A 57,671-nucleotide genomic window follows, 5' to 3' on the forward strand; every position below is an offset into this window, starting at 1 on the left:
CGATGCAGTTGCATCGCCCCCGTTTTCTATTCAAGCAGAAAGGCCGTCAAATCCTACTCGCGAACGACCATGACCGAGCAATCGGCATGGCGCACAACGCGCGCGGCATTCGGCCCCAGAAGGTAATCCTTCAGTTCCGGGCGGTGGGATCCGATCACGATCAGGTCGCAATTGGTTTTCTTCGCGATCTGAAGGATGACCTCGTAAACCGTTCCCTGGCCCACAATGTGCTGCACCTTGATGTCTGACGGAATATGTTCAGCGACAAATTGGTGGAGACGCTCGTTATAGGCTTCAAGAACCTTGGTTTCGTAGCCTTTCGGGAAGAATTGACCAACCATCGACATTCCAACCGTGGGTACCACGGTCAGAACATGAAGGCGCGCGCCAAAGCTTTGCGCCTGCTTGATTGCAACCGGTACGGCCTTCTTCCAGGAAGACTCATGATCAAGATCTACTGTGACCAGAATATCCTTGTACATGTTCAATCTCCCAGTCAGGCCGTACCAAGCGCGTCTTCACTGCGCTTGCGTCGGCGTTGAAGAACAATGATCCCACCCAGCAACAGGAAGGCCGGGATAAAGAAGACTTCCTTGGCCGGACGATCAGCCTCGACCTTTACCGCGGTGATTTCAAAGTCGAAATCAAGACCGGCTTTCTCGGCCGGACCGGCAAAGACCAGATCGTCGATATAGATACGACCATCTTCATTCCGGATACCGATACCGGCGTGATAAAGGCGATCCTCACCCGCACCTGCCGGACCAAGCGGCAGCATCACGGATTTGGAAACCTCATCCCCTTCGATGCTGATGCCTTCGACATCCAGAAGGATGTTGGACTCAGGCGGCATGTTGGCGGCATCTTCGACGATGGTTGTCGCCGGCAGGTTTTCATATGGCGGCGCAATCATATCGAGCCAGAAACCCGGCCGGAACAAGGTGAACGCGATCAAAAGCAGTGCCGCACTTTCCCACAGCTTGGACCGGGCAAAGAAATACCCTTGCGTCGCTGCGGCAAAGACCAGCATGGCGATTGTCGAAACAATGATCACCATCACCACATCCAGCGGATGATCCAGACCGATCATCAGAAGTTGCGTGTTAAACAGGAACAGGAACGGCAGAACAGCTGTGCGCATCGAATAGAAGAATGCGACCAGACCCGTCTTCATCGGATCAGCCCCCGATACCGCGGCGGCAGCAAAGGATGCCAAACCGACCGGCGGGGTCACGTCGGCCATGATGCCGAAATAGAAGACGAACAGGTGAACCGCAATTAACGGCACGATCAGTCCGTTTGCCGCGCCAAGTTCGACAATCACCGGTGCCATCAGGCTCGAAACCACAATGTAGTTTGCCGTGGTCGGAAGCCCCATGCCAAGGATCAGGCTGATCACGGCGGTAAAGATCAGGATCAGCATCAAATTGCCGCCCGAAATCAGTTCGACGAATTCAACCATCACCTGACCGATACCGGTCAAAGACACCGTACCAACGATGATACCGGCGGCGGCGGTTGCCACACCGATACCGATCATATTGCGGGCACCGGTGGCAAAACCGTCAATCACGTCGATCAAGCCAAGCTTAAGATCGTTGGAAACATTGCGGCTTTTGCGGAATATGCCCTTGGCCGCGTGCTGGGTCAGCATGATGAAGATCATCAGAACCGTTGCCCAGAAGGCCGACAGCCCCGGTGATTTCAGCTCAATCATCAGGAACCAGACCAGAACGACAACCGGCAGCAGATAATGCAAGCCAGCCTTGGCGGTTTCCCCCAAAGCCGGCAACTCGACCACCGGCTGGTTGGGATCATCCATTTCAAGGTCGGGATATCTTGCCGCGTAATAAAGCCCCGCCAGATAAATCGCAGCACACTCGAGCGCGACAATCCAACCAACGGCATCACCGAACAGTTGTTTCTGGAAGACAATGGCGTAGTAAACCAGCCCCGAAAGCACGACCAGTGACAGCACGAACAGAAGCGATCTGATCAGCGTCTGACCAAGGGTCGAGGTCACCCGTTTCGGCAGGCCCTTCATGTTCGCCTTAAGTGCCTCAAGGTGAACAATGTAAATCAGCGCGATATAGGAAATCGTTGCGGGCAGGAAGGCATGTTTGATGACTTCCGGGTACGGAATGCCGACATATTCCACCATCAGGAAGGCCGCAGCCCCCATCACAGGCGGCATGATCTGACCATTGACGGAGGAGGCGACTTCCACCGCACCGGCCTTCTCGCCCGAGAAACCAACGCGCTTCATCAGCGGAATGGTAAAGGTACCGGTCGTCACAACGTTGGCAATCGAGGAGCCTGAAATAAGCCCCGTCATCGCCGATGACAAAACAGCGGCCTTTGCCGGACCACCGCGCATGTGACCAAGGGCCGCAAACGCCACCTTGATGAAATAGTTGCCGGCACCCGCCTTATCGAGAAGCGATCCAAACAGGACAAACAGGAACACAAAGCTGGTTGATACGCCAAGTGCGATACCAAACACGCCTTCGGTGGTGATCCACTGATGCGACATCGCCTTGGAGAAGCTCGCACCACTCCATTGCAGAACGTCGGGCACCCACGGTGCATTGCCAAAGAAGACATATGCCAGGAACACCATCGCAACGATCATCAAGGGCGGGCCAAGTGCGCGACGGGTTGCTTCAAGCAACATGACAAGACCAACGCCAGCCGCAACAAGGTCGCCCGTGGTCGGAAGCCCGGGACGATCCGAGATTTCACGATAGAAAATGTAAATATAGGCCGCGCAAAACGCGCCAACCGCTGCCAGCACCCAATCCATGATCGGGATATAACTGCGCGGCGAATTCTTGAAGGCCGGATAGGCCATAAAGGCCAGGAAAATTGCAAAAGCGAGATGGATCGACCGTGCCTCGGTCGAGTTCAAAACGCCGAAATTAAAGATAAATGGCAATGGCGAGGCCAGCCAAAGCTGGAACAGTGACCATGCGACCGCAAGCCACAGTAATATTTTCGCCGTCAAACCACTCGGCTGACGGGCCCCTGTATCATTTTCCGCAATCAGGTCCTGCAGCCCCTGATCGACGGACACATTTTCCGTATTCTTGTCGTCAGTCATCACAAACTCCCGGTCACTACGAAAGCCATTTGAACTGGGGGTCCAGAAACAAAAAGCCTCCGTCGACACACACCCGGTCCCCTACGGAGTACTCCAACACCTAAATGGCGGTGTTCATTTTATTCAATTTTTGTGAGCAAACCCGTCGGGTGCAAAAGAAAAACGGAGGGCGATAAAACGCCCTCCGTCCCAAGCCTGATTACATCAGGCCAGCTTCTTTGTAGTACTGAGCTGCGCCGTCATGCAGCGGAGCCGACAGGCCGTCCTTGATCATTTCTTCTTTTTTCAGGACTTCAAATGCCGGATGCAGTTTTTTGAAGTCGTCGAAGTTTTCAAAGACTGCTTTGACAACGTTGTAGACGATGTCGGCATCGGTGTTGGTCGAGGACACAAAGGTCGCGCCGACACCAAAGGTCACAACATCATCCGGGTTACCACGATACATGCCGCCCGGGATGGTGGCTGCACGGTAGTACGGGTTGTCAGCGATCAGCTTTTCAATTTCCGGGCCAGCAACTTCAACCAGAACCGAATCACAAGCAGTGGTTGCTTCCTGGATCGAACCGGACGGGTGACCAACGGTGTAGATCATCGCGTCGATCTTGTTGTCACAAAGCGCCTGGGACTGCTCAGCCGGCTTCAGTTCGGATGCCAGCGAGAAGTCATCAAGGGTCCAGCCTTTGGCAGCAAGAACGATGTCCATGGTGCCGCGCTGACCGGAACCCGGGTTACCGATGTTCACGCGCTTGCCTTTGAGGTCATCAAAGGTCTTGATGCCGGCATCTGCACGGGCAACAACGGTGAACGGCTCCGGATGGACGGAGAATACAGCGCGCAGGTCTTCGAACGGACCCTGGTCTTCGAATTTCGAAGTCCCGTTATAGGCATGGTACTGCCAGTCAGACTGGGCAACACCCATGTCCAGCTCGCCGGTACGAATGGTGTTGATGTTGTAGACCGAACCACCCGTGGATTCGACCGAGCAACGAATGCCGTGCTCTTTGCGATCCTTGTTGACCAGACGGCAGATCGCGCCACCGGTCGGATAGTACACACCAGTCACACCACCGGTACCGATGGTGATGAAACGGTTTTCCTGTGCCGAGGCCTGACCGGCAAACAACGAGGCGCCAGCAATCGCAGCGACTGCACCCGCTACAGCGATAAGTTTTTTCATTAGGATTCGCTCCCTTTTTACACCCTATTATCAGGCATTCAAATGTTCGACATCGAACAACTGAATCAAACGGAAACATCAGAAAAATCAGATGTTTCGACGATGGGGATTATAGTGTCCGACTTGGCGGAATAAAACCCTATAACCCCGAAACCTCCTGACGAAATTCAGTATTTGTGCGTATTGTCCGGTTCTTTTTGCCCCTCCTACCACATGGGTTGCATAATCTGGCGGGCCTGTTCACCTGTCGCGATCTTCCGCCCCATCAGGATCGAACCATCATGTGCCTGGGCAATAAGATCAGCATTGTTCGAAGCAGGCGATCCGTCAACCCTAAGGTGATTATTTTCAAATCCGATACGCGCATGACCACCCAGTCCAGCGCCCGTCAGAATGCAGGCGTTTTCATAAGGCCCAAACGCACACAACATCCATTCCGAGACATATGAACTGGCCCCGATAAACGGCAAAAGTTCGAAGGGTTGCGACACCTGCCTAGCGGTGTAGCGCCCCAGCACGAACAAGACCGGGAATTTGTCGCCGGGCAGAACGCCGATTTCAACAAGCTGATTGAAGCGCGCCACATCTTCAGGCGCATACAGGATCAGTTGCGGCGCGATTTTGGCTTCGCGCATGAATTCGAAAAACGATTTGACCGCATTGAGGTCAGCATCGACGGGTGCAATTTCACGCACAGCGATTGATACCGCCTCTGGCAACAGGTTTCTGATCATTTCCATCTGCTGCTGGGCGGTGTAGATGCCAACCGCCTCGGTCGTGACCTGCAACAGCATATCATCCCCAACCGATGATCTGACCTCGGTTAGCATTTCCCGATAACGACCAACATCCAGACTGTGTTTTTGATCCTCATCGCGGACATGCAGATGCATCATCGATGCACCGGCGGCCTTGCATTCCAAAGCCGTTCTTGCGACTTCGGCTGGCGTAATCGGAATGTTTGGCAAATCCGCCTTTGTCTTGCGCGCACCATTGGGGGCCGAGGCAATCAGAAACGGTTTGTCACCATATCCCATCACGCCAGTCCCTCTGCCCTAAACACATCATCAAGCGCACCGGAAAACAGATCGACGATCTTGGCGACATCGTTTTCATCAATGATGAAGGCCGGGGCAAACAACACATGGTCACCGCGAACGCCATCAATCGTTCCGCCCATCGGATAGGCCATCAGACCGCGTGCAAAGGCTGCCTTCTTGATCTTGGCATTGATTTTAAGGGCCGGGTCAAACGGATCCTTGGTTTCACGGTCCGCCACAAGCTCCACCCCGCGAAACAGGCCGCGCCCACGGATATCACCAACAAACGGATGCTGACCCAGTTTTGCCTGAAGTGCCGCAACAAGGTTTTCCCCCTGTTTGACGACGTTTGCCAGAAGGTTGCGTTCCTTGATGGCGCGTTGGGTCGCAAGCGCCGCCGCACAGGCGGTTGCGTGCCCCTGATAGGTATGACCGTGCTGGAAGAAACCCGATCCATTGGCAATCGCATCGTTGATTTTCTTTGACACAAGCACGGCACCAATCGGCTGGTAACCTGCACCCAGTCCCTTGGCGATGGTTTGCAGATCGCCAGAAATGCCTTCCTGCTCGATCGCATGCAGGGTTCCGGTGCGGCCCATGCCACACATGACCTCATCAAGGATCAGCAACACACCATACTGATCACAAATTTCGCGCACGCGTTTGAAGTAGCCTGGCACCGGTGCCAGTGCCCCTGCCGTTGCCCCGACAACCGGTTCGGCTACGAATGCCGCCACGCTTTCCGCCCCAAGCTCAAGGATCGCGGTTTCCAGTTCGTTGGCAACGCGAAGGCCATAGGCCTCTGGCGTTTCATCGTCACGCTGGTCACGATACTGATAAACAGGTGCGATGTGACTTGCGGTGATCAAAAGTGGCTCAAACTGTTTGCGCCGCCACATATTGCCACCAACCGACAACGCGCCAAGGGTATTGCCGTGATAGGATTGCCGACGGGCAATGACGTATTTACGGTCCGGCTGCCCGATTTCGAGAAAATACTGGCGCGCCATTTTAAGCGCGGCCTCAGTGGCCTCCGACCCGCCAGAAACAAAATAGACTTTGTCGATGCCTTCGGGTGCCGATGCAACCAGTTCATCGGCCAGTTCTTCCATCGCGTCCGATGAAAAGAACCCGGAATGGGCATAGGCAATCTGATCAATCTGCGCATGCATGGCAGCACGGACATCCGGGTCGGAATGCCCAAGGCATGACACAGCCGCCCCACCGCAGGCATCAAGATAACTCTTCCCGTTCTGGTCAAAAATATAGATCCCCTCCCCCCTGACTGCGCGCGGCGGGATGGATGTGCTCGTGCGATGCAGAACACGGGTTCCAGCATTCGGGACCGGGACAGAGGATCGGGCAGAGTTTGACGCGTTGGTCATGATCGGACGTTCCGTAAAGTGACTAGTCTTCGAGATATGTATCGAAGACAGCGAGTTGTTCTTCTGCAGCGGCAATCCGTTGCAGGGCCTTGGGGCCACCCCGCGCAACCAGCAGGGCAACAAGGGCCTGCATCACGGAAAGGGCGGTGGTAAAACTTTGGAAGAAGGACTGCGAGGTGTCGCGCACCACAAGTTTGCAATGCGCATCCATCGCAATCGGTGAAACATCAGAGTCTGTTACGGCGATGACCGGACAATGCTGGGACCGGGCAAACTCGACCGCACGCACCGTATCGCGGATATAGGGTTTTGCCCCAACAGCAATCATGATGTCACGTCGCCCAATGCCGCGCAGTTCATCGCCAAAGGTACCGGAATGGCCATCGACCAGAACGCCATTGTCACAAAACAACCGATAGGCATAGGCAAACTGGAACGCGGCCGGGTATGCCGCCCCCCGACCGACGATGAAGACCTGGCGGGCGTTTTCAATCGCCTCGCAGGTCGCAATCATGCGTGACACAAGATCCGGCGCGTAAGCGTCGCCGATATTGTCGATTTCGGTGCGGCAAATGCTTTCAAGAAGATGCTGGTCCCGGTCGGCATCATTGTCGGTCTTTTGCGTTTCGCGCGCGCGCCGGGCGTAGCTTGCGGGCTGATCAAGCAACCGGCTCTGATAATGATCCCGGAAATCCTGCCAGGTTTCGACGCCAATCGCAGTCATCAACCGGGTGACCGTACTTGGCGGCACATCTGCGGCACGGGCCAGTGCCCGCATGGAACGCAGGGCGACATCATTTGGATGATCCAGGATATAGCGCGCAGCCTTTTGCATTTGCGGACTAAGCTTTGCGTAGTCCGAAATCAGCTTTTCACGCAGATCAGTTTGCAAACCCATCACCCGAATATCCATGCCCTGTCAGGAAGACCAAGATTACGCCACAGGCTGCCGCGACACACAACAGATGTTTCAAAAAATAAAATGTACGAAACATATGTTTCGCATCTCTGTTTCATCTGTGGGACCGGGACATTCGGTGTGACGCCTAAAAAACATGGACTTATTAGAAAAAACTGTAAAAATAACTGGACTCACAAATGAAACCTCTGCGTTTCATACGGGAAATTCAAATGTGCCCTTTGGTGGAAACCGGGGCACCGAATCGGTCGATGTCCAATGGAAACGAAGATCATCGAGGCCCTTAATCAGGCACAGACAGGCATTGCCCTGTTTGATGCAGACGAACGGATTGTCTTTGCCAATCCGGCGTGGGAACAATTGATCTCCGGTATTGCCGAGGAAGACCTGATATTCAATGAGACAGAGCTTGCCGATGGCGGCATGATTTCAGTGTGCTTCGTCAAGCCGCAAGTCCCACAGTCCGAACGTCTTGAAACGGCCAACTCTGCCAATGATGCCAAAATCGGCACCGTCATCATCGCCGATGACAGCGAAAGCAACCGCATGGTGGCACGCCGCATTCTGCAGGCCGAGGGATATGGGATTGTCGAGGCAAGCAATGGCCAGACGGTGCTGAACATGCTTAAGCGCGGGGTGAATGCCGACCTGATCCTGATGGATGTTGAAATGCCCGATATGGACGGGCTGCACACCACCCGCCGTATCCGCCATATGAGTGGGCCGGTTTCGCGCACGCCGATCATTGCATTATCCGCCCATCAGTCGCGTGACTGGAATGTTATTGCCCGCCAGTCGGGTGTTGATGATTTCATCAACAAGCCCATCCAGCGGCAAAAACTGATCAAAACCATGCAGGAACTGATCACCCGGCGCAGCGGCACCACAGGCGATCCGAACGCAGCCCAAAAACGCAGCAAGGGGGCACGGATCGGTCGTCCGTATCGTCCGGAATCCCTGACCAGCCCAGTTCTTGATGTGCGTATTCTGGAACAACTTTACACCGATGCCGGGGATGAAGGTGCGGGATGCGGCATCGAGATCTTCATCAATGAAACGGAATCCCGTCTGGTCAAGATCGACAAGGCCCTGTCAGAAGACGACATGACCACGGTTCGCAACGAAGTTCATGCGCTTAAAAGCACATCCGGGACCTTTGGACTGCGCCAGCTTTCCGAACTTTGCGAAACCACCCAATCCGTATTCGAAGACAATGATCCGGATGAAGACCGCCTGCTGTCGCTATCCCGCCAAGTGGTACAACTGGCCCCGACGGCCCTGACTGCGCTCAATCTGTATCGCAGATCACGCAGTATCAGCAGCGCACCCCATATCTGATCCATCCAGTTCAAGCCAGACTTGCCAGACCATCAGCGCCCAGACACTAAGCGCCATATCCAGATCCTTGCCCGAAACGGCGCGCTTCCAATAGGCTGTCTTGTGACCCTGCGAAATTGCGACATCAGCGAAGATCGCCTCAAGAATTCGGCTCTCATCCCCCCAAACATATTGGGCGACACCCAAAAGCCACGTTGCCATAGGGGGATTAAAGCCGATCTTGTGGTGCTGAACATGCCCCGCTGGCAGGTAGGGGGTTATGGCCTGACGCCACAGGGATTTTGGGCCATGTTTCAGATGTTGCTTCGCCGGTACTGACGCCACGATGCGCACAACATCATGCCCCAAAAGCGGCAAGCGATATTCAAGCCCATGGGCCATCCCGCAACGATCCGACATCAAAAGCTGGTTGCCCGGAAGCGTCACATCGCGATCAAAATGCATCATCGTGTCTGTCAGGCTGCCGCCTAAATCAGGATGCTGCGCTATTCTGGCATCGCATTCGGGTATCACACACCGGTTGTTCCAAACGGCGAAGGCGTGGCTGCGTGCGCCTGATCCGCCCGCAAGAAAGCGATGAATTTCCCGTCGATTGCCGGCACCATACAGCTTTGCTGTCAGTCGCCGAACCGGCCTTGGCACATGGCGCCAATATGTCTCGTAAAGCTGTGCGGCCCGATATCGCGGATAGCCACCAAACAGCTCATCCCCGCCGTCGCCAGACAGACATACTTTGACATTCCCGCTCACCGCTTTTGCAAGGCACCGCATCAAGACGATCGACGGATTGGCAAAGGGCCCGCCGACACTGCGCAAGGCCGCCACAAGTTCCTGATAGATGTCCTCTGGCTTCGTCGGGGCTGCAACGACATGCAGCTCTTGCCCAAGATGCCGACAGAGTTTTTGCGCAGCCTCCGTTTCATCAATGGCCGGATCATCAAACCCCATCACGAATGCCTTGGGAATATTCTGTCCGCGTTCGCGCGCAATATCGCACGCCAAGGCAGCAACACCCGCGCTATCCAACCCACCCGAAACCAGACATCCCACTTCGCAATCCGCATCCATCGCATCGGCAACCGATTGACGGACAGCAGACAATAGGTCGCCGGCCGTCGGCATCTGCGAAGCCTTGTCGGCCCGATATGCCGGGTGCGCGATGTAGCCTGTGAAAACCTCGCCCGCCTGCCAGCGCATGATCGTACCGGGTGGAAGAAGTTTTATGGCCTCTTTCCCGGTGTTGGGTGCAGGGACAAACAGATGGGCCAGATAAGTCGGTTTGATTCCCTCATCACGGACAAGCGGTGCAATTGCAGAAAACGCCGGTATCTCTGACGCAAAGGCAATCTGACCGCCTGAACGGCTCAAAACATAAAGCGGTTTGATGCCCAGTGGATCACGCGCCAGCCACAGACAGGATTGCGTAACATCCCATAATGCAATCGCATATTGCCCCGACAAGGTTTGGAGCACCTGTGCTGGATCACTTCCCTGACCGATTGCGCCAGACATCAACTGCAGAACAAGTTCCGCATCATTCCGGGTTTGGAATGTCAATCCGTCGCGGGTTACCGCCTGTATCCTGCGCCGATGTCCCGCGATATAACCGTTGAAAACCAGAACAAATCGCCCGTCCGCGCTGATAAGCGGTTGGTTGGCCTGCCCCGTCAGATCGGTGGTGGCAAGACGTGCGCAGCCAAGGGCGATCTTTCCATTCGGGTCTAACCAGACACCCGAGCCGTCCGGCCCCCGATGGGCAAGTCGTTGGAGCATCGCATCCACGGCACTGTGATCGTCTGGTTGGGTTGAGCCCGCGATGCCACACATGGATGCCCTGCTTAATTCTGGTCGCTGAGGCTTTCAGGATCGGAGGGTTCAACTTCGCCCGCGCCCCCTGCCAACCGATTTTGCAGATCGCGCAGGACAAACAGCCGCAATGCACTCGACAAGTTGCCCTCGCGATCGGTATCGATTTCAACAACCAGTTCAGCCAATGTCATGGCGCGACGTTGCGCAATGCCGACCAGCTCTTCCCAGAAGGCATCTTCAAGCGAAAAACTCGTCCGGTGCCCGGCAATTGTCACTGATCTTTTACGAACGGCATCTTCCATCGGCGTTTATATCTTTTCACGAATGGTAAAAACGACCATGATTTCAAAAGCTTTCCGCTATGATAGGCCATCGACATGAAATTCATACATCTTTCCGACCTTCATATTCTGGCGCGAAATGATGTGTCGCGTCTGCCCGATGCGGCCGCGACGCTCCGCAAGGTCATTGACGAGGTGAACACCTATCACGCGGACGCGGAAATCTGCATCATCACCGGCGACATCACCCACCGCGGCACGCCGGAACAGTATGAAAATGCTGTCGATATTTTATCTGATCTTGCCATTCCCTATCTGATTATTCCGGGCAATCACGACATCCGCGAAGCATTTTGTGATGCCTTCCCGACAACCGAAACCGACACCCACGGCTTTGTCAATTTCGGGCAAACCTTCAACGGCGTGCGCTTTGTCATGATGGACAGCATCGTGCCCGGTCATCATCACGGTACACTATGTGCGCAACGCCTTGACTGGCTGCGCGATGAATTGACGGCATACAGGGACACGCCGACCTTCCTGTTCATGCATCATCCGCCGATGGCAATGGGCCTGCCGTTTATGGATACCATTCGCCTTGATGCCGAAGACGCACTTGGTGAAATCGTATCAGCCAACCCGCAGATCAAGCATCTGTTTTTTGGCCATCTGCATCGCCCGGCAACCGGCACCTGGCTGGGCGTCCCGTTTGTTTTGGGCAACAGCACCCAGTCGGGTGAACCGCTTGATTTTCGCCATGAAAAAGAAGAAGAGCTTCAGGACCCCAACCCGCTTGGGCCGGGCTATGGCATTGCCTTTGCCGATGCCAAGGGCGGGCTTCGTTATCACTTCAATTTCGTGAAGTTCGATATGCAATTGTGATCAGGCGGCGTGACTGGCCTGATCCCATTCCGCCAGAACAACCGGGTCACTTTCGATTTTAGCGTGAATGTCCTTGAGGCTGGCAAATTCAGCAGCCCTCATCAGTTGCGACAGGGCCCAGACTGCACTGGCACGGATCAACGCACTTTCATCTGACAGCAGATTTTCAATACGAGGAACCAGGCGCGGTGCCCCGCTATTACCCGCGGCAACCAGAACATTGCGCAGGAACTTCGCCCGGCCAATCCGCTTGATCGGCGATCCGGTAAAGAAGGCCCGAAATCCGGCGTCATCCAGATCGAGGAAATCGGCCAATCTTGGTGCGGTCAGTTCGACGCGCGGGATAAAGGCCAGCTCTTCGGTCCGGGTCGCAAACTTGTTCCACGGGCACACGGCCAGACAATCGTCACAGCCATAGATGCGATTGCCCATGGGTTTGCGAAATTCCAGCGGGATCGGCCCGTCATGTTCAATCGTCAGATACGAAATGCATTTACGCGCATCAAGCTTGTAGGGTGCTGGAAAGGCATCAGTCGGACAGGCCGACAGGCATTTGGTGCACGACCCGCAATGATCGATTTCCGGTTCCGCTTCCGGCAGATCAAGGGTCGTAAAGATCTCACCCAAAAACAGCCAACTGCCAAATTCGCGCGACACAAGGTTGGTGTGCTTTCCCTGCCAACCAATTCCCGATGCCTGCCCCAACGGCTTTTCCAGAACCGGGGCGGTATCGACGAAAACCTTGACCTGTTCCGCCCCGCCCGACTGTTCAACAACCCAGCGCGCCAATTGTTTCAGGCGCTTTTTGATCAGGTCGTGATAATCCTTGTTCTTGGCATAAACCGAAATCATCGCCCGATCGGGATGATCCAACAGTGCCATTGGGTTTTCTGCCGGACCATAATTGCTGCCAAGGACAATCACTGATTTGACATCGGGCCACAGCATTTCCGGATCGCGCCGACGCGGCAGGCGTTCAGGATCATTCATCCACGCCATCGAGCCGTATTCACCACCCGCGACAAATTCATCAAGACGTTGCTGATTGCGCGCATCAATCTTCGGACGCGCCACACCACAGACATCAAAGCCGATTTCACGGGCTTTGGCCTGAAGCATTTCAAACGTGATATTTTGGGGCGTCTTTGTTGTCATCGCATCAGTTCAGTCATTCGGCCTGTTTATTCTTCGGCGCGTTATATCGCCTTACGATCATAACGCAAAAGGCCGCAACATGATGCTGCGGCCTTTTTAACAAACTCATAAGCGCGGGTTCTAGCCGCGTCCGCGATACGGGGCCACGCCCTGATCGGGGATCCAGACACCTTCGGGTGCCGGGCCGGTCTGGTAGAACACGTCGATCGGAATCCCGCCGCGCGGATACCAGTATCCGCCGATACGCAGCCACTTCGGATCAAGGGTTTCGACAATGCGCTTGCCGACCTTGATCGTGCAATCTTCGTGGAAAGATCCATGGTTGCGGAATGAGGTCAGGAAAAGCTTCAGCGACTTGCTTTCGACCAGCCAGTCACCGGGCACATAATCGATCACCAGATGGGCAAAGTCCGGCTGGCCGGTGATCGGGCAAAGCGATGTGAATTCCGGTGCGACAAACCGCACGCAATAATCGGTTCCGGCCTGCGGATTTTGTACGCGTTCCAGAACGGCCTCATCCGGCGATGCCGGCTGTTGGGTGTCACCGCCCAGCATGGTCAGGTTGTCGTAAATGGTTTGATCAGCCATGGCTTAGTCCTCGATAATCGGCATGGGATCAATGTCCCCGCCTTCCTGTCCGGCATGGAAATCGCGCGCGAAGGCGTCCATGCGTCCCTCGGCAATCGCTTCGCGCATGCCACGCATCAGATCCTGATAATAGGCAAGGTTGTGCCAGGTCAGCAGAACCGCACCGAGGATTTCCCCAGCCTTGATCAGGTGATGCAGATAGGCACGCGAATATTTCGTGCAGGCCGGGCAACCGCATTGATCATCCAACGGACGATCATCATCGCGATGCCGCCCGTTTTTAAGGTTCAGCGTCCCACGATGGGTAAAGGCCTGTGCATTGCGTCCCGAACGGGTCGGTAGCACGCAATCAAACTGATCAATCCCGCGCATCACCGCACCGACAAGATCGGACGGCTTGCCAACCCCCATCAGATAGCGCGGCTTGTTGGCAGGCAGCATATCAACGCAGAAATCAAGCGTATCAAACATGATCTGCTGGCCTTCACCAACTGCAAGCCCCCCAACCGAATGGCCCGGCAGGTCGAGCTCTGCCAGCTTTTCGGAGCTTTCACGCCGCAGGTTTTCAAAAACGCTGCCCTGCTGAATGCCATAAAGCGCATAACCTTCGCGGTTAACAAACGCATCCTTGGAGCGTTTCGCCCAGCGCATCGACATCTGCATGCTTTCGCGCGCTTGCTGTTCGGTTGCCGGGAATGGGGTGCATTCATCGAACGCCATGGTGATGGTCGAGCCCAGCAGATGCTGGATTTCCATCGAACGTTCGGGTGTCAGGTTGAACTTGCGGCCATCGATATGGCTTTTGAAGGTTACACCTTCTTCGGTGATCTTGCGAAGTTTTGCCAGCGACATGACCTGATACCCGCCGCTATCGGTCAGGATCGGTTTGTCCCAGTTCATGAATTTGTGCAGGCCACCCAAACGTGCGATGCGTTCTGCACCCGGACGCAGCATCAAATGGTACGTATTGCCCAAAAGGATCTGCGCACCCGTGTCGGCAACGTTTTCCGGCAACATGCCCTTAACCGTGGCCGCAGTTCCCACCGGCATAAAAGTCGGCGTATCAATCACGCCGTGCGCGGTGTGAATGCGCCCCAGACGGGCCTTGCCATCCTGTGCAAGCAGTTCGTAACGAAATTCGGTCATCGGTTCTTATGTCCGTGCATCAATTTTGTTGGCGCATTCAAGCAGGCTGCAATCGCCATAGGAATAAAAACGGTATTCGTTTTCGATGGCGTGCTGATAGGCCGCCTTCATCCGTTCAAACCCGGCAAAGGCCGACACCAGCATAAACAGGGTCGAGCGCGGCAGGTGGAAGTTGGTTAGCAACATATCCACTGCGCGGAATTTATAGCCCGGCGTGATAAAGATGTCGGTCTCCGCCTCGAACGGTTCAACCACCCCGTCTTCGCGCGCCGCACTTTCAAGCAGACGCAGCGACGTGGTCCCCACCGCAACTACCCGTCCGCCATTGGCGCGAGTTTCGTTGATCAGATCAGCGATTTCCTTGCTGATCGAACCCCATTCGGCATGCATTTTGTGATCATCAGTATCATCGACCTTGACCGGTAGGAAGGTGCCCGCCCCGACATGAAGCGTAATCGTGCGGCGATTGATCCCGCGCGCATCCAGATTGGCCAGAAGTTCCGGGGTGAAATGCAAACCCGCCGTCGGGGCCGCCACAGCACCATCCTTTTGCGCAAAGATGGTCTGATAATCGGATTTGTCCTGATCATCACCACCGGCGTCACGCCGGATATAGGGCGGCAGCGGCATCACACCGTATTTTTCAAGAGCCGCAATCAGGTCTGCACCGGACTTGTTAAAGCGCAGGGTCACTTCGCCGCCGTCCTTCTTGGCAAGAACTTCGGCTTCGAATTCGTCATTGACCTTGAAGGTTTCCCCGATGCGCAGCTTCTTGGCCGGTTTGGCGAAGGCCACCCAGGTGCCAAGGCCTTCCTGTTTATGCAGGGTGACTTCAACCTTGGCGTCGCCTCGTTTGCCAAACAGGCGGGCCGGGATCACGCGCGTATCATTGGATATCAGCAGATCACCGGGACGCAAAATATCGGGCAATTCGCGCACGATGCGGTCCTGCATTCCTTCGCCTGACAAATCAAGCATACGGGCAGCATCACGCGGGTTGGCCGGATGTTCGGCAATGCGGTCGCGCGGCAATTCAAAATCGAACAGATCGACTTTCATGGATCAGGGAAATTCCGCTCAATTAAAAAACAAATGAAGGGGCGTGTTATGCGCCCCTTCAGAAGAAATCACAAGGTCACGGACGGCATATCTGATACGCCTTAGGGTCCAAACCGATATCAGCCGCGGGCCGGTTCCGCATCAGTGCGCGGTGTGATCACCGTCATCAAAAGACGGAACGGCGCCAGACAGGTCAGCGCCATGATCATCTTGGCTGCGAAATCACCCATCGCCCACGTATCCCACGGAAGCCCCGTACCAGCAAACGCGATCGAGAAGAACAAGGCGGTATCAACCGCCGACCCGATGCCAGACGACACCAGTGGTGCTTTCCACCAGCTTGCACGGCGCAGTTTGTCAAACACGGTCACATCAAGCATCTGGGCAATCAGAAAAGCCGAACCCGATGCGATGGCAATGCGCGTATCCGCAACGATCAGGGACAGAACAACCGCCAGCGCAAACCCGGCCAGCACGACAACCCGTGCCGCCGCCGCACCGCGCGCACGGTTGGTCAGGTCCGTAACAAGGAAAGCGACCGGATAGGTAAAGGCACCATAGGTCAGCCAGTCCGCCAGAACGCCGGGCAGCGGGTATTCGACCAGAATGTTCGATGCGACAACGGTCACCGCCATGGCGAGGACACCGAAAATGATCGCTTTCATCTGTTAGCCCTTCTCATCAAATGAACCCACGCATAACAAATCTCGCGGCCCACCATACTGGGCGACGATCACGAACGGATTCTGTGTAACTTTGGTGCGGCTGTTTACGCGCAGACCAAGGCCCGGTCAAGGAAAAACGGCGATCAGGAAAACCTGATCGCCGCTGCAGATCGCTGCAAGTCGCCCCGGGGAAAATGGGGCGCCGCGCCGCGAAACCATATTTGTTTTAAGTTACAGCATGATGCCGCGAATGGTGAAGAACAGAAGCGCGCCGAGGAAGGCACCGGCAGGAACCGTCACCACCCAGGCGGTTGCAATCGTCACCGCATAGCGACGACGCACCAGAAGACGCTTGCGCATCTTCTTCTCGGCCTTTTCGGCCTCACTCGGGTCAATCTGACGAAGTGCTTCGATATGTTCATCGCCCTGTTCGTTTTCCGGACGATCCACCAACATAGGCGATGCGACCTTACGACGACGATGCGACAGGCTTTCACGCAGGAAACCAACGCCGAACACAGCACCAACCGCAATGTGGGTCGAACTTACCGGAAGACCCAGTGCAGATGCGACAATCACCGTAAGGGCCGCCGACAATGCCACGGTATAGGCCCGGATCGGATCAAGCTTGGTGATCTTTGATCCAACCGTCTTGATCAGTTTCGGACCAAACAGGATCAGACCGGCAGAAATACCAAGCGCGCCGATGACCATCACCCAGATCGGGATCGGCGCCGAGGTCACGATCTGACCGCTATCAACACCGGAAACAATGGCGGCCAGCGGACCAATCGCGTTGGCAACATCGTTCGAGCCGTGCGCGAAGGACAGCAAGGCTGCCGACACGACAAGCGGAATGCGAAACAGCGATGCGATTTCCTTGCGACGGCCGGTCATGCTGGCGGAAGCACGGAAGACGGCCTTGCGGACCGGGATCACGGTCAGGAAGAACGCGGCAACACCAATGGCGATCACAACCGGTGTTTCGGCCTTCCAGATCTTCTTCACACCCTTCATCATCAGATACATCGTGAAGGCCGAGACCATAACGCCGACCAAGATCGGAACCCATTTGCGCGCAGCGGTCACGCGGTCTTCGGTGTAAAGAATGCGGAATTTGATAAAGGCCAGGAACCCGGCAGCAATCAAACCACCCAGAACCGGCGAAATCACCCAACTTGCGGCGATTGTGCCCATGGTCGGCCAGTTCACCGCCCCAATGCCAACGGCGGCCATACCAGCCCCCATGACACCACCAACAATCGAATGGGTGGTTGACACCGGCGCGCCAAACCAGGTGGCCAGGTTCAGCCAAAGGGCCGCGGCCAGAAGGGCTGCCATCATCGCCCAGACAAAGGTTTGGGCATCGGGCATCTGGGTGGGATCAATAATGCCGTTCTTGATTGTGCCGACAACATCGCCACCGGCAATGATCGCACCGGCGGCCTCGAATATGGCCGCAATCAAAAGGGCACCAACCATGGTCAGCGCCTTGGAACCCACCGCCGGACCAACATTGTTGGCAACGTCGTTGGCCCCGATATTCAACGCCATGTAACCACCGATAACGGCGGCGGCGATCAGGAAGCCACTTTGCGGCAGTCCGCCCATGTGAAAGGCGACAAACGCACTACAGGCAAGCAGGAAGACAAGTGCCAGACCAAGCTTCGCACTGATCGATGCTGTTTCACCCAGCCCCGCATCCATGCGTTTTTGCCACTTGAGATCCTTATCCAGAGCAGTTTTCTTTACCGACATAATCAACCGTTACCATCAAAGGGAATCGACGGGCGGATCATGTCGAAGCCGGACCTCTTTGTTAAGGTTTTTTTGCTGTTTTATGACGACCTTCGGATAAGTCTTTGAGGATAAAGAAAAACGGCCCCACAAAACGGGGCCGTTTTCCAACATTTGCAAGGGATTTGATATCAGCGACCGAACTGGTTCAAAAGCCCCTTCAGCAGGCCTTTGGCCGCATCCTCGGCGGAGCCGCCACCAGAGCCACCCGTTCCCGATGAATCGTTGCTTGATCCGCTGCCACCCAGTGCCTTGTCGATCAGGTTGTCGAGAACCCGAACGGCAACCTTGTCCATGCGTCCGGTGATGACCGGATCATCGATCTTGCCTTTGGCATAGACGCTGAACGGCGGTAATTCTTCGATCTTTTCAGAGAAATCGAAATCAGCCTGCGTATCCATCACCCAACGCGGCAAATCAAGGGTCGCATCCGCATCCGCAGTGCCGACCCGCGACAGTGCTTCGACACGGGTGGTTTTGGCAATGCCGTTGGTGATGGTCATGTCCGCTTCAAGCGATTGCATAAGATCGTTGTTGCCAACACCTTCAACCACCATGGCCTGCGGGCCCTGACGCAGAAGTGCCTCGATATTCAGGCGCGGATCCGGCGACCGTTTGTCGGCATTGCTGAACCGCACATTGTTCAGAACCAGATTGGCCGTACCGTTCAGGGCCGACACCAGACGGCGCGATGTATTGCCCTGCGCATTGGCATCAAATGTCAGTCCCAGTCCACCAAGGATGGTGTCACTTGCCACCCGGATCGGCACAAGGCTTTCGATCCGCGCACTGTCCAAACGACCGGCAAGGGCCAGTTTGGGCACATCGGTGTTGCGCGCATCAAATGTGCCGTTAATCGCAAGGTCCCCCTGCCCCAGAAGTCCGGTAAAGCTCGGAATGCTGAGAAGCCCGTTAACCAACGTTGCCTTCAAGTCCGGATTGATCAGGCTATAGGTATCGAAATCAAGCTGATCCAGGGCAACTGCAATATCAGCATCAATCGAACGAAGGGCCGAAACATCAATCACGGTGTCATCCCACGGCGTGCCGTCGCGGGCATCAACGCGGGTAACCATCGTGGTTTTCGGCAGATTGAACGCTGCCTTGCGCGGGCCGCTGCCCATACCGGGCATCAGGCTTGCGCGCTTGTCTGCTGGCAGGAACGGATCCACCACAAGCTTGCCACCCGAAAGTGCGACAGAAAGCTTGGGCTGTGCCTGTGAACCATCAAAGCGCACGGTACCCGACGTTTCAAATGCGCCAAGGATAAGCTTCAGACCATCGAGCGCGACATTCTGCGCATTGCCCTTCACATCGCCCGAAACCGCCAGTCGGCCAAGATTGCCAGATGGCGTGTAGGTTGGGGCAAGAAGCTCCAGCGCACGGTTCAGGCTGGATGCCTGCACGGCAAGCTTGCCATCAATGCCGGGATTGCTGCCAAGCATCTCTGAAACAACACCATCAAGCGCAACCTGCAACAGCGGGTTGGACACATCAAGCGCAACCGTCGGTCCGGTGATCGGGCCATTCAGATCCAGATTTGCCTGAACACTCTTGTAACTGCTTGCCGGTGCCGGAAGGGTAATGCCGGTCAGCTTCGCCAGCGGCTCCAGCGTTTTGGCGGTGATACGCACGGACAAATTATCAAACGCCGGCACATCGGCCGCACCGTTGAATGCGCCCTTTGCACTGGCAGCAAGGCCTGCTGCATCGGCAACCGCAAAATTGGTCAGGGTAATATTCGGACCATTGAGGCTGCCATCAATTGAAATGCCACGCACCGACACGCCAGAGGAGATGATCTCATCCGCGGCCAGTCGGTAATTGGCGGCCATGCCTTCAAGCGGTGCTAGCGCATCCTTGATGATCTTGACCATATCCTGCTTGGCAGCAGAGGCGTTGCCCGCATCCGATGAAGATGATGCAGCACCGGTCGATGCATTGCCGCCCGCCTCAGAAGTCGTAGAGACGGAAACGTCCGCATCCGGCGCAGCTGCGATATACTGATCCAGGTTGATCCGGTCGAGCTTCAGACCAATGCCCAAGGCAGGCAGGCCCGATCCACCGAGATTGGCAACAACGGCCCCGCGAATGGCGGTATCATCGACCCGCAGATCAAGATCGGAAATATTGAGTTGTTCGGATGTGCCCTTGATCCCGCCGGTCAAGGAGAACCGGCGCAGACGATCCGCACGAATGCCGTCGACATCGACACCCAACCAACGCATGACCGCACGAATGTTTTCGGACGCCACTTCATAGCTAAGTGCGGCACTCAAGTCCGGCGTATTACCGGAAATGCTGCCAAAGACAGATACATCTGTTCCGCCGGGAAGACCGGCAGAAACTTCGTTCAGCGTGATCTTGCTATTGGCGATTGCTGCATTGATCCGCGCATTATGGATCGGTGTCTGGTTGTAGATCAGGGTTTCAACTTCGAAATCAATCGACGCCTTCAGATCCGCCGGGATGGCCGGTGCATTGGCTGCACCGTTTTTCTTGACCGAACTTTGCGACGGGATTGATTGTGCGCCACCTGCCGCGTCGCTTGATGCTTCCGGCGCGCTGTTGGCGTCACCGGCCGCAGGCAAGGCCCCTGTATTGCCCATATCGGCCAGAACAAGGATGCTATCAAGATCAAGCTGATTGAAGCGAAGCGCAACATCAGCATTGAGGCTCGGTTCCTGATCAATGGCAATCGCACCAGACCCACGGGTCTCACCAAACCGGATCGAAAGATCATTGAGCGTCACCGATTTGGCATTGGCCGTGATGTGCCCGCCAAGATCAAGCGGCTTGGCCGCGATATCGGGAATGTCGGCATCATCGCCGGCAATACGAAGTGCGGCTTCACGCAGGTCGTCGAAATTGCCATCAATCTCACCATCGAAACCGGGATTATCCGTTGAAAGATCGACACGTCCGGCAACGGTGACACCGCCATCGACTTCGTCAATGCCCAGTTTCAGACTAACCGGGAACGGTGCAGTCTGGCTGATCTGCCCGACATTCATCGCAAATGTCAGCGGAATACCGCGATAGAAGACATACCCTTCACCCTCCATCGGGCCATTCAGGGTCTCTGCCGATATACCAAGGGTAAGGCCTTCAATCCGTTCTTCGGAGCCCGGCGCGCGATAGATGATGGTCGCGTTTTCAATTTCCAGACGGTCGACCTGAATGGTGCTGGCGAAATCACTGTCGGTGCCCTCTGTGGCATCAGCCGTGCCCTCGGCACTCTCGGCTGGTGCAGGGGTGCTTTCAGTACCCGTGCCCGGCGTGCTTATTGTTCCTGCGTCCGGGCCGGAACGTGCGGCCTGTGCGGGATCAAATACCAGATTGTTCGAACCATCTTCAAAGGTCTCAATCGCGATCACCGGATTGATCAGGCTGACTTCGGTCACCTGCACATTGCCGGTCAAAAGCGGCATCAGCGCAACGGAAACCCGGACCTCGTCAATCGACACCATGTCGGCATCCTGTGCGCCCGGCACATTGCCAAGGCTGACATCCGTTGCCGACAGGGATGGTGACGGGATCAGCGACATCGACAGATCGCCCGCAAGATCAAGCTCACGTCCGGTCGCCTCGCGAACAGCCTGGCTGACCTCGGCCTTATAGCCATTCCAGTCAATCAATGACGGAATGATCAGCAACGCGGCAACAAGAACCACGAGAAGTGCACCAATTGCGACAAGGATTTTTTTCAACAGTCAGGCTCCACTAGATCGCATGGTCGCCCCGCCAAAAAGGCCGCGACCCACAAAGGTTTGATTTCTTGTTCGAAAGCATAAGGCTCGTGATGACTCTCGCAACAGAAAATGGCCAGAGATTAAAGCTAATTTCAGGCAAGTTTGATCCATCCGTAACGCCGGGATCGTTCGATGTGTTCCATCGGCACCATCTTCATGTGTGTCAAAGCAGCGCTTTGATCAAGCATCGGACAGATATTGCGTTGTTTTGAAACATTAAAAATAGAACCGGAATACCCGGAAAGAAAACCTTTAACGCCATTTGCGAATTTACCAAACGGCGAAATACGTAGTTTAAAATCAATTGGATGGTGGAAATCGGCCTCCGAAATGATACATTTTATAAAACAGAATAAGAATTCAATCCTGACTTTCATTCCACCCGGATGATCGTTGTACGCAATCGCGACAGGGAGGATTAAAATGACCGATACAATAATCGAAACGCCGGAAAAAGCGGTCGACGCCGGTCAACGCGGAATCGTTGTACGCACCATCACCACCGACCAATCAGGCGCCTGGCTGCAAGCGGGCTGGCGCGATTTCAAACGAACCCCTGCCATCGGCCTAACCTATGGGGCATTTTGCACCATCGCCGGTTGGTTGATCGTGCTCAGCATTTTCCGTTCTGGCGAACCTTATCTGACCTTGCCGCTTGCGGCGGGCTTTATGCTTTTGGCACCTGTGCTTGCGGTTGGACTTTATGAAACCAGTCGCCGGCTTGAGATGGGCGAAAACGTTACCCTGTGGCACAGCCTGAATGGTTTTCGTCGCAATCCCGGCCAGATCGGCGCCATCGGTGTTTTACTGATGCTGTTCTTTTTGGCGTGGACACGCATTGCGATGTTGCTTTTTGCCCTGTTTTACAACGGCACCATGCCATCGCTTGATGTGCTGGTCTGGCAAACCTTCTTCTCGCGCGATGCAATCACCTTCCTGATTACTGGCGGTTTATTGGGTGGTGTGTTGGCGGTGATTGCCTTTGCGGTATCGGTGGTATCGATCCCGCTTCTGGTTGATCGCGATGTGGATGTGATTACCGCCGTCATCATCAGTGTTTCGGCGTTTCGCAAGAACTGGAAGGTTTTGATTGGATGGGGGGCCGTGATTGCCATCCTGTCTGCTTGCGGGATGGTCGTGTTCCTGTTCGGGCTTGCCATCACGATGCCGCTTCTGGGCTTTTCAAGCTGGCATGCCTATCGCGGGATCATCGATGAAAGTCAGGCTGATGTCGCCCGCCTGCGCCGTCAGGTTCCGTAAGCATCTCTCTGCTAACTGATCCATAAACGCCGCCCTTGGAACGGGCGGCGTTTTTTGTTGCGCAAATTTTTTGCGCAGCACCGATGCATGCATGGGAACAAATATCGCGACCAGCAGTTTAAGTTTTGTGGCGATTGACCTGCCTATAAAGCAGCGAGATATCGATCACGCACCCGCAAACTTCACTGGCGTCGTTGCCATAAATTGTCCAAGATCAGTCGGCAACAGATCAGCATCTGGCAACCATCTGCATTTACGAGTTATTTTTGATCATGCATCAAGCCCGTGCGCTCCGCCACGTTATCGCCGTTTCCGCATCCCTGTTCGCGCTGATTGCGGGTACCCAAGGGGCTTTTGCGCAAACCAATACGGCCGATGGCCCGCAATCGACCCGGACCCCGGATGACAAATGGGGTGTGTCGCTTTCGGTTGAAAACGATCTGTTCACGCCGACAAACAGTGATCAGCATTACACCAACGGTGTGCGGCTTGCCTTTATCTCGCCCGAAGACGACGCTCCGGCGAGCTTTCTTAACGTTGCCAAGAAAGTCCCGTTCTTCGCATCCGAAGGGCGCATTCGCACCAGCTACTCGCTGGGCCAGACCATGTACACGCCCGATGACATCACGGTTGCTGAAAATCAGCCCAATGACCGTCCATGGGCCGGGATGCTGTATGGCACAGCGGGACTGTTATCAGATACCGGCCTGCAGAAAAATGGATCGGATAGTAATTATTCGCGCATTGATACGCTGGAACTGACCCTTGGCGTGGTGGGTCCGGCATCGCTTGCCGATGAAACGCAATCCTTTGTCCATAAGCAAATCAACAGCCCCCACCCCGAAGGCTGGGACAATCAGATCAAGAACGAACCGATCATTGGCCTGACCTATGAACGGAAATATCGCGGCTGGTTTGAAGCAGACCTTTTGGGTGTTGAATTTGATGCCACCCCGCACGGGGCCGTGACGCTGGGCAACGCCTTTACCAATGCGGAACTGGGCACGATGTTCCGGATGGGCTTTGACCTGCCGGCGGATTATGGCCCGCCGCGCATCCGCCCCAGCCTGCCGGGATCGGATTTCTTTGTCCCCGACACCGATGGCTTCCCGCTGAGCGGTTATGTTTTTGCCGGTTTTGCCGGGCGTTATGTGGCGCGTGACATCACCCTTGATGGCAACACCTTTGCTGACAGTGCTTCGGTCGATAAGGAACCATGGGTTGGTGATTTGCAGATCGGTCTTGCCGTGATCATCGGCCAGGCGCGCCTGACCTACACGCATGTTTATCGCACCCCGGAATTCACCGCCCAAAGCGGGGCGGACCAGTTCGGGTCGCTTTCGCTTTCCTTCCGGTTCTGATCCGAAAACAAAAACGGGGCCAAATGGCCCCGTTTTCAATGAGATAACCCTATTAGTCTGATGATATCAAAGACCCGGGATCAGCTTGCCCGGATTCATCAGACCTTTTGGATCAAGCGCGTTTTTGATCGCCCGCATGACGGCAATAGTGTCTTCGCCATGCTCGGTCACCATGAAATCAAGCTTGCCATAGCCAATGCCATGTTCGCCGGTGCAGGTGCCGCCAAGTTTAAGCGCCCGTTCGACCATGCGTTTGTGCAGACGGTTGGCTTCTTCCATCTGGGCCGGATCTTCGGGATCCAGAAGGATCAGGGTGTGGAAGTTGCCATCACCCACATGACCGATGATCGTGCAAGTCAGCGGGCTGGCATCGCAATCAGCACGGGTTTCGGAAATCGCCTCGGCCAGTTTGGAAATCGGCACACAGACATCGGTCGGCATGCCGGCCTTGCCCGGTTCAAGCTGAAGCGACGCGTAATAGGCCTTGTGGCGTGCGGCCCAAAGCTTGTTGCGGTCTTCCTGACGGGTTGCCCACTGGAATTCTTCGGCACCGAATTCCTCGGCAACTGATTGCACAAATTCGGCCTGTTCCTTCACCCCGGCTTCGGTGCCATGGAATTCAAAGAACAGGGTCGGTGCTTCCTTGTGATCGAGCTTGGAATAGTTGTTGACCGCACGGACCTGCAAAGGATCAAGGAATTCAATACGGGCGACCGGAATACCGGCCTGAATGGTCAGGATGACGGTGTTAACGGCATCCTCGACAGTTGGGAAGGCACAGACAGCAGCCGACATCGCCTCGGGGATACCATAAAGCTTCAGGCCGATTTCGGTGATAACGCCCAGCGTCCCTTCGGAACCGACAAACAGACGGGTCAGGTCATAGCCCGCTGATGATTTACGCGCGCGGTTGGCCGTTTTGATGATTTTGCCATCCGGGGTCACGACGGTCAGGCTAAGGACGTTTTCACGCATGGTGCCATAACGCACCGCATTGGTACCCGACGCACGGGTCGCCGTCATGCCGCCGATGGAGGCATTGGCACCCGGATCAATCGGGAAGAACAAACCGGTATCACGCAGATGATCATTCAGCTGTTCACGGGTCACACCGGCCTGAACGCGGCAATCAAGATCCTCGTTATTAACCTCAAGGATGTTGTTCATCTGTGAAACGTCAATGCAGATACCCCCGCGAAGCGCCGCAACATGCCCTTCAAGCGACGATCCGGTGCCAAACGGCACAATCGGTACTTCGTGAGCAGCACAGAGTTTAACCACCTCGGCCACTTCCTCGGTCGAGTGGGCAAAGACCACCGCATCGGGTGGCGATGCTTCATGCCAGCTTTCGTCCTTACCATGCTGTTCAAGCACGGATGCGGCCGTCGAAAGCCGATCACCAAGCATCTCGCGTAATGCGTTGATCAGACTTTCCGGGGTTTCGATACGTTCATACTGACGAACTGACATGATTTTACTCTTTCGGCCTGTGTGGTCCTGATGGCGGCTGTCGCTTCCCGGTACGCCTCAAATCTTTGGGGAAGACAGCACCGGACAGAAATTTGGCAAACACCCTACGCCGAGATGCCCGAAATTGGTATTACCTTTTGCCCAAACTTTGCAAAAAATTCTCACGGTCGGGATCTGCAAAGGATGGAGAGATATCGCGCAGGCCCAAGTTCTGGCGATACCTCTACCCGTTTTTGACACCATGAAACGGCATCGGAATATGCCGGGCCCGGCGCCCTAGCCCTTGTTGCGATCCTGCGGCAGGGCGGCGGCAATCCGATCCGCCAGACGGGCGAAGGGCAGACTTTGCAGCCAGACCGTCCCAGGCCCTTCCAGGGTCGTGACGAACAGACCTTCGCCGCCAAACAGCGCGTTGGTGAACCCGCCGACAAACTTGATCGAATAATCAACCGATGGCGTCATCGCGACCAACGCACCGGTATCCACCCGAAGCGTCTGGCCCGGCTTGAGGTCCTTGCGAATAATCGTGCCGCCTGCATGCATGAAGGCTAGGCCATCACCGCTCAGACGTTGAAGGATAAAGCCCTCCCCACCGAAAAGACCTGCGCCGAGCTTTTTGGAAAAGGCGATATCAATATCAATGCCAGATGCCGCACACAGAAACGCATCCTTCTGACAGATGATCTCGCCACCATGTTCACCCAGATCAAGCGGCACCACCTTGCCCGGATAGGGCGCGGCAAAGGCAACATGCCCCTTGCCCGATCCTTCATGGACGAAGCTTGTGATAAAGAACCCCTCGCCCGTCAGCATGCGCTTGAAGCCGGAAAACAGCCCGCCACCGGTGCCGGTCTGCATGGCGATGCCATCGCTCATATAAATCATGGCGCCGGCTTCCGCCCGGACCCCTTCGCCCGGATCGAGTTCGATTTCAACCAACTGCATCTCTTCGCCATGGATCGTATAATCGATCACGTCTGCCATCTGGGCGTCTCCAATTTAACTTTCCAGCTCTAAGCTCATTCGATTAAAAACAAATAATCCAGAAATGTTCATTGCCGTAAAAATATTGAATTTCTCTGCAATGCTCCGCTCAAGACTATTTCTCTCAATCCGCGCGTTTCGAGAAGATCTCTAATTTTCTGATTTTCTTCAGGGACAGTTGGCTCAAGTTCAATGCAAACGCTCTTCACACTGTTGAGAATGTTGCCGGCAGCAGATAAAATCGATAGTTCATGTCCATCAACATCAATCTTGATGTGATCTGGCTGATCAATATTTAGTATTGATGCAACTGTTTCCGGGGTCATAGCGAGGCACTTATAAACCCCTTCAGGCTCAAATTTACCAAGTATATTTTCAGGCTCCCCGATAGCACTTAACGCGTGACCTGCACCTTTACGCCATAAATTCAAATTAACCATACCGTTCTTGTCAGAAAGAGCAATCTGAACCGGATATATTCGATCCGAGCAAGAATTGTTCATAATATTACTTACCAGAACAGAGAATGTCCCAGCGTTAGGCTCAAAACAATATACTTTTGCTGAGCATATTTTTGCTGCGTAAAGAGAGTACAATCCCACGTTGGCGCCAATATCCCAAACCACGTCTTTCTCGGAAACATAGTCTCTTAACCACGCTCTAGTCTCGGGCTCTTGATTGTCGAATGCTTGAGCTGCAGACAGCGCACCGCTGGAGGGGCAATGAAAATAAAACTGCTGATCATCCAGCTCCACTTGCCAATCGACATGCATAGTTTCAGCGGTTAAGGCCTTCGTTAAAGCTCTCCTCTTTCGATTTTGAAAGCATGTTATTAATTCAGAAAACTTTACAATCGCCCGACAATACTTTTTCGACATTACCCGCTCGCAATAAAAACTCGTTATTCGTCATTTTTCTCACTACGAGCAGCAAAATGCATGAACAAAACGCGTCATTTCCTTCTCAAGCTCGCAAGAAACTAATATTCTATATCGATGCTCATCGGCAAAAACAACTTCCCTCAATAAAGTCGCCCTCCATTTCGCCATGGATCGTATAATCGATCACGTCTGCCATCTGGGCGTCTCCTGTTTTTCTGAATTAACCTTGCTTTAGGGCCAAGTTTGGAACCTCGCGGTTTCAATCGCAGGAAAAAGGGGCGAAAACACGACAAGTGCACCCAAACCCAGCGAAGACCATCAATTTTGCAGAACTATACGTGAGACTGAAACACTATCGTCAAGATGTTGAAGCGAAAGCATTTTGTTAAGACGTTTCCGATATTTCTAATAGTACTATGCTATTATGTATATCTCGACGATCAGGATGACTGATCGGTCTCGGACAAAGGCACTTGCGATGGTCTTGCTTAGGAAATTCGACTGGATCACTCAGGACGAGGTCATGAAGGCGTCGCTTGACAAGTGGCAGCGTGTCGTCGACCTGATGACCCAGCTTCTTGGTGCCACGGCCGGATATGTTGTCGAATATAATGACAAGATCGGTTTTCGCGCCGCCCTGACAAGCAAGAACCCGGAAAATCCGTTTCCCGAAGTTTCGGGAAAACCGCAAGCGCTTGACGCCAATTTGTATTGCCGTCGGGTCGTCGCCACAAAGTCAGCCTTTTACGAACCCGACGCCAGCAACAAGCCCGAATGGGCTGACAATCCCGAAGTCGTCGAAGAAGGCTATATATCCTATTTCGGGGTGCCACTTTTGTGGCCAAACGGCCTGGTTTTCGGGACCCTTTGCGTGTTTGACACCAAGGCCACACACTATGAAAACCCGTTGCAGGAATTGATGGAGGTCTTTCGCGACCTGATCGAAGCCGATTTGCGCCTGTATGAGCAATACGAAATCATGCGCAACCTCTCGATGACCGATCCGCTGACCGGCATGAACAACCGCGCCGGGTTTGAGATGCTGGCCCATCAGAAAATCCGCATCGCCAAGCGCTATCACCACAATATCGGGATCATCTTTATCGATCTTGATGACATGAAACACTGGAACGATGATTACGGCCATGCCGCCGGGGATGCCGCCCTTCGAGCAGTCGGCAAGGCCATCACTGACAGCATCCGCGAGGTTGATATTTGCGGGCGCATCGGCGGGGATGAATTCGCCGTTCTGGGCTATGTGCGCAATCGCGGCGATCTGACGACCATTGTCACCCGGGTGCGCAACGCCCTTGATCACGTCAAACTTACCGTACCGACCGCGAAATCACCGATCCGCGAAACACCGCAAATCAGTTCCGGTGCGTCGGTCTTCTTCGAGCCGCTTGATAAAAGCCTAGAGGACATGATGGCGATTGCGGATCTCGAGATGTATCGCGACAAAAAAAGCCGCCGCAAATAATCGCGCCGCCGCGCCTGGCCCAACCACTGCCTGTGCATATCTGAACTGTCATCCCCACCCTTGAGGGCAGTGTGTCATTAACCTCCCGGTATTGTTTTTGAGTGAAACTGATCTCAAAGGGTCAGACCCGAAAGAACAATGACTTAGAGCGCACGACATGCAAATACGCAAAGGCACCGCAGACGACCTGCCTGAAATACGTGCGATTTCCGAACGCACGATAGAGCTCGGCTGTCTGGTCGAAGACCTTGATGAGACAAACAGCATCCATGCCCGCAGTGTGATTGAAATGGCGGTTGATGCCTTTTCCGCCAGTGTGCTGTCTGACAATCACTCGGTCTATGTCGCCGCCCGCGACGATAATCTTCTGGGCTATGTCATTGCCATCCATGATGCCCCTGAAATCCGCTGGATCGTTGTTGATCCCTCGGCACAAGGCAGTGGTGCGGGCAAGGCATTGATGATTGCCGCCCTTGATGCCCTGGCCGAACGCGGTGTGCGCAGCAATGTGCGCCTGACCGTCCCGGCGGCCAATGAACGCGCCAAGGCGTTTTACCGCAAGTTCGGCTTTATGGTCACAGGCCCGATCAATGATCAGAAAGTACCGATGATTGAAATGCAGCGTGCCGCTTGACAAATGCGCGCAATCGGACAATTTTTCGTCCGAACCTTAATCGGAGATTTTATGTCAGAGTCCCGGCACAGCCGCTGATCGCGGTTTGACAGCCTAGCGTCTTTCCTGCTTCCAGACCGCTGATCAGCAGATCGGATCGCCTGCCCGACCTTAAACCGGGAGCGCGTGACCGGTGCTGTTGTGCCCGTCCCGATCGAAAACCGTTTTCCCAACTGGTTTTCGGACTCTGACCGATGAATATTTCGAAGAATGAACAGCGCGTGCTGCATGCACTCGCACAAGGCGGCCTGATCAAAGTGATCAAGGACGACAAAAACCATGTTCTTGAAGCAGATTGCATCACCCGCGACGGCTGGTTTCTGAGCGCCTGTACGCTTGATGTCTTCAAGAAGCTGCGCAAACGCCGACTGATCCGCTCACAAGGTCGCGGACCTTACCGCATTACCCGTGAAGGACTGCTCGCAGTGCGCGCAGAACTATGTCAACGCTAACAGCAAAGCCCGGCTGCTTTGGCAGCCGGGCTTTCAACCGTCAACTTACCCTTCACTCGATTACGACAAGTAATCTATGCTTTTAGAAGCGGCGCTTCTGGAAAGACCACGCTTGACCTTGAGAGTAACGCATTCACATCTCGTTTTATTGAGTGGAAGTACGCGTTTTCAGAAGTGTTCTCAAAAATAAGCATAGGCAATTTGTCTGCTTTTCGCGCAAGCGGGTAAGTAACCATTCCAGCATAGCTGTCGCACATATATAGACTAAATGTCGTAGGGAAATGATGATGATAAATCTGCAACCTTGATTCATCGTTACAGTAGGACTTTAGAGTTTCCACCGTTTCCTCTATTTTTCCCGCCAACTTATTTGGTTCAACTTTAATCTTCTTTGCCAAAGAATTAAGAAAATCAGAATCAGGATCTACCAGTATAATTGTAGTATTGAGCTTACCATTTTTAAGCCGGTCTTCAATATCGGACTCGTGCTGGGAAACCCACGTCCTGCCATCATTCAGGACAATGGTAATAGACTCTTCCTCTAAAAGAAAACGAGAATAATTGTAACTATTTGCGTTTGGCACCACCTTTGACAATCCAATATCTCGTGAGAAATTTCCAAGATCAACCATCTCACAAATCTTGTTGTGATGCCTCTTACCTAGATCAGAAAGAGATGCAATCTCAGTAATAACATGGTGGCTAGACGCCTCGTGCATTTTGACAATGTCTGCCCTCAAAAAACTTTCATATATAAGCCCCAGAATACCAGCCACAGTCAAACTGGAAACAATCGTAGTAATCCAATTCCCTTTAACGCTGTTCGCATCAAAATTTTCGGCAACCAGAAACAACGACAAGAAACAAACAAAGAGAATCGCCAGATATGCAATTATCTGTTTTAATCGATAAGAACTACGTAGCAAATCAAGATTCATCTTCGCACCACAAGCAACTGAAAATAGAAAACCTTACAGAAACCATCCGACAAATCAAGACAATCCTAATACATAAACTATCTATATGTGTTCTGCATAAACCTCTGTTCTTCGCAGCTGCCTGATGATGAATAATGGCAAATAAACTGCCCACAATCTCAATTAAACTTGGGTGAGTTTCGCTACTGCGCGGCTTTTTCCCCTGCAATCGCCTGTGCCCGTTTATAGGGGCCGAACGGGATTTCCTTGGGATCGAAGGTTTCAGCGGATGCGCGTTCCCAACGGGAATGCCATTCATGGAGTTCTGGAAGTTCGGTATCTTGCAACAGGAAGCCTTCGGGCAGGTAGGGATAGGCTTCGTTGCCATCAACAAACTCGTTGTCTTTCTGGCGCACCATAAAGTGATAGGGCATGAAGTTGCGCGGATCAGTCAAACCGGCCGCCCCGGTGATTTCGGCGAGTGCATGCATGGTGTTTTTGTGGAAGCGTGCGACACGTTCGCTTTTGTCGCCCGGATCAAGGGCGCGTTGGCGGATTTTATCCTGTGTCGCGATCCCGACCGGGCAGCAGTTGGTGTGGCAGCTTTGGGCCTGAATACAGCCCAGCGCAAACATGAAACCGCGTGCGGCATTGCACCAGTCCGCCCCCAGCGCCAGCGTTCGGGCAATATCAAAGGCCGAGACGATCTTGCCGGCCGCGCCAATTTTGATCTGATCGCGGACACCAGCACCCCGCAGGGCATTATGGACAAAGGTCAGGCCTTCTTGCATCGGCATGCCAACCCGGTTGGCAAATTCGACGGGGGCCGCGCCAGTGCCACCTTCCTTGCCATCAACGACGATAAAGTCCGGCGTGATGCCGGTTTTAAGCATCGCCTTTATGATCGACATGAATTCGCGGCGGTGCCCGATACAGAGCTTGAAGCCAACCGGCTTGCCCCCCGAAAGGTCCCGCAGGCGGCCAATGAATTCCATCAGGCCAATCGGGGTTGAGAAAACACTGTGTGCCGCGGGCGACACGCAATCCTGCCCCATCGGGATGCCACGCGCCTCGGCGATTTCGGCGGTGATTTTGGCCGATGGCAACATGCCGCCATGGCCGGGCTTTGCGCCTTGGCTAAGCTTTACCTCGATCATTTTGACCTGCGGGTCGGCGGCGGTTATGGCAAATTTTTCCTCGGAAAAACTGCCATCTTCGTTGCGCGCCCCGAAATAGCCGGACGCCACCTGATAGATCAGGTCACCACCGCCTTCGCGGTGATAGCGCGAAATGCTGCCTTCGCCGGTATCATGGGCAAAGCCGCCCTTTTTGGCGCCCTTGTTGAGCGCCAGGATCGCGTTGCCGGAAAGCGCCCCGAAGCTCATGGCAGAGATATTATACAGGCTGCAATCATAGGGCTGCTTGCAATGCGGGCCGCCAACGCGCACCCGAAAATCGGTATCGGTGATGTGCTTGGGCGCGACGGAATGGGTGATCCATGAATAGCCGGATTTATAGACTTCCTCGATCGTGCCAAACGGGCGTTTGTCTTCGACACCCTTGGCGCGCTGATAGACAAGACCGCGTGCCTGGCGGCTGAACGGGATTTCGTCCTGATCGCTTTCAAGCAGATATTGGCGGATTTCCGGACGGAAGCTTTCGAGGATGAAGCGGATATGCGCACTGATCGGATAGTTGCGCAGGATGGAATGCTTGTTCTGATAGAGGTCGTGAATGCCAACCAGCACCAGCAACCCGAAAATGACCGCAGGCACCCAGAACCAGACATCAACGGCCGTCGCCAAGATCACAGAGGCCAAAGCCAAAACCACAACACCCGTCATCACGAAGTAGCGCTGGTTCAAAATGAAGAATTTCACGGTACTCTCTTCCTGTCCTGTTCAGGCCGATCTGATCCACGAAAAGCCGCCTTGTGCGGGGAGGCATTTGACCCTTCGTATCCGAGATAGCAGCAACATCCATGATCATCGTTGATTTGATCACGGGCCTCAATGGCAATGTCGTTGATTTCAGGGTCTAAACCCTAATTGCCCCCATTTGATCTGAATGTGGGAACGTTTGAACCAACATCAAGAAAAAGCCGCCTTGCAACAGGGAAGCAAGGCGGCTTTGGGGACCGGAAACAAACAGGTGTTTAAGGGGGGAACACGTTCCCGGTCCGCGATATCTGGTAATGCAGGGGCAGATCAGGCCTTGCCGTAGCCCCCGCCACCCGGGGTTTCGATGACAAAGACATCACCCCGATGCATTTCCGCACCGTCTGTGCCCTTAAGCTCGATCACAGTGCCATCGATGCGTTCGACAGCATTGCGGCCAAGCTGACCGGGCTCCCCGCCGGCACAGGCCTGAACCGGCACGCGACGGTGGTTGGACAGGATCGATGCGGTCATGTCTTCGAGGAAGCGCACACGACGGATCGCACCATCGCCACCCTTGTGTTTGCCTTTACCACCTGATCCTTTGCGAATTTCAAAGCTTTCGAGCAGGACCGGGAAGCGCCATTCAAGCACTTCCGGATCGGTCAGGCGCGAGTTGGTCATGTGCGAATGAACAGCCGCCGTCCCATCAAAGTCGGGACCGGCACCGGTACCGCCACAGATGGTTTCGTAATACTGGTGCGTATCGTTGCCCCAGGTGAAGTTGTTCATCGTGCCCTGACCACCCGACAGTACGCCAAGGGCGGCATACAGCGTATCGGTGACATGCATGCTGGTTTCGACGTTACCGGCAACAACGGCGGCCGGATAACGCGGATTAAGCATCGATCCTTCGGGCACGATCAGATTGACCGGCTTCAGGCACCCGGCATTGAGCGGAATGTCATCATCAACAAGCGTTCTGAAGACATAAAGCACAGCAGCACGGGTCACCGCCGACGGGGCGTTGAAGTTGTTATCAAGCTGATCGGACGTGCCGGTGAAATCAACCGTCGCCGAACGGGTTGCCTTATCAATGGTGACCTTAACGCGGACAACCGCGCCATTGTCCATTTCATAGGCGTATTCGCCGTCTTTCAGGACGTCGATCACGCGACGTACGCTTTCTTCGGCGTTGTCCTGGACGTGCTGCATATAGGCATGCACCACATCAAGACCAAAGTGATCGACCATCTTGCGCAGTTCCTGCACACCCTTTTCATTGGCCGCGATCTGGGCGCGCAGATCGGCGATGTTCTGATAGGGGTTACGTGCCGGATATTTTGCACCTTCAAGAAGGTCGGTCAGGCCTTTTTCATCGAACGTGCCCTGATCAACCAGTTTGAAGTTGTTGATCAGAACGCCTTCTTCTTCAAGAACGCGCGAATTCGGCGCCATGGAACCCGGCGTAATACCGCCGACATCGGCATGGTGACCACGCGATGCGACATAGAACAGCACTTCCTTGCCATCATCGCCAAACACCGGGGTGATCAGCGTGATGTCAGGCAGGTGCGTGCCGCCGTTATACGGGTCATTGAGCATATAAACATCGCCCGGCTTCATTTTGCCGTCGTTGTTTTTAATCACCGCCTGAACCGACTCACCCATCGAGCCAAGGTGAACGGGCATATGCGGGGCGTTGGCGATCAGAAGGCCTTCCTGATCAAACACCGCACATGAGAAGTCCAGACGTTCCTTGATGTTGACCGAGTATGAGGTATTGGCAAGCGTCACACCCATCTGTTCGGCAATATTCATGAACAGGTTGTTGAACACTTCAAGCATCACCGGATCGGCCTGGGTGCCAATCGCCTCTGAACGTTTCATCGGCACGACACGGTTCAGGATCAGATGATCAAGGCCGTTGACCTTGGCTTCCCAGCCCGGATCGATCACGGTGGTGCCGACCGGCTCCACAATCACGGCCGGGCCGCGCACCGTCGCACCTGGTTTCAGGTTTTCGCGTTTGTAGAACGGGGTCTGTTCGGTTTTGCCATCAAAGACGACCGGACGGGTCGCAAGCGGCTTAAGCATAACCTCCGCACCATCAAGCTCAGCCGACGACGCCGGAAGGCTTTGGGTTTCGCCAATCGCCTCAACCGCGACGGCCTCAACCACCAGCGGCTTTCCGGTCATGACAAAGCCATAACGCTGTTTATGCTGTTCTTCGAACTGGGCCGTGATGGCATCGACATCGCCGAAATCAACAATCAGCGGGGTGTCGGTACCGTCATAACGCAGATGCAGGCGTTTGAGTAGGCTGATCTTGTCATCCGAAATGCCCTGCTCTTTCAGTTCCGCCAGCGCGTCAACCGCCAAGGCATCAAGCTGCTTATCGAGATCAGCAAGGCCTTCGGCGGCAAGTTTGCCCTCAACCGCCTGTTCACGCATCGCACGGATATCGGCAAGGCCCATACCGTATGCCGACAGAACACCGGCGAACGGATGGACAAAGACCTTGGTCATGCCAAGGGTATCGGCAACCTGACAGGCATGCTGACCACCGGCACCGCCAAAGCACTGCAGGATATAGTCGCTGACGTCATAGCCGCGCTGGACCGAGATCTGTTTGATGGCGTTTGCCATGTTTTCTACGGCAATGCGCAGGAAGCCTTCGGCGACTTCTTCGGGGGTGCGGATCTGGCCGGTGTTCTTTTCGATGTCGGCCGCCATTTCCTCAAAGCCCTTGCGCACGGCATCGGCATTAAGTGGCTCGTCGCCTTCGGGGCCAAAGACATTCGGGAAGAAGTCCGGCTGGACCTTGCCCAGCATGACGTTGATATCAGTCACCGCCAGCGGACCGCCACGGCGATAGGCCGCAGGCCCCGGATTTGCACCGGCACTGTCTGGACCAACACGGAAACGCGCGCCATCAAAATGCAGGATCGAACCGCCACCGGCCGCAACCGTGTGGATTTTCATCATCGGCGCACGCATGCGCACACCGGCGACCTGGGTTTCGAAATCACGTTCGTATTCGCCGTCATAGTGCGAAACGTCGGTCGATGTGCCGCCCATATCAAAGCCGATGACCTGTTTGAAGCCATCCATTTCAGCCGTACGGACCATGCCAACCACACCGCCCGCCGGACCGGACAGGATCGCATCCTTGCCCTGGAACTTGACCGCATCGGTCAAACCGCCATTGGACTGCATGAACATCAATTTCACCCCGCCCAGTTCAGAGGCGACCTGATCGACGTAACGACGCAGGATCGGCGACAGATAGGCATCAACCACGGTGGTATCGCCGCGGGATACCAACTTCATCAGCGGGCTGACCTGATGGCTGACGGAAACCTGAGTAAAGCCGATGTCACGGGCGACCTTTTCGGCGGCCAGTTCATGCGCGGTGTAGCGATAACCATGCATGAAAACGATGGCACAGGCACGAATGCCGCTGTCATAGACTTTCTGAAGGTCGGACCGGAGGGTATCAAGGTCCATGCCTTCGAGTTCATGACCCTGCGCGTCAAAACGGCCAGCGGTTTCGATCACGGTTTCATAAAGCGTTTCGGGCAGAATGATATTGCGATCAAACAGGCGCGGGCGGTTCTGATAGGCCAGACGCAGCGCATCGCGGAAGCCCTTGGTGGTGACCAGAACGGTACGGTCGCCTTTACGCTCCAGCAGGGCGTTGGTCGCAACCGTGGTGCCCATTTTGACGGCTTCGATTTTCTCGGCCGGGATTTTTTCGCCGTCGGCGACCTCAAGCAGTTCGCGGATGCCCTGAATGGCGGCGTCCTTATACCGTTCGGGATTTTCCGACAGCAGTTTGTGGGTGACAAGCGCGCCATTGGGTTTGCGGGCAACGATATCGGTAAATGTGCCGCCGCGATCGATCCAGAACTGCCATTTCGGCTGTCCGGTGGTCTGCGAGGCGGGCGAATTTTGGTCGAGCGGGGCCATGATGCTCACTCCTTCAGGCATCTGTAGTCAGAAAATTCGAGTATTTTGGTCAGTTCAAATCATGAACTCTTAGCCACTCATTTGCGTTGGCAGCCAGGTAACGATCCCCGGAAATACGGTGATCAAAAGGGCGGCAAACAACAGCAGGAAGAAGAATGGCAAGGCAGCAACTGCAATCTTGAACAGGTTCTTGCCTGTCAGGCCTTGCAGAACGAAAAGGTTAAAGCCGACCGGTGGCGTGATCTGTGACATTTCGACCACCAGCACGACATAGATGCCAAACCACAAAAGGTCGATGCCAGCGGCCTGCACCATCGGCAGGATCACAGAGGTTGTCAGAACCACCACCGAGATACCGTCAAGGAAACATCCCAGAACGATAAAGAAGATCGTCAACGCGCCAAGCAGCGCATAGGGCGACAGCTCCATCTGGGCGATCCATGCGGCCAGTTCACGCGGCACACCGGTAAAGCCCATGGCAACCGTCAATACCGCGGCACCCGCAAGGATAAAGCAGATCATGCAGGACGTCCGGGTGGCACCCATGATGCCATCAAGCAGGCTTTCCTTGGAAAGCGATCCGCTAAGCGCTGAGAGGATCAACGCACCGACGACACCGAATGCCGCGGCCTCTGTCGGGGTTGCCACCCCGCCATAGATTGAGCCGATGACAGCCGCAATCAGAACAATGACCGGGATCAGGCGGCCGGATGCACGGATTTTTTCAGCAAACGGAATGCTGGGGGCCGCTTCGGGCATCTTGTCCTTGTTGATCGTGGCCCAGATGCCAACGAAGCTCATGAACATGATGATCAGCATGACACCGGGGATCACGCCGGCAATGAAAAGACGGGCAATCGAAAGTTCGGCCGAAACACCATAAACAATCAGGATGATCGACGGCGGGATCAGAAGACCCAGCGTACCGGACCCGGCAAGGGTGCCCAGGATCAGGCTGTCGGCATAGCCCTGTTTACGCAGTTCGGGGATCGACATGCGCCCGATGGTGGCCGCCGTTGCCGCCGACGACCCCGACACGGCCGCAAAGATACCGCAGCCCAGAATATTGACATGCAGCAACCGACCCGGAAGTTTGTTCAACCACGGGGCAAGCCCGGTGAACATGTCTTCGGAAAGGCGGGACCGAAACAGGATTTCACCCATCCAGATAAACAGCGGCAGCGGTGCCAGTGACCAGGTCGCAAGGCTTGACCATGCTGTGGTCGCGATGATCGGACCGGTTTGCGCACTGGTGAAAACATCAATGGCAAAGACGCCAATGGCAAAAAGTGCAAGTGCAACCCACAGACCAGCGCCCAGAAACAGGAACAGCAGGCCCATCAGGATAAGACCGATTTGAAGTACGTCCATGACCGCCCCCTACTCGTTCAGTTCATTCGCTTCGCCGCCGACAAAAGCGGGTTCGCGGCCAGCCAGAAGATCAACAAATGCTTCGAGCAGAGCGATGGTAAAGACAACCAGTCCAAAGGCCATGGCGGTTTGCGGGATCCACAGCGGGAACGCCAGAACGCCGGGCGAGGTATCGCCATACGAAAAGCTCTCCTCGGCCAGAACCGCCATCCACCAGGCGAAGTAACCGGCAAGATAAATCGCAGCCAACAGCGTGATCGCTTCCATTGTTCGGCGGACACGGCCTTTAAGGTGCGAAAGGACGATCATGACCCGGATGTGGGTGCCAGCGCGCAGTGCCGGACCAAGGGCTAGGAACGTACCGGCAGCAAGCGAGAACCCGGCCAGTTCATTGGCATCGTGAACGGCGATCCCGACAAGACGCCCCAAGGACTGGGCGAGGATCAGCAGCGCAATGATTACCAGGAACGCGGCCGCCAAAACGGCACTGAATTTGAATAAATAATCTAGCAGTCTGCGCACAGCAGTCCCCCTTTCCGCCAACGATCATCCCCAAAGCGACGTATCGTACCTAACGGACAGTAACATTAAAATGTGCGGATTGTCCGGGACCGAACGGAGGACGACAGCCGTCCGGCCCCGACAATTGGCAAGAACTGGTGCTTAGTTCTTGAACGCGTCGATGATGGCCTGGCCTTCATCGCCGGTTTTTTCCAGCCAACCAGCGACCATTTTGTCACCAGCTGCTGCCAGACCGTCTTTGAGTTCTGCACTCGGTGCAGCAACGTTCATGCCGTTTTCAGAGAGAATTTTCTTTTTCTCTTCGGCTTCTGCCATGCTCATTTCCCAGCCGCGGGTTTCGGCTTTGGCAGCGGCTTCAAGAACAGCAGCCTGAACGTCAGCAGACAGGCCATCGAATGCGCTTTCGCTTACGATAACCATGTTTTTCGGAAGCCATGCCTGAACGTCATAGAAGTTCGAAACAAAGTCCCATGCCTTGGAGTTGGCACCGGTCGACGGCGACGTGATCATAGCTTCGACAATGCCCGTTGCAAAGGCGGTCGGGATTTCCGGAACTTCAACCTGGGTCGCGACCATGCCGGTCAGCGATGCCAGTTCGGACGTGGTGGCGTTATAGGCGCGGAACTTGACACCATCGAGGTCAGCAACGCTGTTGACTTCGTTTGCGGTGTAAAGCCCCTGTGCCGGCCACGGAACAGCATAAAGAACTTTAAGACCGTCTTTTGCGAGGGCTGCTTCGATGCCTTCGCGCGATACTTCCCAAAGTTTCTTGGCGTCTTCATAAGACGTCGCAAGGAACGGGATCGCGTCAACGGTGTAGATCGGGTTTTCGTTGGCCAGCAGCGAAATCAGGGTTTCGCCGATCGGCACCAGCCCGCGCTGAACCGAACGTTTGATGTCAGCATGCTTGAACAGCGAACCACCTGAATGAACGGTGATGCTCAGCTCACCACCGGATGCTTCATTCACATCCTTGGCAAATTCGATGATGTTCTGGGTGTGGAAAGTCGCGTCAGGATACGGGGTTGCCATGTCCCAGGTTTCTTCAGCGGATGCAAAGCCGGCTGACATGGTGATCGCTGCGACTGCGACAGTCGAAAGTGCTTTTTTCAACATTTTTCAAGTCTCCCTGTGTGTGATGCAAGCCGATACACGTTATCGCGTATCGAGACTCCAAAGTAGCCTCCCGACACATTGATCACATTTTGCCGACAAATTGTCAACTTTAATTCATAGCAGATATGCACAATCCGGGAAACAACACCGGGAGACCCACCTGCGTGAACCCGCAAAAACCGACCATTCGTCTGATATTTTTGTTGTTATTGTTGTCTGCCGGGGGCATTCAACTAGCGATCAAACAAATAACAAGTGGGGAAAATCCAATGTCTGATCTTTCGGGGAAGTCTGTCTGGATTACAGGTGCCGGTAGCGGCATCGGTGAAGCAATTGCCAAATCTCTGGCGGCTGGCGGGGCGCACGTTGCCCTTTCGGCGCGGCGCGAAGAGACACTTCGGCAAGTTGCAGATGACATTGCGGCAAGCGGGGGAAAAGTTGAAATTTACCCGCTCGACATCAGTGACAGCGACAAGGTTTTTGAAACGGTTGCGAAAATCAAAAGCGCGATGGGCAAAATTGATGTGCTGATCAACTGTGCTGGTGTGAACACCCCGAAACGGCATTGGCGCGATCTTGATATCAAAGACTGGCAGCGTATCGTCGCCGTCAATCTGAACGGTGTTGCCAACACCGTTTGCGCGACCCTGCCCTTGATGCGCGATCAACAAGACGGACTGATCATCAATGTTGCGTCGTGGGCCGCAAAGCATGAATTCCCGGTCGCAGGCCCGGCCTATATTGCATCCAAGCGCGGTGTCGTAGAGTTGTCCCACAGCATCAATCAGGAAGAACTGCACAATAACATCCGCTGTTGCTGCATTTCGCCGGGCGAGGTTGCCACCCCGATCCTTCAGCAACGCCCGGTACCGATACAACAGGAAGAACTTGATCGTCTTTTAAAGCCAAGCGATCTTGCAGAAATCGTGACTTATGTCGTCGGGGCCCCCATGCGGGTCTGCTTCAACGAAATCGTGATGTCCCCGACCTACAACCGCACCCTGTTACCTATTCAGCCCTAGGTGTTTCTCCCTGCACATCGGGGATACGAGGGACAAGCCTTGGCGCCGGTATCAGCAGCGCGAGTTACATCGCGCTTGCTGCACGTGATGCCTGGTCATAGACGCCGGAAATTGCGCGAAGGGTCTTGGCGACATCCCCGACTTCCTCGCTATTGACGCCAAGCCGCTGGAAAGTCTCAATCAGGCAATCCTCGCGGACCTGACGGTATTTCTCGCACATTTCACGGCCGTCCTTGGTGGTCGCGTAATGCACTTCCTTGCCGCGTTTGACACCCTCGACCAGTCCGAGTTTGCGGAGCTTTTTAAGGGAATAGTTCACAAGATGGCTGTCCTCGACATTCAGGACAAAGCACACTTCAGACAGGCTTTTTTCCCGTTCACGGGAATTGACATTGTGCAGCACCAGAATATCGAGAACCGACACATCGGGCATACCCGCCGCACGCATGCACCGCACCATCCAACGGTTAAATGCGTTGCCTGACAGGATTAACGCAAATTCAAGTTCCGACAGTTCGGCTGCGCGTTCCGAGACAAGATGTGACGATGAGACGATACGTGTTTTATCAGCCATCCGACGTTCCCTGTAATGCAGTATTCCCGGTCACCAACATAGGTTCCGACCAGGTTCATTGGAAGTTTGTCGGCATTTTATCGCGATAAAGGCGACAAGGTAAAGCCCCTGCCGCCTTATACTTATCGGCAATTCACCGTTAAAGTGTGCGCATCCGTTCGAGAAAACCATCAATCTGCGACCGCAAATCACCGCTTTGTTGACCAAGGTTGTTGGCCGAAACGTTGACGTTGCCAGCGGCTTCGTTGGTTTCATTGACAGCTGCAGACACCCCTTGCATGGCAGCCGAGATTTCCTCTGTCCCGGCGGCGGCCTGTTCGACGTTCTGCGAAATCTCGCTGGTGGCGACAGTTTGCTGTTCAACCGCGGCCGCCACCGCAGCTGCGCGTTCGCTGATGTCTGAGATCATTTTAACAATCTCGTCGATTGCATCGACGGCAAGGCTGGTGGCCTGCTGGATATCATTGATTTGGGATGTGATTTCCTCGGTTGCCTTGCCCGTCTGATTGGCAAGGTTTTTCACCTCGCTTGCGACAACTGCGAAGCCTTTGCCAGCGTCCCCCGCCCGGGCGGCCTCAATCGTTGCATTAAGCGCCAGCAAGTTGGTTTGCTCAGCGATATCACTAATCAGGCTGATGACTTCGCCAATCTTGATCGCAGAATCATTAAGCCCCTGAATATTATCATTGGTATTGCGCGCCCGCTCGGTTGCGGACTGTGCCATGGTTGACGTTTCCGTGACCTGACCGGAAATCTCGTTGATAGAAGCCGAAAGCTCGGTTGCGGCCGTGGCAACCAACTGCACATTCGAAGAGGCCTCTTCGGCACCGGAAGACACCGCCATCGACTGGTTGGTTGCTGTCTCAGCACTGTTACGCAATACGTTCGACACCTGATGGAGTTGCTCCACCGCTATTCCGACATCTGCCATGACGGCAACCACCGCCTGATCGAATTCCTGAATATAGCGTTCCTGAGTCTCCATGCGTTTGCGGCGTTTTTCGTCTTCGGCCTTTTGCGCCGCTTCAAGCTTGATGCGTTCGATACCGTTTTCGCGGAACACCAGAACCGCACGCCCCATCTCGCCAATTTCGTCCGCCCTCTTTACTTCGTTGATATCGACATCAAAGTCGTTTTCAGCCAATCGGGTCATTTTGTTGGTTAGACCGCTGATCGCGCTGACAATCGCGCGCGCCAACAAGAACGAAAGCCCCATCAACGCCAGAACACCGATTGAATACATGATGACCGAAACTGTCAGACTGGTTTCTGCAATGCTGTCAGCTCTTTGCTTTTGGGTCTGTGCGATTGCGCCAATCGACTGACTGAGTTCATTAAGGATCGGCTCAGCCTCGGCATAATAGTCGGACAAAAAGCCGAGCTCTGCTTCGCGTTGCAGGATCTTTTCAGACAGCGCCTTGAAGTCAGCGACATATGACTTCATCAAGTCGGTGATTTTATCCTGCTCGTCGGCGGGAATGTTTGAGGCGGCCAATGCCGGTCCGAACTCGGCAAGGCGGTCATCGATCCGACCGACATATTTTGGATCAAGGCGTGCAAGAAAGTCCTTCTCGTGGCGGCGCATCATCAACATGATTACGGTAAGATTGTCGGCGTTATATTTCTTGAGCGCCTCTTCGACATTGTGCACCGAGGAACGTAACCGTCCCAGAAGCCCCTCTTCCTCGTTCAACCCGATTTCTCGCTGCAAACCGACAACCACCGAAAACTTGGCGTCATAGTTGGCAAAGGCTGTCACAATTTCCTGGAGCTGTGCATCAAAGGCGTTCAGTTCCGGCGCCTGTTCAAGTTGCTCGAGGCCTGCATTGACGTCTTGGACGACACTGGCATGCTCGGAAACATATTTTTCATCCATGCGCAGCAGGAAATCCTTTTCCCGCCGACGTGCATTCAGAAATTCACGCGAAACCGCATCAGCAACCAGTTTGTTTTCCAACGCACTCTCGGCGACCTCTTCGGCGGCCCGTCTTTGTTGCTCGGCAATGAATTGCACAGCACCAACGACGATAAAGATCAAAAGTGCCACCCCGCCGATCAGCGATATCTGATAGAGAAGTCTCATACGGGAAAGAAAGTTCATCTTGGCCCCCAAGAAGTTACCCCGCCTTTGCCACAGCTTGTCGCCTGCTGGCATCAGCGCAGGTTTCTATTCAACAACGAAATGAAGACACCTATCGCGCCCGCCAGATCAAATCGGGGGAACCTTGCCCCATATGTCGGGAAACCATTTCGGCCTCTAAGCCTTGGCAAAACATAATTGATGCTTGCCCGGTGCCTGTCTCTTACTCAACTGAATCACATTTGGTGTGAGGCACAACAAAACAAGAGGAAAGATTGCTCTTTCCTCTTGTTGCAGTTGCAGACGTGAAATGATGCTTGTTGCAGGCGGCCTATGAAATCGAGCGCATCCTTGCAAGGAAGTTATCGATACGTTCACTCAGACCATCACTTTGACGACCCAGGTTATCGGCCGAACCACGCACATCATCGGCAGCCTCGGTGGTTTCTGCCACCGCCGACGAAACCCCCTGCATGGCGTTCGAGATTTCGGTGGTTGCCGATGCGGCCTGTTCGACATTCTGGGAAATCTCGCTGGTCGCAACGGTCTGTTGTTCGACGGCGGCCGCCACCGCAGATGCCCGTTCGCTGATATCCTTGATCATCTGAACGATGCTATCAATTGCATCGACGGCCGACTGTGTGGCTTGCTGGATATCATTGATCTGGCTTGAAATGTCCTCGGTCGCCTTGGCGGTCTGATTGGCAAGGTTTTTCACCTCGCTTGCGACCACGGCAAAGCCCTTGCCGGCATCACCGGCACGGGCGGCTTCGATCGTGGCGTTCAGGGCCAGAAGGTTGGTTTGCTCGGCAATATCGCTGATCAGATTGATTACTTCGCCAATGCGGACTGCGGCCGCATTCAGGCCCTGAATGTCGTCGTTGGTTGTCTGGGCACGATCACTCGCCGTCGCCGCCATTTTCGAAGTATCGCTGATCTGGCCAGCAATCTCGTGGATAGAGGCCGAAAGCTCCGTCGCCGCCGTTGCAACAAGTTGCACGTTTGACGATGCTTCTTCACTGCCCGCAGAAACAGTTGTCGACTGTTCATTGGCTGTGGCTGCGCTGTTGCGCAGAACTTCGGAGACGGAATGCAGCTGTTGAACGGCAGTCCCCACTTCGCTCATCATTGCGACGACATCATCGTCAAATTCGCGAATGTGCTGTTCCTGCTTTTCAATGCGCTGACGCTGTTTTTCGTCAAGTTCGCGTTGCTGGGCTTCAAGCTTTTGCCGCTCCAGACCGTTTTCGCGGAAGACAACCACGGACCGGCCCATTTCGCCGATTTCATCCTTGCGGTCGGCTTCATCCAGTTTGACGTCAAAGTCGTTCTTGGCCAACCGGGCCATCTTGTCGGTCAACCCGGTGATGGCCCGCACGATGGCACGCGCAAGCACCATCGACATCAGGATCATGATGATCGCACCGGCGATAAAGATCGCAAAGGTAACCTGAACCCCGCTATGAGCGATTTGTTCGGCACGTTGTTGCATGTTTTCGGCAACGGTTCGGACTTCATTGCCCAATGTTTCCAGAACCGGCTCGACCGCCGCATAATACGCGCTGAGGCGTTCCAGGGATTGTTCACGTTCAAGAACGGCATCGGCAAGGGTTTTGAAATCCGCCAGATACGAATCCATCAGCTTGCCAAGCTGCTGTTTCTTTTCATCCTGAATGCTGCCGGCGCGCTCAAGTGCAGCCGAGAACTGCTTGGAAGTTGCTTCGACACTTTCGACATAGGCCGGATCCAGACGGGCAAGAAAATCCTTTTCATCGCGGCGCATCTGCAAAACCGCAATCGACAGGTCCTTGGTGCCACTCAGTCCCAGCATCGCTTCAAGCTTGGCCACTTCTGCCAAAGCAGTTTCGACTTCGGATGCAGCACTTCGCATTTCGCCAAGCAAGCCCGAACTCTCGTCCAGACCAACCTTGCGCTGCAGTTCAACGACAGTGGCGAATTCCGACACATAATTATCGACGGCTGTCTGAACCTGCTCGACCTGCTCAAGAAGGCCGCCAAGTTCTTCACGCGCGGAAAGCTTTTCCAGACCGGTCCGGATTTGCGCGGCGGCTTCGGCATGGGCAGTGACATATTCCTCGCTTCGTCGAATAACAAAATCTTTTTCGTGGCGACGCGCATCGAGGAACGCACGCGAGACAATGCTTACCGTCTGGGAATCCTCACTCGCAGCCTTGGCGATCAATTGCGCTGATTGGCGCTGTTGATCGGCAACGAATTGCGTGATGCCGACAATGGCGAAAATCACTAGAGCAACGATGCTCAGCAGCGAGATCTGGTAAACCAGCTTCATTCGCGACAAGAAAGACATGCTTCCACCCTCATTTTCCGGTTCTTGGTTTTATATTTTGTTTTTCAGAACCATAAAACATTCTACCATCAGTAGATATATAAAGACTAAAGTATAGACTAATTACTAATTCACTCTACCTTTGGCGAAAATTCCCACAAATTAGGTCATTTCTTTTCGTCGTCTGCGCACTATGTTTGTGCTTTGCGCGGGTATTGGTACCGATTAATCACCTATCCATTCAGCCAATCGACCGCACCGGATTACAACAAACAGGATGAAGATCACCCATGAGCATCTGGGGCAAAATTATTGGCGGAACTGCAGGCTTTGCCCTGGGCGGACCATTGGGTGCAATTCTCGGCGCGGCGGCCGGTCATGTCGTTGACAAGATCAAAAGCAATGCACGCGGGCCTCAAATTGGCGGGCATGATCCCCGCCAGATCGCCTTTGCAACCGGTGTGGTCGTGCTGGCCGCCAAGATGGCCAAGGTTGACGGCCATGTGAGCCGCGATGAAGTCAACGCCTTCAAACGCGTATTCCACATCCCGCCGGGCGAAGAAAAGAATGTCGGCCGCATCTTTGACATGGCGCGGTCGTCGTCAGACGGGTTTGAGGTTTATGCCCATCAGATAGCCACCATGTTTCGCGGTGAACGTGCCATCCTTGAAGGTGTGCTTGAGGCACTTTATCAAATCGCCATGGCCGACGGCGAACTGCACCCGGCCGAACAGGATTACCTTAAAAAGGTCGCCCATATCTTTGGCTTTGCCGAGGTCGACTTTGAACGGGTTCATCATGCCTTCACCGCGTCAGACGGCCCGGATCCCTATGAGCAACTTGGCCTGACGCGTGAGGCCAGTGACGATGACCTGAAATCGGCCCATCGGAAATTGTCGCGCGAAAACCATCCAGACACCCTGATGGCCAAGGGCATGCCGCCGGAATTCATTGAACAGGCCAACGAGAAGATGGCGCGGATCAATGCGGCCTGGGATCAAATCCGCAAAGAGCGCGGCATCCGCTAGCGCGTTCGATCTTCTCGATTATCTCTGGCAAAGTTGATTTCCCTTGCAACGTTGCGCGAATTGCTGTTTGCAGGGGGCCGGTCATTGTGACCCTGTTTTGTTTTCAAACTTGTCGGTTTTTCCATGGCGCCACCGCTGATCAATATTAATGACATTCACCTGACCTTTGGCGGGAATGATCTGTTTTCTGATGTGTCATTTGCCATTGGTGACCGTGACCGCCTGTGCCTTGTCGGGCGCAATGGCGGCGGCAAATCGACTCTTTTGAAAATCATCGCCGGTGAAATCGAACCCGATGGCGGGGAACGCTTTGTTCAGCCGGGCTGCAAGGTGGCTTACCTTAATCAGGAACCGAAATTCGACGGCTATGACACGGTCGAGGATTTTGTTCTTTCGGCCCTTGATGACCATGAACAGGATTACGCCTATCGATCCGACATGTTGCTGGCATCGGTTGATATTGATCCGAAGTCGGACCCCAAACAGCTTTCGGGTGGTGAAGGCCGCCGGGCCGCGATCGCGCGGGCACTGATTGCGGATCCGCAGGTTCTGTTGCTTGATGAGCCGACCAACCACCTTGATTTGCCGACAATTGAATGGCTTGAAGGCGAAATCAAGAATTTCCGCGGTGCTGTTGTGGTGATCTCGCACGACCGTGCTTTCCTGAATGCCGTATCGAATGGTGTGTTGTGGCTTGATCGTGGTGTGATGCATCAGGGTTCGATCAACTTTTCCCAGTTCGAGGAATGGTCCGAGGAAATCTATCGCAAGGAAGCCGAGGAACGCGCCAAGCTTGATAAGCTGATTGCGCAGGAAACCGTCTGGTCGGTGCAGGGCATTTCAGCCCGCCGCAAACGGAACCAGGGCCGTCTGCGCCGCCTTTATGATATGCGCGCCCAGCGTTCCCAACAGGTTGACCGCATCGGCAACGTGTCGCTTGCGGCCGACGCTGGTGAGACATCCGGCAAGGTCGTGATCGAAGCGACCGATATTGCCAAATCATTTGGCGACCGTCAGATCATCTCTGATTTCTCGACCCGCATTCTGCGTGGCGACAAGGTTGGCATTATCGGCCCGAACGGGGCTGGTAAAACCACGCTTTTGAAAATGCTGACCGGTCAGATCGAACCTGACAGCGGCACGATCAAGATCGGCACCAACCTTAATCCAAGCTATTTCGATCAGAAACGCGCTGCCCTTGATGACAGCAAGACCCTTTGGGATACGCTGTGTGATGTTGGCGGCGATCAGGTTATGGTGCGCGGCAATCCGCGCCATGTTGTCAGCTATCTGCGTGACTTCCTGTTTGATGAAAAACAGGCGCGAAGCCCGGTTGGTGCGCTTTCAGGCGGTGAACGCAATCGTCTGTTGCTGGCCAAACAATTGGCCAAGCCGACCAACCTTCTGATCATGGATGAGCCAACCAACGATCTGGATATGGATACACTGGATCTGCTTCAGGAAATGCTGAGCGACTATGAAGGCACGCTTCTTCTGGTCAGCCACGATCGTGACTTCCTGGATCGCGTTGTGACATCATCTATCGTCATGGAAGGCGATGGGACGGCCATCGAGTATGCCGGTGGTTATTCCGATTACATCGCCCAACGCAGACTTTCGCGCGCCGAGGCGGCCAAGGAAGAAAAGGCAGCCGCCAAACAGGTCAAGAAGGCCGCACAGGCAAGCGCACCGAAATCAAAACCGACAGGCAAGCTGAGCTATAAAGATCAGCGCGAATACGACAATCTGCCTGCTGCAATAGCCAAACTGGAAGCGGAAATCGCAACCCTTGAGGATGCGCTTTCTGATAGCAGCCTGTTCACCAAAGACCCGAACGGTTTCCAGAAAAAGGTTGATCGACTGGATGCTGCGCGCTCAGAACTTGAAGCATCCGAGGAACGCTGGCTGGAACTTGAAATGCTGCGCGAGGAACTCGGTCAGGGCTGACCAGGCTGGCGCGAATTTCAAAACAGTTTAGGCATGAGTTGAAAACAACTCATTTGTGCTTTGGGCTGAAACATCGGATCAAGGGACTGGAACCCGTCTAAAAAACTTGGGCGGGTGTGCGTATCTATCTGATATTCTTGGGGTCATTATTGCCCCTTATTGCCGAAAGGCCCCGTCATGCCGATCAAAGCCGTAATTATGGCCTTTTCCGTCGCCGTCATTTGGGGCGTGAACATGCTGACCGTCAAAGGGGCGGTTGGTGAAATCCCGCCCTTCATCCTGACGGCGATGCGTTTTGCGGCTGTGGCGATCCTGTTGATCCCGTTTACGCAAGTTCCGCGCGGCCGTTTTGGCAAGCTCGCCCTGATTTCGGTGACCTTTGGTGGTCTGCATTTCGGGGTTCTGTTCTATGCCCTTTCAATGATTGATGCCGGGCCGGTCGCCATTATCATTCTGTTGGGCGTGCCGTTTTCATCGATGCTTGCGACCTATTTCTTTAATGACCGGCTGGGCTGGAAACGGCTTTCGGGTATGGCGCTGGCGTTTATCGGTGTCACCATCATGTTCTGGGACCCGACCATGACCGAACTGCAATTGCCACTACTACTCGTGGTGTTTGCATCCTTCATGTGGGCGGTTGCCAATGTCATGATCAAGAAGCTTGGCGACATTGATACCTTCCAACTGAATGGCTGGATGGCGCTGATGGCGGCCCCGCAATTGCTGATCATGTCCCTGATCTTTGAACCGAACGGGTTTGAAGCGGTGATGAACGCAAGCTGGGTGGCCTATGCAAACCTTGCCTTCACGGTCGTGATGTCATCGATTGTTGCGTATGGTTTCTGGTATCATTTGCTGAAGACGCAGGATGTGAACGTTGTTGTGCCCTGGACCCTGTTGGCACCGGTGATCAGTGTGATGGGTTCGTTCCTTGTGTTTGACGAGCCGTTTTCGCTGCTTAAAATCATTGGGGGCACAGTCGTTCTGTGCGGTGTCGCGGTCATCATGCTGCGCAAGCCGGTCCAACGCAAAGCACAGGGAATGGATTGATCCTCATGGGGGAAAAGATCACCAGAACGCGATCAGCGGGAAACATCATTTCCCGTCCCTCCCCCAATTTCGGTGATCGTCCGGATGGATGCCCGACTGATATTCTGGTCCTGCATTACACCGGCATGCAATCGGGTGCCGACGCACTTGAACGCCTGTGTGATCCGGAAAGTTCTGTCTCAAGCCATTACCTGATCGAGGAAGATGGCCGTATCTTTCAGCTGGTTGATGAAGACAAGCGCGCCTGGCATGCGGGGCTTGGCATTTGGCAAGGCTGCCAAGATGTGAATTCCCACTCCATCGGGATCGAAATCGTCAATCCGGGACATGAATATGGCTATCGCCCGTTTCCGGAAATCCAGATCAAATCCGTCATAGATCTGACGCAAGACATCCTTGCCCGTCACAACATCCCCGCCAGCCGCATTATCGCCCATTCCGATATGGCCCCGGACCGCAAGGAAGATCCGGGTGAACTGTTCCCGTGGCAACAGCTGGCCGAAAACGGCGTTGGATTGTGGCCCGGATGTCATGGCCTTCCAGACATCAGTTCCGGCATTTCCGGCGCGGCTGTCAGCCCGGATGAGTTTTATCGCCTGCTTGAGGCGATTGGCTATGGTCCGGCAGACAGCGACGAAGATACAGACAAACGGACCATCGCGTTCCAACGTCATTGGCGGCAAAACGACATTTCAGGCAATGTTGATGGCGAATGCATTGCCATTGCCAAGGTGCTTGCCAGCGCGATCACCCGCTAGGCATCCCTGCCCGCACTGCTTTTTCTTGACGCCATCCTTGATGTGACCTACATCCCGATCACCAGATGGCCGGATGGCTGCCCTGATTGCTTGCAATCGGGGAGGAAAGTCCGGGCTCCACGGAAACACGGTGCCAGATAACGTCTGGCGGGGGCGACCCTAGGGAAAGTGCCACAGAGAGGATACCGCCGGATCGCGCAAGCCATCCGGTAAGGGTGAAAGGGTGCGGTAAGAGCGCACCGGTCCTTCAGCAATGCGGGACGCATGGTAAACCCCACCGGGAGCAAAACCTAATAGGAATGGTCGGCCGAATGCTTCGGCATTGTCGGCAGGTGAGTTTTCGCACCACCATTCGGGTTGGTTGCAGGAGGCGTTCGGCGACGGACGTCCCAGATGAATAGTCATCCAGTGCGGTTCGCCGCATGGACAGAACCCGGCTTACAGGCCATCTGGTATTATCTTTTCAGACAGAAAAAAGGCGATGACAGTTTCCCGTCATCGCCCGGATCAAATGCCTGCGATCAAGAACAGCAGGTTAGCCGCGCTCGGCAATGGATTGCGCGAAATACTTGTCTACTTCTTCCTGCGTGCTTTCGGGGATATCGGACGCTGTCTGATCCTTGATCATCTTGCCCAAGGTCGGCAGCGTTTTGCGTTCGATCCGAGTTTCCGGATCCCAAAGCTTGGAACGCATCAGCGCCTTTGCACAATGCAGGAAGGCTTCCTCGACCGTGATCTTGATCGCGGTAATCGGTGCCCTGGGCGTGTCGGTAAACAGCCCCAACAAAGCCGGGTCGGTGCTGATTTCAGCAACACCATTGATGCGCAGCGTTTCGTTCACGCCCGGCACGAAAAACAGCATCCCGACTTTCGGGTTGTCGACAATGTTTGACAGGGTATCAACCCGGTTGTTTCCCGGACGATCGGGCATCACCAGCGTTTTGTCATCAACAACCTTGATGAAACCCGGGCCATCGCCACGCGGGCTGACATCTGCATTGCCATTGGTATCTGACGAGGAAATGACCGCAAAGGGCGCAAGCGATATGAAGTGCTTGCAGTGCGGATCAAGTGCCGGCAAACATTTGCTGACAGCAAGTCCAAGCGGTTCTCCGTAAATGGCACGGAGCTTTTCCTGAGTATCGATTTTGGTCATTGCAGATTACCTTTGGCGAGAAACGAGGGCAGAAACTGCTTTAGTTGCGAACGCAAGTCAATTGCCGATTAGTCCGCAATAATTTCTGCGGCTGTTTTCACCGCTGCAAACTCGCCATTCAGGCTGGCGAGTGCAACATCGTGAACCATCTGGGCCGGGAAAACCCGCCCGTCTGGCAAACTGCGATCAAAGGTCGCACAGGCATCAGCGGCAATGGTGACATCAAATCCAAGGTTGGCTGCCATGCGAGTGGTTGTGTTCACGCAATGATCCGTGGTTATCCCGCACAGAACCAGTTTCGAAATGCCTTGCGCACGCAGATCGGCCTCAAGGTCCGTGCCGATCAGGGCGGAATTGACGTTCTTGCCATAGACCGGCTCATCATCCTTGGGCGCAAGACCCGGCTTGAAAGCGTTACCGGGATGATCGGGATGCAGGCGCGATTGCGGCTCTGTCGAATTGTGCTTGGCATGAAACACAGGCCAACCTTTGGCGCGCCAGTGTGCGAGCAGTTTTTCGCCGTTGGCTTCGGCGTCGGGGTTGTTGCGATTTCCCCAATAACTGAGGTCATCAAATCCCTTCTGCCAATCAATCAGGATCAGGGCGGTCTTGCTCATTTGTGGGGCTCCGATATTTGGTGAATGTGCCGGTCAATCTAGCAGCGCAAAGACTGTCTAAAAGGACAGAAGCCCCACGCATTTCGCCATTTGGCCTAAAGCCATCCTTTGCGCTTGAAATACAACAACGGCAGGACAGCAGACAGCACCATCAGGCCGATTGCGACCGGATAGCCGAACTCCCACCCCAGTTCCGGCATGAATTCGAAGTTCATGCCATAGATGCTGGCAATCAGGGTCGGTGGCAAAAAGGCAGCCGCGGCAACCGAGAAGATCTTGATGATGTTGTTTTGTTCAAGACTGATCATGCCAAGCGTCGCATCCAGCAGGAAGGTCACCTTGTTGGCGATAAAATTGGCGTGCTCGGTGATCGAGACAATATCGCGTGACAGGATCTTGAGCCGCGCCTTGGCATCCTTTTTAAGCCGCGCCTGTGTTGAGAGGAACAATCCCAAGCGATGCAGGTTCAAAAGGCTGTCCTTGGCCTTGCCCGACAGGTTACCGGTACGCCCGATCTGACGCAGGGTTTCGCGGTGATCCGCATCCGAGCTATTCTCGTCGGGGCTGATAAAGACCTGATTGGACAGGCCTTCAAGATCGGTCGCTGTTTGCTCCATCAGGTCGGCAAGTCGATCAACAATCTGTTCAAGTAGACCAAACAGAACGGCCTCGGCGCTATTGGCAAGCGACGGACTGCGCTTAACACGACGGATGAAGGTCTTGAACGGTACTGGATCGGCATAACGCACGGTGATCAGGGTCTTTTTGACCAGAATAAACGTCACCGCCGTGGTTTGCGGCGCATCGGTGGTTGCCTTGGTCAGAACCGAAACCGTCATGAACAACGCACCGTCTTCGTCATACAAGCGCGATGACAGTTCGATTTCCTGCATTTCTTCGCGCGTCGGTATTTCAATGCCAAAGCGTTCTTCAATCTCGTGAATTTCATCGGGCGTCGGGGCATGCAAATCGACCCAAACCGGAAGGCGTTCGGCCTTGGCAGCAGCCGGTTTGGCGCCAGATTGCTCAGACGGCGTGTTTGTGGCCTCGGCTGCCTGTCCACTGTCACCAACTGCGCTATCAGAAGCAGCCGGACTGGCGGTATTGCCGCTGTCGGTGTTTGCGCGCACCGGGGCAAAGAATTCGTTGGTGTCCATGAGCCTCTCCGTCTCTTCCGGCTTGCCGATGGTTACGGATGCCAGTTTATTGAATGCTTGTCATGTGATGAATGCGTTTCCAAGCAACTCAGCCCTAGAATGGCAAAACCGTCTGGAACGAAAACGGATCAATATCCGCCGCCGCTCCGCGCTTCTCATCATAGGTCGCATGCACCTGCGCCATGAATTCTTCCTTGGTGATCATCTTGTCACCATCGGCATCAAATTCCGGAAACAGCAATTCAAGTCGACGGCTTTCGGTACGCAACCTTTGTCGATTGGCATCCGAAGAACCCGGCAATTTTTCAACCGCGGCAAATTCGCGCGCCACCAAAACATTATCGCCCGTGATATCGCGCCGCCGGAACATCCAGCTGGCATATGCGGCAGCCTCATCCGCGCTGATACGACCATCCTGGTCGATATCAACCGGGTGGTATTGTTCGCGATAGACTTTGACCTGTTCTGGAATGCCCGATGGGGCGACGCCCGCGCCACCATTTTGCTGGGCAAGCGCCTTTGCAATTGCCTCGTTCAGTCCGGGGATGTTCGACACACCGTCGCCTGTCATACCGGGAACGCCGGCACCTGCACCGGAACCATCCCCATTCAGGCCATTCAGCCCCGAAAGCCCGCCCAGTCCAAACTGAGACATCAGTTCCGGATTGTTTTGCAGTTGTTGCATGATCAAGGGCAGCAATTCACGCATCTGCGGCGATGAAACTTCGGGCGAATTTGATCCGCCACCGGCCGGGTCAAGACTGAGCCCCTGTGCCGTGGCCACCCCACCCGTGACCGGGTTTACCCCGGGAACCAACGCGGCCCAGGAAAATGCACAACCCATTAATAGAATGGCAGCTTTTATCCGCAACAATCGCATCCTTCGTTTCACTGACGCTGCCCCGCGCCAGAAGACCACGCCCCATTCGGGGGTATTTTCATTCGCGATGGCCGATTAAGACCATCAGGGATCATTTCGACATTTTGCAGGAGTTTGCCCGCGCATCAAACCCGATTGGCCATCAAATCGCAAATTGTCTTCGACAACCCCATTCAAATCCAATTCTTGAACTGGTCCATCAAAACCCAAATTCCGGTTTTTCGATGGTCTTCCCATGGGTCCCCATGGAACCGAATTGGGATTTTATGGGCAGAAGATGGATCGCCGCTGGTTTTCCCGCATTTTGGGCCGATTTCAGCCTTTCCGCATATACCGCGGAAACCCTCGGGAAGTGCCAAAACGTCACATTCTTGCCCATCAAATCCCATTGACCCCCATCATTTCCCATGGTACCCCATAAAGAGGCACAAATTCCGTGCCATGCGGGGCATATCCATTTCGGACACACCACAGTCGCAAGACAGCCCATCAGGGCCAGTGTTCTGAGATCGGTTTTTTGATCAGGGGAATGGCGAAGTGCTGTTCACAGGGACGCACATTCACAAGCTGGACCGGAAGGGACGCGTATCCGTCCCCAAACGGTTCCGTGCGGCCCTCGATACCGAAGAATTCGCCGGCATCTACCTGTATCAATCCCACAAGGAAAGCGCGCTTGAAGGCTGCAGCCACAGCCATATGGAGCGCATTGCCGCATCGCTTGATGAACTCGACATGTTTTCTGACGAGGCCGACGATCTGGCAGACACCATCCTTGGCTCCTCGCATATGCTTCCTTACGACGGCGAAGGCCGCATCATTCTGCCCGCAGAATTGATCGAGTTCGCACGCATCGAAGATCAGGTCGCCTTTGTCGGCCGTGGTCGCACCTTCCGCCTGTGGAACCCTGACATCTTCAAGCCCCTGCAAGAAGCCAGCCGGACCCGCACGCTTAACCGTGGTGCGACATTGAAGCTCAAACCGATGAGTGAACTCCCCAAAGGTGCACGTCCCGGCACCGCAACGGAGGAGGACGCATCATGAGCAGCAACGATCTAAGCTTTGCTACCGAAGATCGTCCGCACAAGCCGGTCCTGCTCCGCGAGGTCCTAGAAGCCCTTGCACCGCGTGACGGCGAGATCATGGTTGACGGTACATTTGGCGCAGGCGGTTACTCCCGCGCCATTCTTGACTCTGCCAACTGCGAACTTTACGGCATCGACCGCGACCCGACCGCTGTTGCCACCGGCAAAAAGCTTGAAGCCGAATATGACGGCCGCTTCCACATGGTCGAGGGCTGCTTTGGCGATATGGCCAAACTTGTCCCGGCGGCAGGTGCGCAGCAGGTCGATGGTATCGTTCTTGATATCGGCGTTTCATCCATGCAGCTTGATCAGGCGGATCGCGGATTTTCGTTCCGCGAAGACGGCCCGCTTGATATGCGCATGTCGATGTCTGGCCCGACGGCGGCCGATTTCGTCAACACCGCCGAAGAAGAAGACATCGCCAATGTCGTTTACCGTTATGGCGAGGAACGCGCATCGCGCAAGGTCGCGCGCAAGATTATCGAAATGCGCGCAGAGGAACCCTTTACCACGACATCCCAGCTTGCCCGTGCGGTGCGCTCTGTGGTTCGCAAATCCAAGGACGGCATTGATCCCGCCACGCGGACGTTCCAGGCGCTGCGCATTTATGTGAATGACGAACTTGGCGAACTTGAACGCGCCATGGGTGCCGCCGAAACGTTGCTGAAACCGGGCGGCCGTCTGGTGGTTGTGACCTTCCACTCGCTCGAAGACCGGCAGGTCAAAACATTCATGAAGGAACGCTCTGGCGATCCAAACAAGATGTCACGTCGCCTGCCCGGTGAACCGGAAGTCGCCATTCCGACCTTTACGACAATTACACGCAAGGCCGTCACCGGTCAGAAAGATGAAATTCGCGCCAACCCGCGCGCACGTTCGGCAAAACTGCGCGCTGTTGCGCGCAACGACCAACCGGCTACATCGCAGGGAGGTCGCAAATGACCCGTGCGGTAACCATCATTGGCCTTGTTTTGACCATCCTGATCGGCACCGGCACCTATTGGGTCAGCCATCAGGTCGAACGTCTTGAAAAACGTTATGCAGATATTCAGTCCGACATTCTGGCCGAACAGGAAAGCATCCATGTTCTTCAGGCCGAATGGAGCTATCTGAACAATCCGGAACGTATCGAACGCCTGTCCAAACAGTATCTGAGCCTTGCCCAGATTGACGTGCTTCAGATGGCAAGCATTGATGACCTGCCCGAAGACGCCGATCTGCATCAGTATCGCATCAACAAGTTTGGCGAGGCAGTTGCCTTCATGCCCGTCCCGCGCGCCCGTCCGGGTGATCTGATGTATGACGAGGCGGCTGATACCATGATCATTGATGCCCCGTCCATCGCAACCGAAACGGGGGGTGCACAATGAGCCTGACCCGTTTTTCATACTGGCTGCGTGGCGACCGTCCGGAACTGGGCCCGGATCAGCGCGAACGCCTTGCGCTTGAAACCGCGCGCAACCGTATCTTTATCACCGGCGCGATGTTCATCATCGGTTTTTGCTGGATCACCTATGGTCTGATTGATGCATCGGTTCTGCGTCAGGGCAATGAACCGGCTGTTGCGTCGGGAACCGATACCC

General features: G+C 54.7%; 47 protein-coding genes and 1 other RNA gene (1 of these 48 running past the window's edge). 17 read left to right on the forward strand and 31 right to left on the reverse strand.

Features of this window, described 5'->3' with window-relative positions; translation table 11 throughout:
- Positions 1-53: 53 nt before the first annotated feature.
- The 6 genes from AC5Q5A_RS08725 to AC5Q5A_RS08750 all read right to left on the reverse strand — a co-directional run bounded on the left by AC5Q5A_RS08725 (position 54) and on the right by AC5Q5A_RS08750 (position 7,600).
- Positions 54-482: a universal stress protein gene (locus AC5Q5A_RS08725; RefSeq protein ID WP_063088881.1), complete on the reverse strand. Its 429-nt coding sequence runs from the start codon at positions 480-482 to the stop codon at positions 54-56.
- Positions 483-496: 14 nt separating this feature from the next.
- Entirely contained in the window at positions 497-3,100 is a 2,604-nt protein-coding gene (locus AC5Q5A_RS08730) for a TRAP transporter permease (protein WP_008889650.1), read from the reverse strand.
- Between the two features lie 199 nt (positions 3,101-3,299).
- Positions 3,300-4,277 carry a TAXI family TRAP transporter solute-binding subunit gene (locus AC5Q5A_RS08735; protein ID WP_008889649.1) on the reverse strand — a complete coding sequence of 326 codons (978 nt, stop codon included), beginning with the start codon at positions 4,275-4,277 and terminating at the stop codon, positions 3,300-3,302.
- A 206-nt stretch (positions 4,278-4,483) separates the two neighbouring features.
- A complete protein-coding gene (locus AC5Q5A_RS08740; RefSeq protein WP_493894996.1) occupies positions 4,484-5,314 on the reverse strand; it encodes a beta-keto acid cleavage family enzyme in 831 nt (276 codons plus the stop codon).
- Positions 5,314-6,702 (reverse strand): aspartate aminotransferase family protein, encoded by a 1,389-nt coding sequence (locus AC5Q5A_RS08745; RefSeq protein WP_493894997.1) that lies wholly within the window; start codon positions 6,700-6,702, stop codon positions 5,314-5,316. The genes AC5Q5A_RS08740 and AC5Q5A_RS08745 overlap by 1 nt, the downstream gene beginning before the upstream one ends.
- Positions 6,703-6,724: 22 nt before the next feature.
- Positions 6,725-7,600 carry a MurR/RpiR family transcriptional regulator gene (locus AC5Q5A_RS08750; RefSeq protein WP_493894998.1) on the reverse strand — a complete coding sequence of 292 codons (876 nt, stop codon included), beginning with the start codon at positions 7,598-7,600 and terminating at the stop codon, positions 6,725-6,727.
- 279 nt (positions 7,601-7,879) lie between these two features.
- Between AC5Q5A_RS08750 and AC5Q5A_RS08755 the strand changes: the two genes are divergently transcribed.
- Positions 7,880-8,959, forward strand: a complete 1,080-nt coding sequence (locus tag AC5Q5A_RS08755; RefSeq protein WP_493894999.1) for a response regulator — start codon at positions 7,880-7,882, stop codon at positions 8,957-8,959.
- On the opposite strand, the gene asnB is transcribed toward AC5Q5A_RS08755, so the two are convergent.
- Positions 8,927-10,786, reverse strand: coding sequence for an asparagine synthase (glutamine-hydrolyzing) (gene asnB, locus AC5Q5A_RS08760; RefSeq protein WP_493895000.1), 1,860 nt, complete (start codon positions 10,784-10,786; stop codon positions 8,927-8,929). The two genes, AC5Q5A_RS08755 and asnB, sit on opposite strands and share 33 nt — an antisense overlap.
- 11 nt (positions 10,787-10,797) lie before the next feature.
- Positions 10,798-11,070, reverse strand: a complete 273-nt coding sequence (locus AC5Q5A_RS08765) for a ribbon-helix-helix domain-containing protein (protein ID WP_064779564.1) — start codon at positions 11,068-11,070, stop codon at positions 10,798-10,800.
- Positions 11,071-11,145: 75 nt separating this feature from the next.
- Here AC5Q5A_RS08765 and AC5Q5A_RS08770 point away from each other — a divergent pair, with 75 nt between their 5' ends.
- Positions 11,146-11,931, forward strand: coding sequence for a phosphodiesterase (locus tag AC5Q5A_RS08770; protein WP_493895001.1), 786 nt, complete (start codon positions 11,146-11,148; stop codon positions 11,929-11,931).
- On the opposite strand, the gene queG is transcribed toward AC5Q5A_RS08770, so the two are convergent.
- The 7 genes from queG to AC5Q5A_RS08805 form a co-directional block, all read right to left on the reverse strand.
- Complete coding sequence (gene queG / locus AC5Q5A_RS08775) at positions 11,932-13,086, reverse strand: tRNA epoxyqueuosine(34) reductase QueG (RefSeq protein ID WP_493895002.1); 1,155 nt, start codon at positions 13,084-13,086, stop codon at positions 11,932-11,934.
- A 120-nt stretch (positions 13,087-13,206) separates the two neighbouring features.
- Positions 13,207-13,674 (reverse strand): preQ(1) synthase, encoded by a 468-nt coding sequence (gene queF, locus AC5Q5A_RS08780; RefSeq protein ID WP_064779566.1) that lies wholly within the window; start codon positions 13,672-13,674, stop codon positions 13,207-13,209.
- A 3-nt stretch (positions 13,675-13,677) separates the two neighbouring features.
- Entirely contained in the window at positions 13,678-14,820 is a 1,143-nt protein-coding gene (tgt, locus tag AC5Q5A_RS08785; RefSeq protein ID WP_417836028.1) for a tRNA guanosine(34) transglycosylase Tgt, read from the reverse strand.
- 6 nt (positions 14,821-14,826) lie between these two features.
- Entirely contained in the window at positions 14,827-15,879 is a 1,053-nt protein-coding gene (gene queA, locus AC5Q5A_RS08790; protein ID WP_493895003.1) for a tRNA preQ1(34) S-adenosylmethionine ribosyltransferase-isomerase QueA, read from the reverse strand.
- Positions 15,880-15,998: 119 nt separating this feature from the next.
- A complete protein-coding gene (locus AC5Q5A_RS08795) occupies positions 15,999-16,544 on the reverse strand; it encodes a VUT family protein (protein ID WP_064779569.1) in 546 nt (181 codons plus the stop codon).
- A 231-nt stretch (positions 16,545-16,775) separates the two neighbouring features.
- Positions 16,776-18,302 carry an inorganic phosphate transporter gene (locus AC5Q5A_RS08800; RefSeq protein ID WP_040822812.1) on the reverse strand — a complete coding sequence of 509 codons (1,527 nt, stop codon included), beginning with the start codon at positions 18,300-18,302 and terminating at the stop codon, positions 16,776-16,778.
- A 170-nt stretch (positions 18,303-18,472) separates the two neighbouring features.
- Positions 18,473-22,051, reverse strand: a complete 3,579-nt coding sequence (locus tag AC5Q5A_RS08805) for an AsmA family protein (RefSeq protein ID WP_493895004.1) — start codon at positions 22,049-22,051, stop codon at positions 18,473-18,475.
- Positions 22,052-22,516: 465 nt separating this feature from the next.
- Here AC5Q5A_RS08805 and AC5Q5A_RS08810 point away from each other — a divergent pair, with 465 nt between their 5' ends.
- Together AC5Q5A_RS08810 and AC5Q5A_RS08815 are read left to right on the forward strand one after the other, a co-directional pair.
- Entirely contained in the window at positions 22,517-23,353 is an 837-nt protein-coding gene (locus AC5Q5A_RS08810) for a DUF2189 domain-containing protein (RefSeq protein WP_064779571.1), read from the forward strand.
- 272 nt (positions 23,354-23,625) lie between these two features.
- Positions 23,626-24,714, forward strand: coding sequence for a lipid A deacylase LpxR family protein (locus tag AC5Q5A_RS08815; protein ID WP_493895005.1), 1,089 nt, complete (start codon positions 23,626-23,628; stop codon positions 24,712-24,714).
- A 66-nt stretch (positions 24,715-24,780) separates the two neighbouring features.
- Here AC5Q5A_RS08815 and AC5Q5A_RS08820 read toward each other — a convergent pair whose 3' ends face one another.
- The 3 genes from AC5Q5A_RS08820 to AC5Q5A_RS08830 all read right to left on the reverse strand — a co-directional run bounded on the left by AC5Q5A_RS08820 (position 24,781) and on the right by AC5Q5A_RS08830 (position 28,046).
- The gene (locus tag AC5Q5A_RS08820; protein ID WP_008889628.1) at positions 24,781-26,184 is read right to left on the reverse strand and encodes an FAD-linked oxidase C-terminal domain-containing protein; all 1,404 of its coding nucleotides are present in this window, start codon (positions 26,182-26,184) and stop codon (positions 24,781-24,783) included.
- A 276-nt stretch (positions 26,185-26,460) separates the two neighbouring features.
- Positions 26,461-27,168 (reverse strand): TIGR00266 family protein, encoded by a 708-nt coding sequence (locus AC5Q5A_RS08825; RefSeq protein WP_493895006.1) that lies wholly within the window; start codon positions 27,166-27,168, stop codon positions 26,461-26,463.
- A 68-nt stretch (positions 27,169-27,236) separates the two neighbouring features.
- Positions 27,237-28,046: an FkbM family methyltransferase gene (locus tag AC5Q5A_RS08830; protein ID WP_493895007.1), complete on the reverse strand. Its 810-nt coding sequence runs from the start codon at positions 28,044-28,046 to the stop codon at positions 27,237-27,239.
- Between the two features lie 448 nt (positions 28,047-28,494).
- Between AC5Q5A_RS08830 and AC5Q5A_RS08835 the strand changes: the two genes are divergently transcribed.
- The 3 genes from AC5Q5A_RS08835 to AC5Q5A_RS08845 all read left to right on the forward strand — a co-directional run bounded on the left by AC5Q5A_RS08835 (position 28,495) and on the right by AC5Q5A_RS08845 (position 30,654).
- Entirely contained in the window at positions 28,495-29,529 is a 1,035-nt protein-coding gene (locus AC5Q5A_RS08835) for a sensor domain-containing diguanylate cyclase (RefSeq protein WP_493895008.1), read from the forward strand.
- Between the two features lie 157 nt (positions 29,530-29,686).
- On the forward strand, positions 29,687-30,163 hold the full coding sequence (locus tag AC5Q5A_RS08840; RefSeq protein ID WP_493895009.1) for a GNAT family N-acetyltransferase: 477 nt from the start codon (positions 29,687-29,689) through the stop codon (positions 30,161-30,163).
- Between the two features lie 233 nt (positions 30,164-30,396).
- On the forward strand, positions 30,397-30,654 hold the full coding sequence (locus tag AC5Q5A_RS08845; RefSeq protein WP_493895010.1) for a YjhX family toxin: 258 nt from the start codon (positions 30,397-30,399) through the stop codon (positions 30,652-30,654).
- A gap of 74 nt (positions 30,655-30,728) precedes the next feature.
- On the opposite strand, the gene AC5Q5A_RS08850 is transcribed toward AC5Q5A_RS08845, so the two are convergent.
- The 6 genes from AC5Q5A_RS08850 to AC5Q5A_RS08875 form a co-directional block, all read right to left on the reverse strand.
- Complete coding sequence (locus AC5Q5A_RS08850) at positions 30,729-31,592, reverse strand: hypothetical protein (protein ID WP_493895011.1); 864 nt, start codon at positions 31,590-31,592, stop codon at positions 30,729-30,731.
- A 182-nt stretch (positions 31,593-31,774) separates the two neighbouring features.
- Positions 31,775-33,451: an FMN-binding glutamate synthase family protein gene (locus tag AC5Q5A_RS08855; protein WP_143588657.1), complete on the reverse strand. Its 1,677-nt coding sequence runs from the start codon at positions 33,449-33,451 to the stop codon at positions 31,775-31,777.
- 327 nt (positions 33,452-33,778) lie between these two features.
- Positions 33,779-37,420 carry a hydantoinase B/oxoprolinase family protein gene (locus AC5Q5A_RS08860; protein ID WP_493895012.1) on the reverse strand — a complete coding sequence of 1,214 codons (3,642 nt, stop codon included), beginning with the start codon at positions 37,418-37,420 and terminating at the stop codon, positions 33,779-33,781.
- A gap of 69 nt (positions 37,421-37,489) precedes the next feature.
- The gene (locus AC5Q5A_RS08865) at positions 37,490-38,791 is read right to left on the reverse strand and encodes a TRAP transporter large permease (protein WP_008889618.1); all 1,302 of its coding nucleotides are present in this window, start codon (positions 38,789-38,791) and stop codon (positions 37,490-37,492) included.
- Positions 38,792-38,800: 9 nt separating this feature from the next.
- The gene (locus AC5Q5A_RS08870; protein WP_063088856.1) at positions 38,801-39,313 is read right to left on the reverse strand and encodes a TRAP transporter small permease; all 513 of its coding nucleotides are present in this window, start codon (positions 39,311-39,313) and stop codon (positions 38,801-38,803) included.
- Positions 39,314-39,454: 141 nt separating this feature from the next.
- Positions 39,455-40,429, reverse strand: coding sequence for a TRAP transporter substrate-binding protein (locus tag AC5Q5A_RS08875; protein WP_008889616.1), 975 nt, complete (start codon positions 40,427-40,429; stop codon positions 39,455-39,457).
- Between the two features lie 269 nt (positions 40,430-40,698).
- Between AC5Q5A_RS08875 and AC5Q5A_RS08880 the strand changes: the two genes are divergently transcribed.
- Complete coding sequence (locus AC5Q5A_RS08880; protein WP_493895013.1) at positions 40,699-41,451, forward strand: SDR family oxidoreductase; 753 nt, start codon at positions 40,699-40,701, stop codon at positions 41,449-41,451.
- Between the two features lie 64 nt (positions 41,452-41,515).
- Here AC5Q5A_RS08880 and AC5Q5A_RS08885 read toward each other — a convergent pair whose 3' ends face one another.
- From AC5Q5A_RS08885 to AC5Q5A_RS08895, 3 genes are all read right to left on the reverse strand, one after another.
- Entirely contained in the window at positions 41,516-42,025 is a 510-nt protein-coding gene (locus AC5Q5A_RS08885; protein ID WP_063088853.1) for a winged helix DNA-binding protein, read from the reverse strand.
- A gap of 139 nt (positions 42,026-42,164) precedes the next feature.
- A complete protein-coding gene (locus AC5Q5A_RS08890) occupies positions 42,165-44,126 on the reverse strand; it encodes a methyl-accepting chemotaxis protein (protein WP_493895014.1) in 1,962 nt (653 codons plus the stop codon).
- Between the two features lie 310 nt (positions 44,127-44,436).
- Positions 44,437-46,434: a methyl-accepting chemotaxis protein gene (locus AC5Q5A_RS08895; RefSeq protein WP_493895015.1), complete on the reverse strand. Its 1,998-nt coding sequence runs from the start codon at positions 46,432-46,434 to the stop codon at positions 44,437-44,439.
- A 269-nt stretch (positions 46,435-46,703) separates the two neighbouring features.
- Between AC5Q5A_RS08895 and AC5Q5A_RS08900 the strand changes: the two genes are divergently transcribed.
- The 5 genes from AC5Q5A_RS08900 to rnpB all read left to right on the forward strand — a co-directional run bounded on the left by AC5Q5A_RS08900 (position 46,704) and on the right by rnpB (position 51,653).
- Entirely contained in the window at positions 46,704-47,441 is a 738-nt protein-coding gene (locus tag AC5Q5A_RS08900; RefSeq protein WP_008889611.1) for a TerB family tellurite resistance protein, read from the forward strand.
- Between the two features lie 123 nt (positions 47,442-47,564).
- A complete protein-coding gene (locus tag AC5Q5A_RS08905) occupies positions 47,565-49,388 on the forward strand; it encodes an ATP-binding cassette domain-containing protein (protein WP_493895016.1) in 1,824 nt (607 codons plus the stop codon).
- Positions 49,389-49,565: 177 nt separating this feature from the next.
- Positions 49,566-50,438, forward strand: coding sequence for a DMT family transporter (locus AC5Q5A_RS08910; RefSeq protein ID WP_008889609.1), 873 nt, complete (start codon positions 49,566-49,568; stop codon positions 50,436-50,438).
- Between the two features lie 5 nt (positions 50,439-50,443).
- On the forward strand, positions 50,444-51,196 hold the full coding sequence (locus tag AC5Q5A_RS08915; RefSeq protein WP_493895017.1) for an N-acetylmuramoyl-L-alanine amidase: 753 nt from the start codon (positions 50,444-50,446) through the stop codon (positions 51,194-51,196).
- A gap of 61 nt (positions 51,197-51,257) precedes the next feature.
- Positions 51,258-51,653, forward strand: an RNA gene (gene rnpB / locus AC5Q5A_RS08920) — RNase P RNA component class A.
- A gap of 78 nt (positions 51,654-51,731) precedes the next feature.
- Here the strand turns inward: rnpB and AC5Q5A_RS08925 are convergent.
- The 4 genes from AC5Q5A_RS08925 to AC5Q5A_RS08940 all read right to left on the reverse strand — a co-directional run bounded on the left by AC5Q5A_RS08925 (position 51,732) and on the right by AC5Q5A_RS08940 (position 54,943).
- Positions 51,732-52,352, reverse strand: coding sequence for a pyridoxamine 5'-phosphate oxidase family protein (locus AC5Q5A_RS08925; RefSeq protein WP_008889607.1), 621 nt, complete (start codon positions 52,350-52,352; stop codon positions 51,732-51,734).
- Between the two features lie 68 nt (positions 52,353-52,420).
- Positions 52,421-52,969: a cysteine hydrolase family protein gene (locus tag AC5Q5A_RS08930; protein ID WP_493895018.1), complete on the reverse strand. Its 549-nt coding sequence runs from the start codon at positions 52,967-52,969 to the stop codon at positions 52,421-52,423.
- Positions 52,970-53,064: 95 nt separating this feature from the next.
- A complete protein-coding gene (gene corA, locus AC5Q5A_RS08935) occupies positions 53,065-54,126 on the reverse strand; it encodes a magnesium/cobalt transporter CorA (protein ID WP_493895019.1) in 1,062 nt (353 codons plus the stop codon).
- Positions 54,127-54,220: 94 nt separating this feature from the next.
- On the reverse strand, positions 54,221-54,943 hold the full coding sequence (locus AC5Q5A_RS08940) for an EF-hand domain-containing protein (RefSeq protein WP_493895020.1): 723 nt from the start codon (positions 54,941-54,943) through the stop codon (positions 54,221-54,223).
- A gap of 600 nt (positions 54,944-55,543) precedes the next feature.
- Between AC5Q5A_RS08940 and AC5Q5A_RS08945 the strand changes: the two genes are divergently transcribed.
- The 4 genes in view from AC5Q5A_RS08945 to AC5Q5A_RS08960 are tightly spaced (each overlapping or abutting the next) and all read left to right on the forward strand, a layout consistent with a single transcriptional unit that may run on beyond the window.
- Complete coding sequence (locus AC5Q5A_RS08945) at positions 55,544-56,047, forward strand: division/cell wall cluster transcriptional repressor MraZ (RefSeq protein WP_210514201.1); 504 nt, start codon at positions 55,544-55,546, stop codon at positions 56,045-56,047.
- A complete protein-coding gene (gene rsmH / locus AC5Q5A_RS08950) occupies positions 56,044-57,030 on the forward strand; it encodes a 16S rRNA (cytosine(1402)-N(4))-methyltransferase RsmH (protein WP_493895021.1) in 987 nt (328 codons plus the stop codon). The genes AC5Q5A_RS08945 and rsmH overlap by 4 nt, the downstream gene beginning before the upstream one ends.
- Entirely contained in the window at positions 57,027-57,458 is a 432-nt protein-coding gene (gene ftsL, locus AC5Q5A_RS08955) for a cell division protein FtsL (RefSeq protein ID WP_493895022.1), read from the forward strand. The genes rsmH and ftsL overlap by 4 nt, the downstream gene beginning before the upstream one ends.
- Positions 57,455-57,671: the start of a peptidoglycan D,D-transpeptidase FtsI family protein gene (locus AC5Q5A_RS08960; protein WP_008889600.1), read on the forward strand. The gene runs 1,502 nt beyond the window's last position; only the first 217 of its 1,719 coding nucleotides appear in the window; the start codon lies at positions 57,455-57,457; the stop codon falls past the right edge of the window. Before ftsL ends, AC5Q5A_RS08960 begins: the two co-directional genes overlap by 4 nt.

This window comes from Thalassospira sp. CA1 (assembly GCF_059052855.1).

Coding starts and splice junctions, on each gene's coding strand:
- AC5Q5A_RS08840 (WP_493895009.1), top strand. CDS start 29,687: ATGCAAATACGCAAAGGCACCGCAGACGACCTGCCTGAAATACGTGCG.
- AC5Q5A_RS08725 (WP_063088881.1), bottom strand. CDS start 482: ATGTACAAGGATATTCTGGTCACAGTAGATCTTGATCATGAGTCTTCC.
- AC5Q5A_RS08905 (WP_493895016.1), top strand. CDS start 47,565: ATGGCGCCACCGCTGATCAATATTAATGACATTCACCTGACCTTTGGC.
- AC5Q5A_RS08730 (WP_008889650.1), bottom strand. CDS start 3,100: ATGACTGACGACAAGAATACGGAAAATGTGTCCGTCGATCAGGGGCTG.
- AC5Q5A_RS08815 (WP_493895005.1), top strand. CDS start 23,626: ATGCATCAAGCCCGTGCGCTCCGCCACGTTATCGCCGTTTCCGCATCC.
- AC5Q5A_RS08750 (WP_493894998.1), bottom strand. CDS start 7,600: ATGGGTTTGCAAACTGATCTGCGTGAAAAGCTGATTTCGGACTACGCA.
- AC5Q5A_RS08885 (WP_063088853.1), bottom strand. CDS start 42,025: ATGGCTGATAAAACACGTATCGTCTCATCGTCACATCTTGTCTCGGAA.
- AC5Q5A_RS08795 (WP_064779569.1), bottom strand. CDS start 16,544: ATGAAAGCGATCATTTTCGGTGTCCTCGCCATGGCGGTGACCGTTGTC.
- queF (WP_064779566.1), bottom strand. CDS start 13,674: ATGGCTGATCAAACCATTTACGACAACCTGACCATGCTGGGCGGTGAC.
- AC5Q5A_RS08835 (WP_493895008.1), top strand. CDS start 28,495: ATGACTGATCGGTCTCGGACAAAGGCACTTGCGATGGTCTTGCTTAGG.
- AC5Q5A_RS08910 (WP_008889609.1), top strand. CDS start 49,566: ATGCCGATCAAAGCCGTAATTATGGCCTTTTCCGTCGCCGTCATTTGG.
- AC5Q5A_RS08830 (WP_493895007.1), bottom strand. CDS start 28,046: ATGTCGAAAAAGTATTGTCGGGCGATTGTAAAGTTTTCTGAATTAATA.
- ftsL (WP_493895022.1), top strand. CDS start 57,027: ATGACCCGTGCGGTAACCATCATTGGCCTTGTTTTGACCATCCTGATC.
- AC5Q5A_RS08800 (WP_040822812.1), bottom strand. CDS start 18,302: ATGTCGGTAAAGAAAACTGCTCTGGATAAGGATCTCAAGTGGCAAAAA.
- tgt (WP_417836028.1), bottom strand. CDS start 14,820: ATGACCGAATTTCGTTACGAACTGCTTGCACAGGATGGCAAGGCCCGT.
- AC5Q5A_RS08930 (WP_493895018.1), bottom strand. CDS start 52,969: ATGAGCAAGACCGCCCTGATCCTGATTGATTGGCAGAAGGGATTTGAT.
- AC5Q5A_RS08915 (WP_493895017.1), top strand. CDS start 50,444: ATGGGGGAAAAGATCACCAGAACGCGATCAGCGGGAAACATCATTTCC.
- AC5Q5A_RS08900 (WP_008889611.1), top strand. CDS start 46,704: ATGAGCATCTGGGGCAAAATTATTGGCGGAACTGCAGGCTTTGCCCTG.
- AC5Q5A_RS08850 (WP_493895011.1), bottom strand. CDS start 31,592: ATGAATCTTGATTTGCTACGTAGTTCTTATCGATTAAAACAGATAATT.
- AC5Q5A_RS08820 (WP_008889628.1), bottom strand. CDS start 26,184: ATGTCAGTTCGTCAGTATGAACGTATCGAAACCCCGGAAAGTCTGATC.
- AC5Q5A_RS08925 (WP_008889607.1), bottom strand. CDS start 52,352: ATGACCAAAATCGATACTCAGGAAAAGCTCCGTGCCATTTACGGAGAA.
- AC5Q5A_RS08765 (WP_064779564.1), bottom strand. CDS start 11,070: ATGGAAGATGCCGTTCGTAAAAGATCAGTGACAATTGCCGGGCACCGG.
- AC5Q5A_RS08755 (WP_493894999.1), top strand. CDS start 7,880: ATGGAAACGAAGATCATCGAGGCCCTTAATCAGGCACAGACAGGCATT.
- AC5Q5A_RS08890 (WP_493895014.1), bottom strand. CDS start 44,126: ATGAACTTTCTTTCCCGTATGAGACTTCTCTATCAGATATCGCTGATC.
- AC5Q5A_RS08745 (WP_493894997.1), bottom strand. CDS start 6,702: ATGACCAACGCGTCAAACTCTGCCCGATCCTCTGTCCCGGTCCCGAAT.
- queA (WP_493895003.1), bottom strand. CDS start 15,879: ATGAAAGTCGATCTGTTCGATTTTGAATTGCCGCGCGACCGCATTGCC.
- asnB (WP_493895000.1), bottom strand. CDS start 10,786: ATGTGTGGCATCGCGGGCTCAACCCAACCAGACGATCACAGTGCCGTG.
- AC5Q5A_RS08875 (WP_008889616.1), bottom strand. CDS start 40,429: ATGTTGAAAAAAGCACTTTCGACTGTCGCAGTCGCAGCGATCACCATG.
- AC5Q5A_RS08880 (WP_493895013.1), top strand. CDS start 40,699: ATGTCTGATCTTTCGGGGAAGTCTGTCTGGATTACAGGTGCCGGTAGC.
- AC5Q5A_RS08825 (WP_493895006.1), bottom strand. CDS start 27,168: ATGGCAGACGTGATCGATTATACGATCCATGGCGAAGAGATGCAGTTG.
- AC5Q5A_RS08770 (WP_493895001.1), top strand. CDS start 11,146: ATGAAATTCATACATCTTTCCGACCTTCATATTCTGGCGCGAAATGAT.
- AC5Q5A_RS08735 (WP_008889649.1), bottom strand. CDS start 4,277: ATGAAAAAACTTATCGCTGTAGCGGGTGCAGTCGCTGCGATTGCTGGC.
- queG (WP_493895002.1), bottom strand. CDS start 13,086: ATGACAACAAAGACGCCCCAAAATATCACGTTTGAAATGCTTCAGGCC.
- rsmH (WP_493895021.1), top strand. CDS start 56,044: ATGAGCAGCAACGATCTAAGCTTTGCTACCGAAGATCGTCCGCACAAG.
- AC5Q5A_RS08860 (WP_493895012.1), bottom strand. CDS start 37,420: ATGGCCCCGCTCGACCAAAATTCGCCCGCCTCGCAGACCACCGGACAG.
- AC5Q5A_RS08865 (WP_008889618.1), bottom strand. CDS start 38,791: ATGGACGTACTTCAAATCGGTCTTATCCTGATGGGCCTGCTGTTCCTG.
- AC5Q5A_RS08895 (WP_493895015.1), bottom strand. CDS start 46,434: ATGTCTTTCTTGTCGCGAATGAAGCTGGTTTACCAGATCTCGCTGCTG.
- AC5Q5A_RS08810 (WP_064779571.1), top strand. CDS start 22,517: ATGACCGATACAATAATCGAAACGCCGGAAAAAGCGGTCGACGCCGGT.
- corA (WP_493895019.1), bottom strand. CDS start 54,126: ATGGACACCAACGAATTCTTTGCCCCGGTGCGCGCAAACACCGACAGC.
- AC5Q5A_RS08845 (WP_493895010.1), top strand. CDS start 30,397: ATGAATATTTCGAAGAATGAACAGCGCGTGCTGCATGCACTCGCACAA.
- AC5Q5A_RS08740 (WP_493894996.1), bottom strand. CDS start 5,314: ATGGGATATGGTGACAAACCGTTTCTGATTGCCTCGGCCCCCAATGGT.